Raw genomic sequence first — 57,671 nt, 5'->3', positions numbered from 1 at the left:
GCACATCGAGCATAAAACCGGTACCTAGGCGAATTTTAATTCCTTATAACAGTAAGGTTAAACCTCTTATATACACACTAGTTCATTTAAAACTAGCCACCATGATTGAGTACTTAGGCTATATTCCTGATTACGTTGATATGGCAAAGCGTCCGCTGCCATTGGTGGATCCAAGCCTACATGCAGGTATTATTTCGTGGACAGTCAGCGATACCTTTTATACTCCAACACTTACAAATTGGCTTGAATCTAATTTAGGTGTAGTACCACAGCTTATTTTAGGCGAGTTACCTAATGCATCAAAGCTGTTATTAAAATTAGGTGTAGAGTCGTTAAATACCTCACCAAAGGCGCCCTATGAGTTAGCTCACTTTGAACCTTGGCTAAAAGGGGAAGCAACAACTGCTCCGGCGATTACTAAACCTTATTTTTTAAAGCTCTCAAAAAATGCAACGCCATTAATCACAATTAATTCGGCAGACAATTTAGCCGTTGTCCAAGCCGCAAAAACAAAATATGGCGCTGTAGTTGTCGCGCCGTGGTTAATAGACGCACTCCCAATGGAAGGCAGTAAATGGGTTATTGACCCTCGAACGTTACTTACAAAAGCCATGGGGCTACCGCCTATTTTAGTTCCTGATACCACCACCCTTAGCGGCCGACGTATGCTAACTATTCATATAGATGGTGATGGTTTTACAAGTGTTGCGCACTTTGCAGGTAAACCTTATTCAGCAGAAGTGATTCGTGATGAAATAATTGAACACTACAAACTGCCACTTACTTCATCTGTAATACAAGCCGATATTGAACAAGGCGGTTTGCACTCAAAAATGAGCCCTAAACTTGAAGCCATAGCGCGTGATATTTTTGCCCTGCCTTACGTAGAGGTCGCTTCACATACTTATAGTCATCCGTATTTTTGGACTGCTCTTTCTGGGCGTAAAAAAATAGATGTAGATGATACCGATTATGGTTTTCACTTAGATGTACCAGGTTACAATAGCATTAGCCTTAAAAAAGAAATTACTGATTCAATAAAATATATTGATGAGAAGCTAACACCTAAAAACAAAAAAACAGTCATGATGCTTTGGTCAGGAGATGCAACGCCAGGCCCTAAAGCACTTGAGCTTGCTCGCGATGCTGGCGTACTCAATGTTAATGGCGGCAATACCGATGTAAATGCAGATAATCCTAGCCTTACACACGTATCGCCAATTGGCAGGCCTGAGCGTGATTTACTTTATCAAATTTACGCGCCAATCCTTAACGAAAACGTTTACACCAACTTATGGCACGGCCCTTATTATGGATTTAGGCGCCTAACAGAAACATTCGAAATAACAGAAAAACCATACAGATTAAAGCCATACACTATCTATTTTCACTTTTATTCTGCAGAAGTGCCTGCTGGGCTTGAAGCACTAAAGCACAACATAGACTACGTATTAGCGAGGCCAAATACACCAGTGCATTTAAGTGATTATGCAAAAATAGCAAAAGACTTTTATTTTTCAGCACTTGCAAAAAACAGTGATGACGAGTGGCTATTTAGCTCAAAAAGCATTCGTACTTTACGTATTCCAAGTGACTTTGATGTACCTAATGTTACCCAAAGTACGGGGATTTCAGGTGTTACACAAAAAGGCGATTACATCCACATAACTGACGATATAGCACAGTTAAGCTTTGACCATACACAAACCAATAATAGTCCGTATTTAGCATCGGCAAACGTTGCTATTGATACATGGCAAGTTAATGGACCTGTAAGCTTTAAGGCATGGGTACCCGCTACGTTAGATCTAATTAATGCACGTTCTTGTGAATTTATCTCCCATATGGGTAAACGTTTTAAAGGGACTTCACGCGGTAAAATAACACAGTTTAAGCTGCCAGAAGGTCAATTTTACGGTTACTTAAACTGCAAAAGAGGTGCATTTTAATGAATAATAAAAAACGCCCTCATTTAGTGTCTGTTAAAACAATTTTAGCTATTTTAGCCGTTAGTTGTTTTGCACTTTATGCTTTGTTTCCGCACACTTTATTTTTTGAAGATGATGCACTTTCGCAAGATTACACCTTTGAGAAGTCATACTTAAATGCGGCACTTAATACCGACCCAAATAACGAAAAGCTGCGTGCAAAAAAAATAGAGCTACATATTGGGCTAAGTGAATATTCACAGGCAACTAACGAGCTAGATAAACTTCCTAAAAGTGAAAGAAAAACAGAGCTTGAAATAAGGCTCCTTTATGCATTGTGGGTAGATAGCGGCGCTAAAGAAGATGACAGGTTAGAAGAGCTTTCGCTTAAAATTACTGCGTTTAATAACTGGAATGAAAAAGTACTCAAAATAGCTAAAGCAATTGGCTTAAACGAAAAAGTGGCAAAATACTACGCGCAAAACAACCAGCCTCTTATTGCAGCCGATTATTGGCTAAGTGCTGGCATGCCAATAAAGGCGTTGGCCATTTATAAACACTATATAAATGCTGATATAGCCACAAAAGCTATTGAAACCGCCTTAGGAGCAGATAGCCCAGAACTAGCTTACACCTGGTGGAAAACCTATGGCGATGCAAACAACATTAAACGCACTCTTTATTTAGCTAACTTAGCTGGTAACACTGAAGATGCCGCTAAAGCTATTGAAGTATTACTTAAAGCACAACCTAATAACACACAGTATTTAACACAAGCTATGCAACTGCGTTTAGCAAGTGGTGATGCAAAAGGTGCAGAGCAGTTATTAGCAAAGCTATTATTAAAAAACCCAAATGATAAAGAGCTTCATTTGCTTAATTGGAAAATTAAGCGCTGGCAAAATAAGCCAAAAGAAGCGCTAAAAGAATTTAAATGGTTAATGGCTAACCGAGCTGTAACTGCAGCTATGCTCACCGATAGTATTAACGATGCTAACGCGCTGTACTTGTATCAAGATGCGAACGAAATTTACGAATATAAAGCACAAAATAGAAAGCTTAGAGGAAACGGGTTTGCGAAATGGATGCAAACCAATGAGTATATTGGTAATCCAAAACAAGAACTAAACCATATAGAGCGGTTTGAGCAAATAAATGGCAAAAGTGCACTTTCTCAGTACTGGAAAGCAAAAGTACTGCACGATACAGGAAACTTAAAAGGTTTAAGATCTTTATGGCCAACGTATACGGGCCCTAAAAATGAGGAAGATTTACTGTGGATTGCCCGTGCATTTTGGCTAGAAGACGACTTTAACACTGCATTGCAAGTGCTCAAAAACAAGCAACAAAGTTCAGATGATGAATTTTGGAGTGCCCAAGTAGATATGGCTATGCGAGTACAAGATAAAGCCCAGGAATTATATGCGCTTGAGCAACTGAAAAAGATTAGCCCTTTAAGTGTCGGTGATATGCTTCATTACCAACAATTACGCTTTGCAGGTAAACCACAAGAACTACTTGAATATTTATGGAGCAACGAAAGTAAAACAGACCGGCAACTCATCCAAATAGCACTGCTTAGTACGCAAGTTAACGATGCAAAAGCGATTGCGCGTATTCATGCAGAACTTGATAAACAGCGCTATAACAAAGCGCTCTACCCTGCATGGTTGTTGCTTTCTAATTGGTATCAAAATCAAAGTGACTTAAATTATGCGTACACTACATTAAATCGTGCGGCTAAATTGAGTGAATACAATCCAGATGTTGTGTTAGCGCAAGGTTGGCTCGCACTACAAATGCACGATACCGTGATGATAGAGCGTATTTTAGCTAACTATTCTCAAAATGATCCGAGTTACGAGTGGACACAGCTTTTAGCTAGCTTATCAATACACCAAAAATCATATAACAGCGCGTATTTTTACCTGCGTAAATTAGCCATAAGCGACCCTAGCGACTTAACAACCTTAGTTAACTTAGCTGACGTAATGAGGCAATTGGGCTATTACGCAAACGCAGCTGAGTTAAATCATTATTTATTACAGCATTTACCAAAAGATAAATACGCGTACAGAGGCTTAATGTTTCGCTGGGCAGGCGCTATGGCGATGCCTCATTTAATGCAGCTCAATACAATGGATGAATTAGCCCCAGACACCATAGGCGAGCCGCAAACAAATTGGTGGCTTGCAAGGCGCGCCGCAACAAAATTAGAGCCTTGGCAAAAGCTTCAACTTTATATGACCAATGGTGAATTTAATAAAGTTAAACAGCTTATGGCTGAAGGCTCACTAAGTAAACTTGATGAACTTAATGCACTGCTTTATTTAAAACAGCCTTATGCCACTATGCAGCGATGGTACGAAGAGCTAACCGATGAGCCTAACGAATCACAATTAAGCTTACTTAGAAATGCTCGTACATCGTACTTTAGAGCGCTTGAAGTTAACCTCTCCCCAGAAGCCGGATTAAATAGCAGCCAATACGATGTAAATGTTTACTTTCCGTACGCTAACGGTCAATGGAAGCTTAGTATTAGCGATCAGCAAAACTTAAATAACAACGGATTGCTGTTTGCTATTGAAGACAAAATAACGCGAGGCCGTTGGTACTTTGATGCCAAAATTGACTCCCACCAGGGAAGTTTTGCAAGCCGCCAAGGCCTAAGTTTAGATTCACGTTATCAGTGGAATGCGCGTACACAAGTCGGTTTAAAGCTGGAATATAACGTAGAGAATCGCCAGTCCGAAGCGCTACTTAGCTATGCCCAATTAGATAAAGCAACGGCCTACGTTAACTACAATATTGATAATAGACAAAACGTGCAGCTGTCTGCAGCAGCAATGTCATTTTCTCAAAGAGATAATGGCAGTTCATTAATTAACGGCCAAGAGTATAACGCCCGTTACCAGTACAGTATTTTAAAAGGTCGTCCAATTTGGAATGCGTATTTTAGCGCCCAATGGCAAGACTTTGAACGCGTTAACGCATTAATAAATACAGAACAAAGACCACTTAGAATTGATCTGCAACCCTTTAGACGCTTTGCGCTAGGTACTTCATTTGCTTCAACGGGCTCATTAGAACCACCTTATTTAGGTGCAAGCCCATCATGGTTATTCGATATAAGTACGGGTTATCAAACACTAAACGATACGGTTGATGTATCAGTTTCAAGTGGCGCAGGTTGGTCTGTACTGGGCGACGATTTATTTAAATTACAGCTGGGTTATCAAAGTAGTAATAAAGTGGGTAACTCAGATACACAATTACAATTAGGTTATTACGTACATTTTTAAATGTTAGGAGAGAGTATGTTTCGTTTAATTATACCGTGTTTGGTATTACTATTATCAGCGTGTACCACCAGCAGAGTGGCTGATGATGTAGAGCTAAATCCAAGTGCTACTGTGGCTTTATTACCGCTTGTAAATCATGCACAAACCCCACTGGCTGGTGAACGTGCTGAAGATATTTTAGCCAGCATTTGGCAACAAAATAAATTACCGGCATTAATTCGCGCCCCTCGCGTTAATACCAAAGAACTCCCACCTCTTGATGATCAATACCGTTTAGATAATGCAATGCAATGGTTAAGCACTCAACAAGCCGATTATGTTTTATCTGGCAGTATTGAAGAGTGGCGTTATAAAGCAGGCCTTGATGGCGAACCGGTTGTAGCACTCACTCTATCGCTTAGCGTTAATGGACAAACAACCCCTGTATGGACTGGCACTATAGCTAAAAGTGGCTGGGGTCGAGATAGTATTGCTGCAACAGCACAAGATGTGATTGCCGATTTAATTTCGTACATAGAGGTTAGTGAGTGAAAACACATTTCCTTAGACCCAGAGAGGTTCCTGAGCTACAAATATGGGCTGAGGTAATAATATTTACCGCGCTTGCTTTAGGGCTGCCTGTATTATTTAACGCCGAAGACCCTTTTTGGACTGAGGGAGGCTTTTCGTGGCCAGTACTTGGCCCATTATTAGTTGCTTTGCGCTATGGTTTTTCAAAAGGTTTTATTAGCATTTTATGCTTGCTTATAGGGCAATTGTTATTACTAAAAGTAACTATTTTATCTGCCCAAAGTGGGTTTAATATTAACGCTATGATTGGCTATATTATTGTTATTATGATTGCCGGCGAATTTAGAGATGTATGGGAGCGTACTAACCAAAAGCAAAGTATTGAGCTTGAATACGTTACTGACAGACTAGAAACCTTTACTCGCCAATATCATTTAATTAGCTCATCGCACGATAAAATAGAGCAAATGTTAGCAGGTCATACTCTGAGCTTGCGCGAATCTTTGCAAGCAGTAAGAACCTCTATAGGCCACTTAAAAGAAAGACGATTGGACAGTGCTGCGCAAAAAATTATCGATTTGTTTGTAGAATACGGCATGCTTGAAAAAGCGGCTTTATACAAAGTAGAAAACGATACTATTTTAGAGCCTTCCCTTGCAAGCATTGGCCAAATGGGGACACCAGAGGCGAATGATCCACTTGTAATTGCCATGTTTGAAGAAAAAGAACTTGTATCTGTAAAAGATGAAAAAGCATCATCGGGCCTAAGCAAGTATCATATTGCTATTCCTTTAATAGATGTAAACAACACTATTTATGGCGCTATATTGGTCGAAAAAATACAATTTTTTGCGCTCAAAAACACTACACTTACACTTCTTGCCGTAATGGCTGGGCACATTGGCGACCTACTTCGCCATGAAATAACAAACCCAGTTATGAATAAAGAAGAGTCACCTTACTTTATTAGCCAAATTAAACGTGCAAACAAAGAAGCCAAACGCTACAACATTCCATCACAGTTGCTCAAAATAAAAGCCATGAGTATTTCAGATAAATCGACCCAACTTATGGGGTATTTAAATGAAGCTCGCCGTGGTTTAGACATTTACTTATACGACAATGAAAACCAAGTGTTATTGCTATTAATGCCCCTTGCTGATGAGCTTGAAAAAGCTGGCTTTATTGCCCGTATGAACACCTGGTGTAAAGAGCGTACGGGTAATACATTAGCTGAGCTTGATATTGTTATTGAGCAACAAGTTTCTTTACCTGTAAGCCCTGATGACATAAAGAGAATGGTTTCACTGTCATGATTATAATTATAGTGGCCGCTATTTTAGGGTGTATTTGCCAATACTTTGCACTAATGGAAGTTCTAAAAGAACCTAATTGGCTGCTGGCAATATCACTTCACGCTATGGCGAGCGCTTTGTTTACTATTGTTAGTTATATTTTTATACCTAAAAAATATAAAACCACACTTTTTAGCGCGTTTTTATTACTATTTTTACTGTTATTTACATTACCTGTACTAGGAGTTATTGGTGTAGTACTTGCGATTACGTACGCCCTTTGTAAACCACTTAAAAATGACGATATAGAAATACAAGAGCATAAAATACCTGAGCTCCCCTTTGAAGCCAGAGCTATCGCTGCAACACCTACCTACTCAATTGGCGGCTTAAAAGCAATTTTAAAACATGCCAGTGAGCCTAATAAACGCTTAAGCGCTGTGATGGCCGCTCGCCACATGAGTGACTCACAAGCTATTCCTATTTTAAAGCTAGCACTTAAAGATTTAGAAGATGATATTCGACTACTCGCCTACTCAACCCTTGATGGTAAAGAAACCAAACTTAACGAAAAAATCAGTTTGTATCAGCAAGAAATAGCCATTACTACTAAGCAGCCAAAGTTAAGTAATTTACAAAAACAACTAGCCGAACTTTATTGGGAACTTAGCTATTTAGGCTTAGCCCAAGGTGCTCTTCGAAAATACGTTTTAGAAAAAGCCGAAGTACTTGCATTGCAAAGTGTTGAGCACGTAACAACACCTGCAACTTTTATATTTTTAGGACGTATATCTTTAGCCTTAGACAAATACGAAATAGCCCATGAGTACTTACTCAAAGCAACTGAGTCGGGCATGGCAAGGCGTCATGTTCTCCCTTATAAAGCCGAAGTTGCTTTTTGTATGAACAAGTTTGATGACTGTAAACGCTACCTAAACGAGCTTCCTATGCAGCCTAAAGGTAGCGAGCTACGTCATCTACAGGAGTACTGGCATGAGCAATAAAAACGCCGATATATTGCTACTTTTAGAAGGTACTTACCCTTACGTGCGTGGGGGGGTTTCTAGCTGGGTTCATCAAATTATTGAAGGGCTTCCTCATTATAATTTTGAACTGATCTTTGTTGGTGGAGTGCCTGAGCATTATGGCGAAATTCAATATACACTGCCTAAAAATGTAACCAAATTACATGTCCATTATTTAGTTGAAAATAACAATACTGACATTAAAGCTAAACATGGCGTTAAGTATAAAAAAGAGTTATTTGATTTTTGGCAGCAACTACAAAGCTACTTTAGAGACTGCAACGAGCCTATACCTACAGAACTGCTAAAATTTGCTTTTGAAACATTAGCTAAAAAGGATGGCATAAACGAAGCTGACTTTTTATACAGCGAATCATCGTGGCAAGTACTAGCTAATTACTACTTAAAATATTGTGATGAATCTTCTTTTATCGACTTTTTTTGGTCGTATCGTAATTTATACAAACCGTTATTTAAAATAGCCGAAATTGCACGCGAGCTCCCTAACGTTAAACTCATTCATTCTATATCTACCGGCTATGCAGGTATTTTAGGTGCTGGTGCCAGTGTAATAAGTAACACACCATTTTTGCTAACGGAGCATGGTATTTATACCAAAGAGCGAAAAATAGATCTCATTCAAGCCAGTTGGATTAAAGAGTCTGAGCAAAGCTTAGGAAAAAACTTAAATACCGAGATGGGCTTTATACGCCGTATGTGGATCAGCTTTTTTGAACAAATTGGCCGTACAACGTATCAAGAAGCCGACAAAATTATTTCCCTTTATGAGGGAAACAGGCAGCGCCAAATAAAAGATGGCGCAACACCAAATAAAGCCTTTGTTGTACCTAATGGTATAAAAACCTCACGCTTTGTTGAATCTCTAGCAAAGCGACCTAACAAAATACCACCCGTAGTAGGATTAATAGGTCGCGTAGTGCCTATAAAAGACATTAAAACCTTTATACGTGCTATTAAAGAAGCCCAGTCAAGCCTGCCAAATGTTGAAGGCTGGATCATAGGTCCCTTTGAAGAAGACCCGCAATATTACAAAGAGTGCCAGCTACTCGTAGGCAGTTTAGACTTACAAAGCACCATTAAATTTACTGGTATGCAAGATATAGCTCAAATTTTACCAAAGCTAGGAATTGTAGCGCTTACCTCTATTTCTGAAGCGCAGCCATTAGTACTTTTAGAAGCAATGGCTGCAGGTGTACCGGTACTTGCCAGTGATGTAGGCTCATGCCGTGAAATAATAGAAGGCGGTACCGAACAAGACAAAGCTCTTGGTAAAGCCGGCGAAGTAGTCTCAATTGCCTCTCCAAGCGAAACTGCACTGCAAATTTCAAACATGCTAACTAATGACCAAATGTGGTTAGAGTATCAACAAAGCGGCTTAGCCCGTGTGCGAAAATTTTATGACGAGAGCCACATGTTTGCCCGTTACGATAAACTTTATAAGGATACAATGGCATGGCCGGAATAGGTTTTGAGATACGTAAAATTCTCAAAAAGAACACCCTACTCTCAGTTTTTGAAGCTTATGGTTATGCTGGATTAATTGGCTCTGGGCCTTGGCTGCTTTCAATTGTAGCGCTAATGCTTATTGGTATATTAAGTTTAGGAATAGTACTGCCAAAAGTACTGATCATTCAGTTTTTAACGCTTGTAACTTACATGATGGCAGCATCACTTATTTTAACCGGTGGACTACAGCTGCTCTTAACTCGCTTTATTGCTGATTTATTTTTTCAAAAAGAAGATGCAAAGGTACTGCCTAACTTGCTTGGCGCACAACTTGTTACGACTATAGCGGCACTATTAGTAGGACTAGCTGTGTGGCCATTATTACCCTTGCCAGTTGTCACTAAAATAATAATTTTAGGCGCTTTTATAAGCTTATGTAATCAATGGTTAGGCGCTATATTTCTCTCCGGAATGAAAGAGTACAGGCTAATACTCGTTACTATGCTCAGTGGTTACAGCTTTATGGTGTTACTGGCTTTTTTACTACGAGACTGGCAAATAGATGGGTTGTTTTTTGCCTTTTTTGCAGGAGAGGCTTTACTCTTTTTTAGCTTCTTATTTATGATTATTCGTCGCTACCCAGGTGAGAAGTTTATAAGCTTTGATTTTTTAAATAACAAACAGGTGTATTACAGCTTATTTTTTTGTGGGCTATTTTATAACATTGGTGTATGGGCTGATAAGATCATTTTTTGGTACTCGCCTAGCACATCAATTCAAATTATTGGCACGTTGAGAGCCAGCCCAATTTACGACTTACCTATATTTTTGGCTTACCTTTCAATTATTCCTGGTATGGCGGTGTTTTTAGTAAAAATGGAAACCGACTTTGTCGAAGAGTACGACCGTTTTTATACCGCTATTCGTGAAGGCTCATCGTTAGAAGAAATTTACTATTTGAAAGATAATATGATCCAAACTGCTCGTTCTGGGCTTTATGATATATTTAAAATTCAAGGTATTACCGTTGCATGCTTATTATTATGGGGTGAACAAATACTTACCTTTATAGGTATTGACCCAAATTATAAAACACTGTTATTTATTGATGTAGTTGGTGTAGGTGTACAAGTTATATTTTTATCTATTTTAAACATTTTATTTTATTTAGATAAACGTTCAACCGTGCTGTTTTTGGCTGGATTATTTTTAGTTATAAATGTAGTTTTAACCTTACTTTCAATTGCTTTAGGGCCACAGTTTTATGGTTATGGCTTTGCGTTAGCCACTATAATTACCTCTGTTGTTGGGCTATTTTGGCTTTCTAAACAATTTGAAGATTTAGAGTACGAAACGTTTATGCTGCAATAGACTATTTAAAACGTAATTGAAAACACATTATTTTTCAAAAGCCCTACGTATAGAGACCTTTTTATGTTTAATGGAGAATTATATGGACATAGACTATTTAAATTATTCACTCCAAGAGCTACGTGAAGCTTGGATGACAATTGATGATTACACATACCCAGAGCGCGCAATCAAAGTTTATCAACTTTTGAAAAGTGCTGAGGCTAAAGCGTCAGAAGATAATTATTCCAATGCATCTTCTACGTGGGTCGTGTCAGTTTTACGTAATTTCAGTAGGCCTAGGCTATATGACCCAAGCTTTAGCGATATATTACTAGAAGAAAGTAGTGCAACGATGAAAGAGCAACGTGTTATAAACCTCATCGCTGAAAGAAAGAGTATTGACCACTAGCAGGCGTTCAATACTTTTAAATAAAGTGAAAACCAACATTACCCATTAGTCAGTACTTGCGCAATCCCTTTGCTATCAATAATAGTCAAACTAATTCAATTACTTACTCACCCAACGCGCTTTAAAACCACGCGTATCAACATGTATAAATGCGCCTCTGTGCGACTTAGGCCCATAAATACCTAATCCACCTAGTAAACCTTTAAATGACTCTCGTCTAGCTAACGACTCAACTATATCGGCCATCGCTTTAGCATCCCCTATTGAATGCTTACCGTCGTTATTTATGTCATCCATACGGTAGTTACCATCGTTATCTATAAAAATATCGGCAGCATCGCCAAATACATGTCGGCTGAGTTTTACATTACCAATTGATTTGTTGTAGTAAGGGGTTCTATAACCGCTCATAACCACCATGTTACTAACAGGTATGCCTTCTAAAATGAGTTCTTTACGTATTTTTTCTAGTTTAAGTAGTAACTTATTTTGTAAAAATAAATACTTTGGGTGCTTACTTCGCTGCTTACTAACAAACTCTTTGAGTGAAAAGTGAGGTGAAATTTTTACGTTTTCATTTCCAGGCGTCACCTTCACAAAGCCATCGGGCACTATGTAATGAGCAGTGTCTTTAATTTGTGAAGGTTTAGGGTAGTGGCCAATATGGTAATACTTGAGCTTTCCTCCTTCAACGTTGTCTGCGGGTACTTTTACAAAAACGTTGATTTTCATACGCTGTTTTTTATCGGGCGACTCAATAATTACCGTTGTTAAACCAGACTCTTTGGGTGCTTGCCATTGCCAACGGTTGGTGTCTGTAAGCTTCGATTTCCCTTGGGTATTAATTAGCGTGTAGGCATTTTTTGACTGGGCAAAAAGCACCTCAAACTCAACTTGCTCTTGGGGCATTACGAATACCGAAAACACGGAGTATGGCATAACTATATCGTTAATTTTTAGGCTAAATTCTGCATCTTCAAAGTTAGCTTTATTTTTTATATCAACCACCTGATGCGCAGCCTTTGTAGGTGCTGCAGCAAATACATGATTGCTAAATATAAGTGTGAATATGGCGATAGAAATATAATGAATAAATTGCATAAACCCTCTCATTATTTATTTTTTAACAAAGCGGCAATCACCGACTGCTCATCATTTTTTAATAATGCTTTTTTATCGCGTTGATAAATGTCATCTCTGAAGTTAACCAACTTATTTTCATCAACCCATGCAGTCCAATAAACTAAATGAATAGGAAGAGGCTCATCTAAATGAAACGTTTGAGTACTGTTTTGAGTACGTGCGCTGTCTATATGATTAAGTGTTTGTGCCTCTCCTTCGTGCTTAATGATTTCACGCGCTAACGAAAAGGGTTGCTCTATTCTTATACAGCCATGCGATAAAGCACGATTTGATTGGCTAAAGCGCTGCTTTGCAGGTGTATCGTGAACATAAATTGCTTCAGCGTTAGGGAATAAATACTTAACCTCTCCTAGAGGGTTTTCTTTACCAGCACGTTTTACTAAAAAGTGATCAAATTGGTATGGCTTAATAGAATCCCAATCAATATGGCTAGGATTAATAGTTTGTGAGTCTAGGTAGCTGTTTTTTCTAATTTCAATATTATTTTTTACAAGGTAATCAGGATCCTCGGCGACCTTTGGAGCAATTTCTTTGGTAGCGATTGAGGTAGGTATACGCCACTCAGGGTTAACTACAAACTTTTCTATTTCGTCGCTAAATGCAGGCGTTTCCCAACTTGGTTTACCTACAATTACGTTATTTTTTAATTTTACATCGCCCGCTTTTACAAATCGTAAGCTGTACTCAGGAATATTTACATACACATATTGCTCATCACTTGCGCCTGCAAAGTTAGTTATTCTATAAAAGTTAAGTTTTAATTTATCGAGTTTTTTCTTTGCGGGTATATTAAGCGAAGCAAAAGTACGCTTACCCACTCGGCCATCAGCTTTTAAACCATGGCGGCTTTGAAATTGCTTAACAGCTTGCTCTATATCTTTATCGAACATGCATATGGTTTCGTCGCACGTATTATTTTTTAAGTCACGTTCTTGGTATAAACGCTGTGCAAGTAAGCTCACCTCTTTACTATTACTGCCTAGTTCAAGCAATTCGTCGCTATATAAGTGTGTAAAACCACCGTTGTTAACTATTTCTTGATACCAATTAATGGCTTTCTCTGTACGTTCAATTAATTGCGCTGAATACTGATCAAAGTAATAGTTGTCATCAGCTTGTAGGTACTTTTGTGAGTTGTAAGTAGTTAGTGAAGAGTTAGCGAGCACCGCACTCTCAAGTTCATTTGCAGCGAGAGTTGGTGCTGAGCATAAGCCGCTCATGCTAATAAACAATGCAGTTTTTAAAGTTAAACGCTTTGCTTTGGCAAACGCTTGATTTGAAAATGACCCCTTCACTGTGTACCTCCTCGCTAAATATCGTTGATAAATGCTTTTGTACTTACCACTAAGTAGTACACTGGAGGTGCAACGGTAATGCCAAATTAAACTTTAAAAATAAACACTTGAAACTTAATGACTTTTTAAAACTTTATATTTAAAACGTTAATTAATTAGATTAGTGAATATGTAATTAATATGCTTAAGTGTGTAAAGTTGCTATGGCAATTAATCGTTTAAAAAAGCTAAAAAACCACGTTCATAACGACTCAAGTACTTCGTTTTTCGTGGTAATGAAAGAGACTCTCTCCACGCAGTTTGAGTATCTTCATCTTCTTTGCACAGCGTAATTAAATCAGGATGCACATATGATTTACGTGCTATAGCGGGAGTATTACCCAGTTGCTCGGAGACACTATCAAGCATACTTTTTAAAGTAAGCGCTCCTTTGGCTTTAGCTAATTGTTTAAATGCAATCACGCTTGCTCGCCAAGTTCTAAAATGTTTTGCACTAAAATCTTCACCCATTATTTGCTGAATATATTGATTTATTTCACTTGATGTAACATTAGTGCGCTCACCCTCATATATATACTGAAACAAATGCTGGCCGGGTAAATCTTGTAGGTCCTTTATTACATGGCTAAGCACTCTATCGGTTATATTTACTTCACGCTCCTTGCCTGATTTAGCCCGATACTTTAGCTGAATATTTTTACCCGTGAGTTTTGCATGGCGTGTGCGTAATGTTGTAGCGCCAAAGCTTTTATTTTGCTTTACGTTACGCTCATTACCTACTCTCAGCGCACCTAAATCCATAAGCCTTACAACTGCCGCTAAAGTACGTTCAATATTAAGCTCATCGCCTTGTAAGTCTGTTTCTAAACGTGCTCTTAACAAAGGAAGTTTATTACCAAACACTCCACATGCTTGGTATTTTTTAGCCTCTTGTTGCGCTCTAAATTCAGGATGATAGCGGTATTGTTTTCGCCCTTTACTATCAAACCCTGTCGCTAAAATATGTCCGTTTTCTTCTGGGCAAAACCAAGCGTTTTTATAGGCAGGTGGAAATGCCAATCCATTTAAACGATCAATCACATTTTGCTCTTTTATTTGCTTACCTATTGGATCGAAGTAAAGCCAACTTTTGTGTTTAAGTTTACGCGTGATCCCTGGCAAATTATCATCTACATAAATTAGCTTCATTTACCCTCCAATTATATTTAAAGCATGCGTCTAAATATAAAATGTATCACTTTAAAATAACCTCAAACTGAACAAGATTATTGATATATAATAAAAACTAACAACAACTATAACGACTTAATATATTAATAATTCTATTTCGGTTTTTGTAAAAGTAGGTAGAACTTACGTGCCAGCAACGAGTCTATTACGATTAAACTTGATGCACTCAGCGCTAAAAATAACTACTTGAGATAGATTTATTATCCTAAGTTCAGATTAATTACACTTTGTCCCCCGCAAGTGGGGGTGCTGTTTAAATGGAGAATTCAATGGCTTTTGATTATGGATCGATTGATCTTGGACTAAAAAACCCCTTCAAGCTTGAAGGTAAAGTTACAGCACTAAGAGGGCTTATTGAGTCTATTGCTGGTGTGAGCTTACTTGTGATTGCAGCAGGCTCTGTAAAAGAGGATGCAACCGCAGGTTGGATTTTAATGATATTTGGCATGTTTATATTAGCGCTTGGCATTCGCTCATTATCATCGGGTATATACGCAACCCTCAAGTATTTTGTTGGTAGAAATCACCCAACATCTTTGGCTTATAACTTTAGTAAATCGCAAACATCGACCGCCCAAGAAGAAAAAAAGGAAGTGGCCTATACCGCACATTCTCTTGAAGAAATGCTGGTTGGTCGTAAAAATAGTACGTTTAAGGAGCCTAATGGCTTTTTATCACGTTTGTTACACAGCTTAATCCCTAAGCTTTTATTTTTACCTTATCCTATTCGTAATATTGCTCAGCGTTTATTTGGCTCATGGGTAAGCACGCTTGTTGCTCTTATTGCTTATGCACTTGTAGCATTCGTATCTTTATCAGGTTTTACTGGTGAAGCTGGCGAATTAGCCTTTCCTGTATACAGTGCCATATTAATGTTTTATGTGCTTTTTTCTTGGCGCTCTTCAGGCAAACCTATTTCACGTAATGCAGAAAAAAACATCGAAGCTTTAGGTACTGGCGCGCTTGCTAAAATTATTTCTTTGTCGTTTATTTTACCTATTGTTATTGGCCTTTCTATGTCGTGGTTAATGCAAGAGCAGCATATTAGTAAAGCGCAAATAGATAACTGGCTTGAGCAATTACCTAGCCTTCATGCAGGGCTTTATTTAGTAGCAATTATTGTATTAGCCACTCTTAGCTGTGCACTTGTTTTTGTAATGATAAAGGCACGTTTAAATTCGGTAACGCCTACTGCTGAAGTTTCAGAACTACGTGAGAATTGGCAAGAATCAGTTCACCCAGATGAAGTATTTATAAACCTTGATAACTTAGTAATGGCTAATCGCCGATATAAAGAAGTACCTAACAGAGTTTACCGCGAATTAGACCCTAAATTACAAGAACAAATAGAAGGTAAAGGTGGCTTTAAAGGTGAAATGATCCAAGAGATTCAACCTAAATTACACCCTATGGATTTAGGTAAAAACTTTTCACTTACTCGTTTATTAGCTCTATTAAGTGGTAACTTACTATATATAGTGGCGCTAACGTTTACTGTACTTTTAGCGTACTCGCTTATTAATATTTACCACTATGTTGATGCGGCAAACATAAATACCATTGAACAAGCATTTAATAACCAGCACATTATTCAATTTAGTGAACTACTTATGACAAGTTTTCACTTTTTACTAATAGGTATACTTATAAAAGCATTTGCTCAATTACTTATTAATAGTGCACACCTATTTTTTGCTGAAATGCAATTTGAGTCATTACTTGTGTACTTTAAATGCGAAGGTACATTTACCGAATCTAAAATTTCAACGGGTACAGGTATACACGACAGCACTCGCTCTGAAAATACATTAGTGCGCAGTAGCATAACGCCTTGGATAATTGTTTCTCGTGTTATTTCTACAACATTTGCAGCAACAGGTATGAAAAACTTAGAGCACCCCCGCCATATTATGGAAATGCATAAAGACGAAGGCCAGTTACAAGCTATTAAAAATGATGTAATTGCATTTTTGAAAGACCGCGAGTCTATTGCTTCAATTACGAGTGAACGCGATTTAGGTAACGCATCACAAATACATCAGTTAAACCAGCAAACTCGAGCTATGCCTACTCAGCAAGCTATCACGAAAGACGACGAGGAAGCTGCTGGTTACCTCAGACAAGAAGAAAATCTATCTGGCGAACCGAAAACCTAACTAAACGTTATTAATAATTGCCACCTTGTAAATAAGGTGGCATTTTTTTATGCCCCAATTAACTTTATTACCTCTTTTATACTCAACAACATGATTAATACTGTATTAGTGCACAAAGCCCTTGCTTTATACGCTAAAACCCAAATAATGACGTATTAACCACAGGGTAGAATGAGGAAAATGAGTTACATACTAACCACCCAATGTGCCGATGATGTAGGCTTAATAGCTAAAATTACAGGCCTGTGTCATGAACACAATTTAAATATTACACGTAATAACGAATTTGTAGATAAAGACGCTAAACGCTTTTTCATGCGTACAGAGCTAACTGGTGAGCCACAAAGCGACTTTTTAGATAAGTTACAAGCCTTATTGCCAGAAGGCGCACAGCTTGCACTACACAATGGCGCTAAAACAAAAGTCGTTTTACTAGCCACTAAAGAGGCACACTGTTTAGGCACTGTGTTGCTTAAGCAATTTGAGCAAGCATTAAATATTGAAGTATTAGCTGTAATAGCTAACTACCCTGATTTAGAGCCATTAGCTAAAGGCTTTGATGTACCTTTTCATGTTGTATCGCATGTTGGTTTAACCCGCGCAGAGCACGATATAAAAGTAGGTGATTTAATTGCCTCTTACAACCCAGATATTATTGGCCTAGCTAAATACATGCGTATTTTAAGCCCTGAGTTTGTTGGCCGTTTTGAAAATAAAATCATTAATATCCACCATTCATTTTTGCCTGCATTTATTGGCGCAAAACCTTATCATCAAGCATTTGAGCGCGGCGTAAAAATTATTGGCGCTACGGCTCATTTTGTAAATAATGAGCTGGATGAAGGGCCTATTATTTTGCAAGACGTAACTAGCGTAACACACGCTAACACTGCCGAAATGATGGCTAAAATGGGTAAAGACGTAGAGAAAACTGTATTTAGTAAAGCCCTGCAGCTTGCCTCTGAGCATAAGCTATTTATTAATGGTAATAAAACCGTGGTGTTTAGCTAGTAATTATTAAAAAGCCAGCTTAGCTGGCTTTTTAGTACTTAATCTGAGTTTTGATTACTTCACGTCTACACTAATTATTTAAGGCGTGTAATATGTGGGTGACTCTGGCCCTACTGGCATTCCCAATAAAAACACCCAAACATAAAACAAAATAACCCAGCCTACAAAAAACACCATACTGTACGGAAGCATAGTTGCGACTAAAGTGCCTATTCCCATATCTTTTTTATATTTAACTGCAACGGCCAATATGAGACCAAAATAACTCATCATTGGCGTTATTAAGTTAGTTACTGAATCACCTATACGATAAGCCGCTTGTATTGTCTCTGGTGCATAGCCAATTAACATTAGCATAGGCACAAATATTGGAGCGGTAATAGCCCACTGTGCTGAGGATGAGCCTAAGCTTAAATTAACCAAGGCACACATTAAAATAAACAATATAAATACTTCGGGGCCTGTTAGGTTGAGCGCTTGTAATAATGCGGCACCATTAATAGCTAAAATAGTACCTAAGTTAGTCCATTTGAAAAAGGCAACAAACTGCGCTGCAAAAAATACCAGTACAATATATAGCCCCATAGAGCTCATACTCTTACTCATGGCATTTATTACATCTTTATCGTTTTTCATGGTGCCAACAACACGGCCATATACAAAACCAGGGATACTGAATGTCACAAAAATAATAACCACAATCCCTTTTAAAAAGGGTGAACCCGCTACCTCTCCGGTATCTTGATTTCGTAAAATGCCATCATCTGGAATAATAGTCCAAGCAAGTAATAACGAAACAACCAATAAAGAAATGCCAGCCCATTTTAAACCTGACTTCTCTTGTTTAGTCAGTTTATCAATGCTGTTTTGCGATAAATCGATGCTCGCGTCATCTGGGTTATACTTGCCTAAGCGAGGCTCTACTATTTTTTCGGTTACAAAAGTTCCTAATATCGCAATTAGAAATACCGATATCATCATGAAGTACCAGTTAGCCTCAGCGCCCACAACATAGGTTGGATCAATCATTTGCGCAGCTGGTGTTGTAATGCCCGCTAATAATGGATCTATGGTGCCTAATAATAGGTTTGCGCTATATCCACCTGAAACACCCGCAAACGCAGCAGCCAAACCGGCTAAAGGATGACGCCCTAAACTATGAAATATCATAGCTGCGAGGGGGATCAGTACAACATACCCTAGCTCAGCTGCAGTGTTTGACATAATAGCGGCAAATACCACCATAAATGTCACTAAACGTTTAGATGCGCCCATTACCATGCCTCGCATAGCGGCAGACAGTAAGCCTGAATGCTCAGCAACACTCACCCCGAGTAATGCAACAAGCACAGTACCAAGCGGCGCAAAGCCAGTGAAGTTGGTAACAAGCCCAGTCATGATCCGCTGTAACCCCTCAGCACTCAATAAGCTAACCACTTCAATAACACCATCCGGATCGCGCCCTGACGCACCTTCTGGTCGTGGATCAATTGCGCTAAGTCCATACCAATCAGCAATACCACTAAATACAACAATTGCGACTGCAAATATTGCAAATAAAGTAATCGGATGTGGCAGCATATTGCCTAAAAATTCAACAGCGGCTAAAAATCGATTAAATAACCCTTTGTTGTTTGGATCATTACTTGGTGAGTGTGTGGAGTCTGTCATACCCTGCTCTTGAAGTTACAAAATTGCAGTAACCTAGCATTTTTTGTATATGAGTTCATGTATAAAAGGTGAATAGCTTGTGAGAAGGTTTAAATAAAGAAGGCTAAACAGAGCCATAGTGCCAATTTTTAATTTACTATTTTAAAAATTGGCACTATGGCTCTTTTTTATAATACAGTTTGTTATGCTTGCTCTATTGGCTCAAGCTGAAGCTTGGCAGCAATTAAAACGGCTTGTGTGCGGTTGTATACGCCAAGTTTTCTGAATATGGCTGTAATGTGTGCTTTTACTGTCGCTTCTGATATGTGTAGTTCGTAGGCTATTTGTTTATTAAGCAAGCCCTCGTGTAAATATTGAAGCACTCGGTATTGCTGTGGTGTAAGTGAAGCAACTTGCGCTGCAATTTCTCTATCTTCACCTTCAATTTCAGCTACTTTATTTTTAAGCTCTTTTGGTAACCATGTATCGCCTTCAAGTATTTGGTTTATTGCGCTGGCAATATCATCAGACGATGACGATTTAGGAATAAACCCCATAGCGCCATAGCCCATTACTTTTGAGACTATATTAACGTCTTCACTACCTGAAACTACTGCAATGGGTAAGCTCGGATAGTCTTCTCTAATACGAATAAGACCATATAAATCACCATTACCTGGCATGTGAAGATCTAGCAGTAATATATCAAGATCCTCTTGCTCGCTTAACACTTGCAGTGTGCTGTCAAAACCTGAAGATTCAAAAACCTCTAAACCTTCAAACTTTGCGCTCAATGCACCCTTTAGTGCTTCGCGAAATAACGGATGATCATCCGCTATTAAAAACTGACTCATGGTTCACTCCTAATAAATTCGGCCGCCAACTAGGTATAAAATCCTAACTGACAGCCGATATACTACGTTTAGAATCAACTTGTAATCAAGTTTTTAACGCGCATTTAACGATTTAATCTGTTCTCGATTAGTTCATCCACTACAGATGGATCGGCAAGCGTTGACGTGTCACCTAACTGTTGATGCTCATTTGCAGCGATTTTACGTAAAATTCGGCGCATAATCTTACCTGAACGTGTTTTAGGTAAACCTGGCGACCACTGAATCATATCTGGCGATGCAATAGGACTAAGCTCTTTACGAACCCAACTGCGTACCTCTTTAGTTAGCTCATCACTAACGGTTACGCCTTCGTTAGGCGTAATGTATACGTAAATACCTTGGCCTTTTATGTCATGTGGGTAACCAACAACAGCGGCTTCAGCTACGGCTTCATGCGCAACTAATGCACTTTCTATTTCAGCAGTACCTAAACGGTGCCCAGACACATTAAGTACATCATCTACACGACCTGTGATCCAGTAATAGCCATCTTCATCGCGGCGACAACCATCACCTGTAAAATAAACACCTGGGTATGCACTAAAGTAGGTTTGCTCAAAACGTTCATGATCGCCATAAACAGTACGTGCTTGTGAAGGCCAGCTATCTAATATAACTAAGTTCCCATCAACAGCGCCTTCTAGTGTATTACCTTCTGCATCAAATAATGCTGGTGCAATACCAAAAAATGGATGTGTCGCAGAACCCGGTTTAGTATCAGTCGCACCAGGTAATGGCGTGATCATAATGCCACCGGTTTCTGTTTGCCACCACGTATCTACAATCGGACAATTTGACTTACCAATTTGTTCGTAATACCACGTCCACGCTTCTGGGTTTATTGGCTCACCAACCGATCCTAAAATACGTAAGCTATCACGATGTGAAGACTCAATCGGCTCATCGCCTTTAGCCATTAAGGCGCGAATGGCTGTTGGAGCGGTATATAAAATAGTAACGTTGTGTTTATCAACTACTTCGCCCATACGACCAGCTGTTGGATATGTTGGTACGCCTTCAAATAATACTTGGGTACACCCATTCACTAATGGACCATATGCAATGTAGCTGTGTCCTGTGATCCAGCCAACGTCGGCACTACACCAGTAAACATCATCCTCTTGTAAGTCAAATACATACTCATGAGTCATTGATGAATAAACTAAATAGCCACCAGTGGTATGTACAACGCCTTTAGGCTGACCCGTAGAACCTGATGTATACAATATAAATAAAGGATCTTCAGCGTTCATAGGCTCTGGTTCGCACTGCGCTGGTAAATCAGCGACTAAATCGTGCCACCAAATATCATGGTCATTCCAATCAACTTCACCGCCCGTCAATTGATGCACAATAACGTGCTCAATTGTGGTTACTGAGTCTTGCGATACCGCTTCATCAACATTAGCTTTTAGCGGCACACAATTGCCTGCGCGCCGGCCTTCGTCTGAGGTGATCACTACTTTAGCGCCAGAATCTTTAATGCGGTCCGCTATAGCCGATGGTGAAAAGCCACCAAATACAACAGAATGAATTGCACCAATTCGTGCACACGCTTGCATTGCATAAACAGCCTGAGGAGTCATAGGCATATAAATAGCAACACGATCGCCTTTTTGTACACCTAGCTTTTTAAGGCCATTAGCAAATTTAGCCACTTCATCGTGTAACTGTTGATAAGTAATATTTTCGCTTTCATTCGGGTTATCACCTTCCCAAATAAGCGCAACTTTGTCTGCTTTAGTTTTTAAGTGACGGTCAATACAGTTGTAAGACGCATTTAAATAGCCATCTTCATACCATTTAATGCTGATATGGCCTTTATCAAAAGAAGTGTTTTTAACTTTAGTGTAAGGAGTAGACCAATCAAGGCGTTTGCCATGTTCACCCCAAAAACCTTCAGAATCATCAATAGATTGCTTATAAAGCGTATTATATTTATTTTTATCAACAAGAGTCGCATCTTTAATATGCGCCGGAACTGGATAGATACTTTGTGACATCTTCGTCTCCATTAAAATTGCTTGCCTTAGGCTCCTATCAAGGATTACTCAGCAGTGCTTTATTAAGTATTAGACCTTAGTTGTACTCTGCTTTTATTTGTCTATTTGTAGTTTATAATCCGCCTGCTTTCAATTATTTTACATAGCCAATACAAGATGTTAAATGTAAGTAAATACAAACTAGTCTGCTCTAAAACCTTAGTCTTATAGACCAATAGGTAATTGAGTAAATATTGCGCATATTCAAAAGTGTTTGTGTACTTTAATAAAGATATTTGCGGTATCACCTGCTAAAGCTTTATTTAACGAATGAAAACAATATGTGTATTGAAAAGCCAAATGAACACCTTTTTTATTCGTAAGTAATACTCGTAGCAAGTAATACAACCTTATATGAAAAAAAAAGCAACAAACAACAAGTAGCCTATAAAGGACACCACAATGAAATTTACCCCATTAAAAACATTGGCAGCAAGCGCTGTACTATGTGCACTATCAAGTACTGCTTATGCGGCAACAGCTGCAAAAATTGGTGATACCGAATTTACCTACGGTGGATACATTAAATTAGACACAATGTGGAGTGATTACTCTGCTGGTGCACCTTCTGGCTCAAGTGTTGGTCGTGATTTTTACGTACCAAGTACACTTACTGTTGGTGATGACAATGACTCTGATGCTGTATTTGATATGCATGCACGTGAATCTCGCTTTAACTTTGGTACTTCAACGTTAATGGATAACGGTAAAACAGTAAAAACCAAAATTGAGTTAGACTTTTTAGCATCAGCGCCTGGTGGCAATGAGCGTGTATCAAACTCATACGCACCGCGTATTCGTCATGCTTTTGTTACTTACGATGGTTGGTTATTTGGTCAAACATGGTCAAACTTTCAAAATGTAGGCGCTTTGGCCGAAACTCTTGATTTTGTAGGCCCTGCTGAGGGCACTGTATTTGTTCGTCAAACTCAAATTAAATATACAACGGGTGCTTGGTCTTTCTCATTAGAAAACCCAGAAAGCACAATTACTACGCAAGGTGGCACACGCGTAGAAACTGACGACGCATCACTGCCTGACTTCACCGCCCGCTATACCCATAAAGCTGATTGGGGTAACGTTGTAGTGGCTGCACTAGCACGCCAACTTACATATAAAGTAGGCGATGTAGATGCTGACGAAACATCATTTGGTATTAGCGCATCAGGTAGAGTAAACTTTGGTGAAGATTACCTTAAGTTTATGCTTACACAAGGTAAAGGTTTAGGCCGTTACGTAGGCTTGAATGTGGCACATGGCGCAGTACTTAATGGTGATGAACTTGATGCAATTGATTCAACATCGGGCTTTGTGGCTTATCAACATAAGTGGACAAGCCAATGGCGCTCTACGTTCTTATACTCGTTCTTCAGTGCTGATAACAACACTGATTTATTAGCTATTTCTGGCGATCCGGTTGAATCTAGCCAAAGCTTTAGCGCCAACATTTTATACTCGCCAGTTAAACGCTTAACATTTGGTGCTGAGTTTAAACATGCTGAGCGTGAAACAGAAAGCGGTGTAGATGGCGATTTAGAGCGTTTACAATTCTCTGTTAAATACTCTTTTTAATTAGTAAAAACAGTATGATCAATTAAGCGGCCTTGGCCGCTTTTTTATATCGACTATAAGCTGTCCCTCACTATAAAATATACTAATAACCTATATGGCTCAGTGAGCTATCAATCAAATTCAACTCAGTAATAAATTCCATATTTCTATTCAGCCAAACCTAAAAAATTAATAACTTTTAAATAGCTATAAAAATATTACCGCAGTAATTTAAACTAAAAATATGAATTCGCGTGTCTTTTTAATAATCATTTAATACCATATTTGATAAGTATAAACCTACTAATGTATGTATATCATCCTCAATTGAGTCGCTAAAATTCAATAAAACAGAATAATTATAGATAAAACACATTAACGCAATTGCAAATCGATATCATTTAGATTAGATTATGCACTTCTTTTGAACTAATTGGAAAAACTCATGTCGTCCCCTCAAATTTTGCGTTTATCTAAACTAAGCTTTGCTACTTCTTTAATTTTATCTGGTTATGCATTTGCTGATGAAGCAAATACAAAAGATGACTCTCTAGAAAAAATAGCCGTGTATGGTCAGCATCATAAAAACTACATAACTGAAGATGCACAATCTGCTACAAAATTAGGCTTATCAATTAAAGAAACGCCGCAAAGTATTTCCGTTGTTTCTCGTGCATTAATGGACGACTTTTCATTAGATGATATCAATTCAGTACTTGAAAGCACTCCAGGCGTAACGGTAGAACAAATAGAAACAGATCGTACTTACTTTAAAGCACGTGGTTTTGAGATCACAAACTTTCAAGTAGATGGCTTGGGAATTCCACAAAGCTCAGGTTCAATTCAAGGCACGTTAGATACTTCTATCTACGACCGCGTAGAAATTGTACGTGGCGCAAACGGCCTGATGACTGGTGCTGGTAATCCATCTGCTACTGTAAATATGGTACTTAAAAAACCGACGTATGTTACACAAGCTCACGCATCTGCATCTTATGGTTCGTGGAACAACAAACGCTTAGAGCTTGATGTATCAACGCCTATTAACGATGAGCATGCTGTGCGTGCGGTATTCACTAAGCAAAAAGCTGAATCATACCTAGATCGTTACGAAACAGATAAAACAATTGGTTACTTAGCCTACGAAGGCAAACTAACTGACGACACCCTATTAAGCATTAACTACGTTAATCAACAAAAAGATGCCGACAGCCCGCTTTGGGGTGCATTGCCACTTTACTATACTGATGGTTCAGCCACAGATTATGATTCATCTACCAGTACAGCAGCCGACTGGTCATACTGGGACAACAGTGCAGAGCAAGTATATGTAACGCTTGAGCAAAACTTATCTGCTACCTGGGTAGCAATTGCTCGCTATGCACACATTGAAAACGAGCAAGATTCAGAGCTTTTTTACGTTTATGGCACGCCTGATAAAGAAACAGGACTTGGCTTAACAGGTTACGCTAGTCGTTATGATTACGAAGACAAGCACGACCTATTTGATTTATACGCCAGTGGTAAATTTGATTTATTTGGTCAAGAGCATGATTTATCGTTTGGTGTAAGCCAAGCAAAAATGGATTACAACGAGCAGTCTCTTTACGATTACACCACAGGGAACGGCTTTCCTGAAATGCCATCACTCGATACGTGGGATGGCGTAATACCTGAGGCTACACTTACCGATGGTTTGAATGGTAGTGATATTGAAAATAAACAGCAATCCGCTTATATATCAACACGCATTAAACTTAGCACTCCTTTAAGTATACTTGCAGGTGTTCGATACACCGATTGGGAAACAAAAGGGACTGCTTATGGCGTTGAGCAAACACGTAGCGATAATGAGCTTATACCTTACGTAGGCGTAGTGTACGACTTTACCGAAACACTCTCTGCCTATGCAAGCTATACAGAAACGTTTGTTCCTCAAAAAGAGCTTGATATAAACGCAGAGCAATTAGCACCAGTAACAGGAAAAAGCAGCGAAATTGGTGTTAAAGCCCAACTTTTAGATGATCAGATTTTTGTTACATTTGCTTACTTTGATGCAAAACAAGAAAATTTAGCGGTCGCATTACCAGATTCACTTCCAGGTGATACTCGTTACTACGGCGCAGACGGTATTAACAGCGACGGTTTTGAAGTTGAGTTAAGTGGTAAAATTACAGACGATTTAAGTGCGAGTATTAGCTTTAGCAACTTAAATATTGATGGTGATGATTTAGTTAAAGATTACACACCTGAAAACCAATTAAAACTAGCTGCTACTTATCAAGTACCATTAGTTGAAGGTTTAACATTTGGTGCAAACTACCGCTGGCAGGATTCTGTAAGCCGTGTACAAGTAGAAGATGCTTCAGGTGCAGCGCTTGTAACGACTAAACAAGATGCTTACGGCATTCTTGATTTAATGGCTAACTACAAAATTACTGAAAACGTTGGTGTTACTTTTAACGTAAATAATACTACCGATGAAAAGTACTTACACAGTTTATACTGGGCACAAGGTTACTACGGTGCACCGCGTAACTATGCACTATCGGTAAACTGGCAGCTATAAAATTTTTTAAAAGCGCTTAACCAGCTTAATTTATAAACGACACATTATATGTGTCGTTTTTATTTTTAAGGTATCAGTTTTACAGCTAATTAAATTCCAATCTATCTTATTAGCTATCGAGTGCTAAAACATCATCACTTCTTGCTATTTGATTACTCTATATTGCGGGCAATTAAATAATCAGCATTAAGCTGGCAACTTAAAATAATTAATATCAATTTACTTATATAAGGTCTTACTAGCGTTAAAAAAAATTGCTCTAAATTTAGGCAATATTTTTTATCTGTTTGTTCTAAATAAAAACTTTTAACCACATTATGGTGTAGCTTAATTCGTTTGGCTTCACAAAGACTTATGCAGGTTAGTAATAAGTATTACTGCTATTTTATATTACAGGCCCCCACAAACAAAAAACGCTAACCATTGCTGGTTAGCGTTTTTTATAAAGCTCGGGTCAAATCAAGCTTTGAGAACATTTTAAACCTTAAAGGTCTGCGTCATCGCCTAACTTATCTTCACCATCTTCTGGTTCAATAGTGGCTTTTAGCAATAACATGTCGCGTAGTTTGCCTTCAATCTCATCTGCAATTTCTACGTTTTCTTTCAAAAACTTAATTGAGTTTGATTTACCTTGGCCTACTTTGTTGCCATTGTAACTGTACCAAGCACCTGCTTTTTCAACAATTTTGTGCTTAACACCTAAATCAATTAGCTCGCCTTGCTTAGAAATACCTTCACCATACATGATGATAAATTCGGCTTGCTTAAACGGAGGTGCTACTTTGTTTTTAACAATTTTAACGCGCGTTTCGTTACCAACAACTTCATCGCCTTCTTTTACAGAACCAATTCGACGAATATCAATACGAACTGATGCGTAAAACTTAAGAGCGTTACCACCGGTTGTTGTTTCAGGGTTACCAAACATTACACCAATTTTCATACGAATTTGGTTAATGAAAATACATAACGTGTTAGAACGTTTAATATTACCCGTAAGCTTACGTAATGCTTGCGACATTAAACGTGCTTGTAAGCCCATGTGCGAGTCGCCCATGTCGCCTTCAATTTCAGCTTTTGGTGTAAGTGCAGCAACAGAATCGACAATAACTACGTCAACCGCACTTGAACGTACTAACATGTCACAAATTTCTAGCGCTTGCTCACCCGTATCTGGCTGAGACACTAAAAGCTCATCAATGTTAACACCTAGTTTTTGTGCGTATACTGGATCTAGAGCGTGCTCAGCATCAACAAAGGCACATGTTTTACCTTCTTTTTGAGCTTGTGCGATAACTTGTAAAGTAAGTGTTGTTTTACCTGAAGATTCAGGACCATATACTTCAACAATACGACCCATAGGTAAACCGCCTATGCCTAAAGCAATGTCGATCCCTAATGAACCTGTAGATACTGCATCAATGTTTAGGGCTTTATTGTCGCCCAGTTTCATGATTGATCCTTTACCAAATTGACGCTCTATTTGTGATAGTGCAGCGTCCAACGCTTTTTGTTTGTTATCGTTCATTTTGTTCTCCAAATCCAGCTAATGCGAACAAGTATACTGTATGAAACCACAGTATCAAGCGAAATTTATAAATTTATCTTCTCTATAGCTTTTTTCAATGCAAATTCAATAGCTTGCATTCTAACTTGCGTTCTATCACCACTAAATATTTGCTTAAAAGTGAATTGCTTACCAGCAATTTGTATGCAAAACCACACAAAGCCTACTGGCTTGTCGGGAGTCGCCCCACCTGGTCCTGCAATACCTGAAATAGCAATTGCAACATCGGCATTAGCAACGTTTATTGCACCAAATGCCATTTCCTTCACTGTTTGCTCACTCACAGCTCCAAATTGCTCCAACGTACTCGTCGCTACGTTAATTAATTCGTGCTTTGCCTCGTTACTATATGTAACAAAGGCACGCCCTAAATACCGCGAGCTACCAGGGGTTTCTGTTAGGGCATAACTCACTCCGCCACCAGTGCATGATTCAGCAGTAGTGATCCATAAGCATTTATCCGTTAAAATAGCGCCTAATTGCGCAGCAAGTGTTTTAATCTCTTGATGTAATTCCATATTCAGCCTTTGGGTAAATACATGTCGTTTGATCTTTATGCACCACACACTATAAAACAACAAACCCCTATGATGCAGCAGTATCTAAAAATAAAATCAGAGCATCGCGATATTTTATTGTTTTATCGTATGGGAGATTTTTACGAACTCTTTTTTGATGACGCTAAACGCGCAGCTCAACTTCTTGATATATCGCAAACGCACCGCGGTAAAGCAGGCGGCGATCCTATTCCTATGGCCGGGGTACCTTATCATGCCGTAGAAAACTACTTAGCTCGCTTAGTACAAATGGGCGAATCAGTTGCTATTTGTGAACAAGTTGGGGATCCCGCAACGAGTAAAGGCCCTGTGGAGCGTAAAGTAGTACGCATTGTAACACCGGGCACTATTTCAGATGAAGCGCTGCTGCAAGAGCGACAAGACAATTTACTGACCAGTGTTTGGCAAAATAAAAAAGGCCAATACGGAATCGCTTACCTTGATATAAATTCTGGTCGTTTTAACATTGTAGAAGTAAATACTGACGAAGCTTTTAGCTCAACGTTACAACGGTTATCGCCAGCAGAGTTACTGTATAGCGAAAGCTTTGTAAATACACATTTAATTGAACATATTAAAGGCGCTCGTCGTCGCCCTGAGTGGGAATTTGATTTAGACACAGCGCAACACTTATTGTGCGATCAATTTGGTACCAAGGATTTAGTGGGATTTGGTGTAGAAAAAGCTCACTCAGCACTCGTAGCCGCCGGCTGTTTAATGCAATACGTAAAAGATACACAACGTATTGCTTTACCTCATATTCGTGCTATTACGCTTGAGCACAACGAGCATGCGGTTATTTTAGATGCCGCAACCCGTAAAAATTTAGAATTAACGGTCAACCTGTCGGGCGGATTTGAAAACACCCTCGCACAAGTACTTGATAAAACAGCCACAGCAATGGGCTCACGTTTACTAAAACGCCGAATTCATACCCCTGTTCGTAATAAAGATGAGCTTAATTCTCGTTTAAATGCCATTAGTGCAATTTTAGACGTACAACTTTGCGGCGAATTACACGAGTCACTAAAAGATATTGGTGATATAGAACGTGTAATAGCGCGTTTAGCATTATGCACTGCACGCCCAAGAGATTTAACACGTCTGCGCAGTGCACTACAAGCACTTACACCTCTGCATAATTTATTAAGTGATGCGAGTGACCCGCGCATAACAAGTATTATCAAACACTCGCCTGAACTACCAGAGCTACAAGCATTGCTAGAGCGTGCTGTTATTGATAATCCGCCAGTACTTATTCGTGATGGGGGCGTAATTGCGCCTGGTTATAATAATGAATTAGATGAGTGGCGTAACCTAAGTAAAGGTGCAACCGATGTACTTGAGCAGCTTGAACAACGCGAGCGTGAACGTACAGGCATTAGTACATTAAAAATTGGCTATAATCGAGTACACGGCTTTTTTATAGAAGTGAGCCGCGCCAATTCTCATTTAGTACCTGCTGATTACGTTCGTCGCCAGACGCTTAAAAATAATGAACGCTATATTATTCCAGAGCTTAAAGAGCATGAAGATAAAGTACTAGGCAGCCAATCAAAAGCGCTCGCGCTTGAAAAACAACTATACGAAGAGTTATTTGAATTTATAGCCCCTCACATTGAACAGCTGCAAATAATGGCCGCAGCGCTTGCTGACTTAGATGTATTAAATAACTTAGCAGAGCGTGCCTTTGCGCTTAATTACGCTAAACCAGAATTATGCGACAACGACAACATTAGCATTAAACAAGGCCGTCACCCAGTTGTTGAACAGGTAATGAAAGAACCCTTCATTGCAAATCCTGTAGAGCTTAATAGCCAGCGCAAAATGTTGATTATTACAGGTCCAAATATGGGAGGTAAATCAACCTATATGCGTCAAACAGCGCTTATTGTATTAATGGCGCACATTGGCTGTTATGTCCCTGCCGATAGCGCGAAAATAGGTAATATAGACCGCATATTTACGCGTATTGGTGCAAGTGATGATTTAGCCTCTGGCCGCTCAACCTTCATGGTTGAAATGACCGAAACCGCCACTATTTTAAATAATGCTACAGCGCAGTCTTTGGTGTTAATGGATGAAATTGGGCGAGGTACAAGTACCTACGACGGGCTTTCGCTTGCGTATGCTACAGCCGATCATTTAGCATCAAAAATTTCAGCAAAAACACTGTTTGCAACACACTATTTTGAACTAACAGAACTTGCAGAGCAAACTCAAGGTCTTGTAAACGTTCACCTTGATGCAATAGAGCATAACGACACAATCGCATTTATGCATACAGTTCTCGACGGTGCAGCAAGCAAGAGTTTTGGTTTGCAAGTAGCTGCACTTGCCGGTGTGCCTAAAGCGGTAATTGCGCAAGCTAAACAAAAACTTAAGTTACTTGAAAATCACCAAAGTGTTACTGCCCCTAATACAGAGCAACAAGCGTTTACATTTAATAACGACGCTGTTATTGAGCCTTCACAAGTTGAAGAACAATTAAGCGCTATTGACCCTGATAACTTATCGCCTCGCCAAGCGCACGAACTGCTTTATAAATTAAAAGCACTGCTTTGAGGTTAATTAGTCCAAGCCTTATCCCGTCCTAAAAAGTGTTTATATATTTAGGACGGAACGACAGGCATAAAAAAAGCTGAAGAGTTAACCCTTCAGCTTTTTACACACATAATTTATTGTTTAGTTTGCAAAATTAAAGTTACGAAAACTGATTAAATAAGCTTTCTGTACTTAAACCTTCTTGTTGCAAAATATCTTTTAAACGTCGTAAAGCTTCAACCTGAATCTGTCTTACACGTTCTCGTGTCAGTCCAATTTCACGCCCTACATCTTCAAGCGTTGATGGCTCGTAGCCTAGTAAACCAAATCTGCGTGCTAATACTTCACGTTGTTTAGGGTTTAACTCACCTAACCAATCTACAATATGTTTATTAATATCGTTAGTTTGAACTTCGCCTTCAGGCCCTGCGCTTTTTTCGTCTGCAATAATATCAAGTAAAGCACTGTCGTTTTCACCGCCGATAGGCATATCCACAGAGGCAATTTTTTCATTTAAACGTAGCATTTTAGTTACGTCTTCAACAGGTCTATCAAGGCTTGCAGCAATTTCTTCAGCAGTTGGCTCATGGTCAAGCTTTTGCGTTAACTCACGTGCTGTACGCAAGTAAACATTTAATTCTTTAACTACGTGGATAGGTAAGCGAATAGTTCGGGTTTGGTTCATAATGGCACGTTCAATAGTTTGACGTATCCACCATGTTGCGTAAGTTGAGAATCTAAAGCCACGCTCTGGGTCAAACTTTTCAACGGCGCGGATTAAACCTAAATTACCTTCTTCAATTAAATCTAGTAATGCCAAACCACGGTTATTGTAACGGCGAGCAATTTTAACAACTAAACGTAAGTTGCTTTCAATCATACGTTTTCGTGAGGCTTCACAACCTCGAAGTGATTTACGTGCAAAGAAAACCTCTTCTTCTGCACTAAGTAAAGGAGAGAAACCTATCTCACCTAAATAAAGCTGAGTTGCATCAAGATTTTTTGTAACTTCTTCTTTAGCAAAAATCTCATCTTCTTCTACTTTTTCAAGTAGTGAGTTGTTTTCTTCTACGGCGGTGTCATCGAACTTTTCATCAGTCGTGGTGTTTTTTGCTGCGCTAGCCATAAGCCTTCTCCCGAGCAATTATCAATACCTAAAAATTAGGGAAGGTATTTAGCAGGATTGACAGCTTGCCCTCGGTAGCGAATTTCAAAACGAAGTGCGGTGACCGAAGATTCTGAATTTCCAATTTCTGCTATTTTTTGTCCTGCCTTAACTTTCTGCTTTTCTTTAACAAGTAATTTCGAGTTATGTGCATAAGCACTTAGGTAATCATCATTATGTTTCAATATGATTAAATTACCGTAACCTCGAAGAGCGTTACCCGCGTACACCACCGTTCCTTGTGCCGCGGCTAAGACTGAAGCCCCTTTATGATTAGTAATCTGTAAACCTTTATAACCGTTTTCCTTATTAGAAAAGCGTTTGGTAACTTTGCCCTTTGCTGGCCAAAACCACTTAACTTTACTGCTCGACAAACGTTTAGTTTTACTAATTGTGTTACTGGCTTGTTTCTGAACATACTCTCGTTGTTTTGGAGGATCAAGCTCTTTCTTTAATTTTATGTTATTTTTTTGTACATTTTTTATAGACTTTTTACTCGAATTCGTATATTTTTCATCCCTTTTTATTTTTTCTGTTGGAGCAACCAACGATATACTCTGGCCTGGGAAGATAATATAAGGTGATGGAATTGAATTGTTTTTTGCCAGCTTTCGAAAATCCTGCCCCGCGCTAAATGCAATAGAATAGAGTGTGTCCCCCTTTTGTACTTTGTAACGATCACCATTAATGTTAATAGTATGACCTAAATCATTAACATTATTATTTAGGCTACTTACAGGGGCAGGAACATGTCTTGAAGAACAGCCAAAAAGAAAAACACTAATGAATATAGCAACATACAGTAAAAACTGTTTATTCATCGTGTTTTTCTCCTTACTTATAAAATGGGGATTTTTAATACTTATCGTAGTAAAAAGTATGCAACTACTATCAATACAACTAAAGCCCAGCCAAGTACTTCAATATATTGACGTAATTTTTGTTCCATTTTAACTCCGCCCCATTTCATTAAAGCCGAAACTAAAAAAAAGCGAGCCCCACGTCCAATTGCAGATGCGAGTAAAAATGGTAAAAAAGCCATTTGCATTACACCTGCCCCAATCGTAAATACTTTATAAGGAATAGGTGAAAAGCCTGCTAAAAAAACAACCCATACACCGTACTCTTTAAACCACATAAGTGCGGTATCGAATTTATCTTGCCAATGCATTTGGGCAATAAGTGGTTCTACTACAGGTTCGAATAACCAAAAGCCTAGTAAATACCCTATAACGCCCCCAAAAACCGATGCAACTGTTGCAAAGCTTGCAAAGCGCCATGCTTTACTTGGCTGTGCAAGCGACATAGGTGCAAGCATTACATCGGGTGGGACAGGAAAGAAAACAGACTCTGCAAAACTCATGGCTGCTAAGTAACGCTCTGCATGGCGGTGTTTAGCCCATACTAGGGCCATATCGTATAACTTGGTAAACAACTTCAAAATGAATTCCTATTCAATATCGCCAGGTATGAGCGGTACAAACCTTACGGGGGCAATAACATGCTCTGTGTAGTTATCGCCATTGCGAATAACCATGGTTAACTTTTGCTCTTGCTCTCCTATAGGGGCGAGTAACACACCACCATCAGATAGTTGAGCGAGTAAATCTTGTGGAACTTTAGACGCGGCTGCGGTAACAATTATGCCATCAAAAGGGGCTTGTGACTGCCAACCCTGCCAGCCATCGCCATGTTTCATTGCTACATTATATAAATCGAGTTGATGCAAACGGCGTTTAGCTTGCCATTGAAGCGCTTTAATGCGTTCAACCGAATATACTTTAGTAAACGATTTAGCCAGTACAGCGGTTTGATAACCAGAGCCTGTGCCAATCTCAAGTACTTTATCGCGCACACCTGCAAGGCGAAGTAACTCTGTCATACGGGCAACAATATAAGGCTGCGAAATCGTTTGTCCTTGTCCAATAGGCAGCGCTGTGTTTTCGTAAGCTTTGTGCTTTAGTACATCATCTATAAATACATGGCGCGGTATATCTGCAATAGCACTAAGGACTTGTGTATCCTCTACCCCTTCACGCTTTAAAAGCTCAGCAAGCGCTTTGGCGCTTCGTGAGTAATTAGCTAGCACTATTTATCTCCAAATCAGCTAACCAGTCTCCTACTGCTTTTAAGCTATCTTTTGCAGTCATATCAACACTTAGTGGCGTTACAGATGCAAAGCCATTATTTATTGCATAAAAATCAGTACCTTCACCTGCATCGCTTTCAGTACCTAATGATCCATACCAAAAAATATCACGACCCCACGGGTCGGTTTGCTTGGTCATGGTTTCGGCTTTATGGCGCGCACCTAAACGCGTTACTTGTACACCTTTTAATTCATTTAACGGAATATCGGGCACATTAATATTTATAATTTGATCTTTAGGAAGCGGATGCGATGCCAAACCTTTTATTATATTTACGGTTACAGCGGCTGCCGTTTCAAAATACTCACCTTTGTGCGAGCAAAGCGATACAGCAATAGCAGGCAAGCCTAAATGACGACCCTCTGTAGCAGCTGCAACGGTACCAGAATAAAGCGTATCATCGCCTAAATTAGCACCATGGTTAATACCCGCAACAACTAAATCGGGTTTTTCATCAACAAGTTGGTTAACACCTAAGTGAACACAGTCAGTGGGTGTGCCATTAACTGATATAAAGCCATTTTCGAGCGTGGTGGCACGTAAAGGGTTCATTAATGTTAATGAATTACTTGCTCCACTACAGTTTCTATCAGGGGCAACCAGTGTTACCTCTGCTATTTGCATGAGTGCTTGATATAAAACTGCAATGCCTTTGGCATTTACACCATCGTCATTACTTAGAAGTATCTTCATTATTGCTGTCCTTTTCTTTTCGCTCGCGAGGGCTAGCATCGGTATAATCCACCAGCTCACGTAATAATGCGGTTGCAAAACACCCTTTAGGTAAACCAAAACTTAGTTTTAACGTAGTTCCATCAAGTGTTTCAACAGATAAGTCTTGTGGTATAAGCCTTAGCATTCTGCGTTCATTTTTAAGACCAAGCTCACCTAAGCCATCGCACCATGCTTGGTATGGTTTGAGCCATGTTTTTTCTTGATCGGTTAAGCCTTTTTCGCTTTTACCTACCATAGGTGCCGACATCATAATATCGCCAGAAGCTAAGCGAGCTATGTTCTCATCACTTATTGCATCTTCAAAAAACGCATTACTGCCGCTTAGCATAAATACTTCGCGGTGCATGGTTTTGGCTAAGCCATGTTCGTTTACACGCAAGCTTACTATTTGGTTAAATACGTACGAGCGCGCTGCAGAAATGATAATACCGCGTAGCTTTTTATCGCGAATACGCTCCCCAGCAAACATTTTTTCGGCCATTACTAAGTTATGGCCGCCGTGCCCAAAGCGCTGCTCACCAAAGTAGTTTGGCACACCTGAACGCACCGCATTTATACGGCACAATATATCAAGCGGCTGTGTAACATTACGAAGCGTAATAGTAAATTTATTGCCCTTATGACAACCCGTTCGTAGTTTTCGCTCGTGGCGCAGCTGCGAAACTACAAAAATGCTCTCGCTGTTAAGCTCACTAAAATCAATATGCTTTTTAATAGGCACTTTTACGCTAAACCATTGGCTACATACACCGTGGCGATCTTTCATGCCCGCGTAACTTACATCACGTGGAGATACACCTGCTTTTTGAGCGATAATTTTAGCAACATATTGTGTGTTTTCGCCTTTTTTAACCACTTGTAAGCAAACATGCTCACCGCTGCCAGTAAACTCAATACCTAAATCTTCATCCACCATAAAATCTTCAGCCGTGGTTTTAAAGTCCGCTTTAGAGAGTGGTGCACCGTATAAATAATTTAAGTCGCTCATGCGTTTGTTGTACTCGTAAGCGCTTTACTCATAATAACAACTGCATGACTAGAAATACCTTCTTTACGCCCTTCAAAGCCCAGTTTTTCGGTTGTAGTAGCTTTAACATTTATCTGGCTAAGATCGCAGTTTAAATCGCTGGCTAAATTAGCACGCATAGCTTGAATGTGTGGCAGCATTTTTGGTGCTTGCGCCACAATAGTGACATCACCGTTACCCAATACATAACCTTGCTCTTTAGCAAGGCCTACAACGTGGCGAAGTAAAATACGACTGTCGATATTTTCATACTCGCTGGCTGTATCAGGGAAGTGCTTGCCAATATCGCCCATAGCGAGCGCACCTAAAATAGCGTCGCATAATGCATGAATAGCTACATCACCATCTGAGTGTGCTAAAAAGCCTTGTGGGTAATCAATTTTTTCACCACAAATAGTTAACGGGCCTACGCCGCCAAATTTATGTACGTCAAAACCATGGCCAATTCGAATCATACTGCACTCTCGTTTTGTTGTTTGTTTAATAAAAACCCCGCCAAATCTAAATCTTCTGGCGTGGTTATTTTAATATTGTCGCTGCGCCCTGTAATTAATTTAACCGGCTTATTTGCCCACTCTATGGCGCTTGCTTCATCGGTAATTGTTACCCCATTTACCAGAGCATTTTGTAAAGCGCTTTTAAGCTCATCGTACTTAAAAAGCTGCGGAGTAAGCGCTTGCCATAAATCGTCCCGGGGTACTGTTTGCTCGCTGTACGTATGCCCACGCTTTATGGTGTCTTTTACTTTACTGGCTAAAATACCGCCTTCATTTGCTTTTATACATTCATTAATAAGCGTATTTATATCGTCAATATTTACAAGTGGCCGCGCGGCATCATGCACTAACACCCACTGTGGTGGGTTGGCTTCTAAAAAAAATAAACTATTAAGCACAGAGTCGGCACGCTCTTTACCACCACTTGCACGTATTACGCGCGAATCTATTTGCGGAAGCTCATCAAAGTAAGGGTCAGTGTCGCTAATCGCCACAACAATACGGCTTAATTGAGGGAGTTGAGATAGTTTAGCTAAGGTATGCTCTAAAATGGTTTTACCAGCTAACTTTATATATTGCTTAGGCGCATTGTGCTGCATTCTGCTGCCAACGCCTGCTGCCGGTACAATAGCAGCAATTGAATTTTTAGTTGTCATGTTGTTTGCCCGGTAAAACACGAATAAATGTTTCGTCCGGTTTGATCATTCCTAATTCGTTACGTGCACGCTCTTCAATACCTTCTTGGCCAAGTTTTAAATCTTCTATATCGGCGGTAAGTACTTTATTACGTTTAATTAGTTTTTCGTTTGTTTGCTGGTGCGATGCTACCGCCGACTTTAATCGTGTGTAGTCTTGTACGCCATTATGGCCAAACCATAATCTATATTGCACAAACAGTGCTAAGCACAATAAGCCAATCTGAAAAAAACGCATTAACACTCCTTATTTTTTAATTACTCGCAGTTCAAGCAAGTGGGCGTTTAATATTACGCCAGTTAATATTCCCTGCCAGTAGCATTTCTCTAAGCGATAAAACACGCGGAATACTGCGCTTTGAAAACTGCCATTGGTGGCCACAACATGCTGCTGTTAAACTTATTTTACTCGGTTTAATTAATTGCGCATTTTGATCTTCAAGGCTCTCGCCTAAAAAGCTAAACCAGCCTAACTCGTTACAATGTAATTTATTGCCTTGAAGCTCATCAATACTGTCTATTCTAAAACGTACTTGGTCGTAGCAATGCAATAATACAGGTACTACAAGCCCCACTTTGGCATACGATTTATAAAAAAGTTCATTTGCTTCAGTGTTCACTTCTGGCGGTGTAGGCTTTTGTTTTTCAAGCCACGAGCCATTTTGCGAATCAAGCTCAAAAGGCGTTTTGCTATTGGCAACCAAAGTAGCCGCTCGTTCAATATAATAAGGTAAACTTTTTAATTGCCTACGAAGTTTATCTGCGTCGGGCTCGGCGACTAAACGCTGAACCTCTCGCTGGTAAAACGCATTACACAACTGAGCATATAGCACTTTTTGTGCATCAGTTTGCCAAATTTCAACTTGCTGCTGAGCACCAAGTGACTGATTTTTCGCGACCAATAGCTGTACTCAAAAACAAATAGGTAGTTGTTTTATAGCACAGTACCGAATACTTTTTAAGCGCCCTTATTAATTTAAGCGCTTGGCTTTTCACCTAATTTTGCATTACCCGACTCTAAAAACTGCACAACCGTATTACGCTTTTTACCTAATAACAAACTGCCATCAGCTAAAAACATAAAGTTTTGCCAATTGCGTTTAAATACATCAAAGGTTGTTTCAATAATATTATTTCGCGCCATACAAAAATAAACGGTGGTATTAGCTTGCCAATCTAGGTGTTCTAAAATGGACTGTGGTAAATGCTCGTCTGAATTTTCCCACGCGTCTTCCCAGTTTACTTCTTCGCTAAAGCTCTCTTCTTTACCACACCAATCTGTTTTATCAAAAAAATCTGGGTGGTCATGTTCGCGGCTAACCATCGTTGCCCAAAGCACCGCGGCACGCTCTTCACTCATTGGTTTTATTCGCGCTGCGTCCTCGTCTGAAACGGGAATATCTTTATGGCGAAAAACCCACGCCTTTTTGTAATCATCTAGCAGAATATAATTCATAGTATTTGGTATATTGTTTGGCATAATAAAAGCAAGCCACATTATACAAGAGAACAGCAAATGACTACAGCACTAAAACCGGGTTTATACCAACACTACAAAGGTCCACAATACAAAGTTATTCAGGTTGCCACCCATAGCGAAACCGAGGAGCAACTTGTTATTTATCAAGCCTTGTATGGTGAGTATGGTATTTGGGCGCGCCCACTAAGTATGTTTTTAGAAACCGTCGAAAAAGGCGGCGAAACCATACCTCGTTTTGCTTACCTTGGACCTATAGATTAACTATGGCATTATAACTAAATAACTTACTGCTCAGACCAGACAAGGGTGCACCGTGCAATTTAACTCTACCGACAATTACATCGCAAGCAGCTCGCTAAAACAGGCTGTAAATGCCGCCATTATGCTCGAAAAACCATTATTAATTAAAGGTGAACCCGGCACGGGTAAAACCATGTTGGCTGAGGAGCTTGCAAAAAGTTTAGATACCGAGCTTATTCAATGGCACATTAAATCGACTACCAAAGCGCAGCAAGGTTTGTACGAATACGATGCCGTATCGCGCCTACGCGACAGCCAATTAGGTGACGAACGCGTCCACAATATTGGCAACTACATTGTTAAAGGTAAATTGTGGCAAGCATTTAACTATGCCGAGCTTAACGGTAAACGCCCTGTACTTTTAATTGATGAAATAGATAAAGCCGATATCGAGTTCCCAAACGATTTACTGCTTGAGCTTGATAAAATGGAGTTTCATGTTTACGAAACAGGTGAGCGCATTGTAGCCAAAGAGCGCCCTATTGTGATCATCACATCCAATAATGAAAAGGAATTGCCGGACGCATTTTTACGTCGCTGCTTTTTTCACTATATCGATTTTCCTAGTAGTGACGAAATGCAGCAAATTATTGACGTACACTACCCCAATGTTAAGCAAGATTTAGTACGCCAAGCGCTAGAAGTATTTTTTAACTTACGTGAAGCCAATAGCCTTAAAAAGAAGCCCTCCACCAGCGAATTACTCGATTGGTTAAAGCTTTTAATGGCAGAAGACATAGACGCTAAAACACTGCACGACAAAGCGCAAAAAGGCGGATTAATGCCAATGTTTGGCGCCTTACTTAAAAACGAGCAAGATATAAGCCTAATCGAAAAACTAGCCTTTATGAGCCGTCGCTAACATGTTAGTACAGTTTTTTTTCACGCTACGTAAATACCGTTTACCGGTAAGCCTGCGCGAATTACTCGATTTAATTAACGCCTTAAAAAAAGGCGTTATATTTGCCGACGTAGACGCCTTTTACCATTTAGCACGCACCATAATGGTAAAAGACGAAACCCACTTTGATCGATTCGACAAAGCCTTTAGCGATTACTTTAGCGGTATTGCCGACTTAGACCTGCTCGAGAGTTTAAAGCAACAGCACAACTTACCTGAAGATTGGCTACGTAAAGAGTTTGAAAAAAACCTAAGCGATGAAGAAAAAGCCCAACTTAAAGCTATGGGCGAGCTCGACGAGCTTATGAAAACCCTAAAAGAGCGTTTAGAAGAGCAACAAAAACGCCACGCAGGCGGCAATAAATGGGTGGGCACTGGCGGCACATCACCTTTTGGCGCTTATGGTTATAACCCTGAGGGCGTGCGCATTGGTCAAGATGGCAACCGTAACCGCCAAGCGGTAAAAGTGTGGGATAAACGAGAATACAAAAACCTCGACACCGACAGAGAAATTGGCTCGCGTACTATTAAACTCGCCCTTAAAAAGTTACGTAAGTTTGCCCGCACTGGCGCAAGCGACACACTGGATTTAAACGAAACTATTCGCGCTACTGCAAAACAAGGCGGCATGCTGGACGTAAAAATGGCACCCGAGCGCCACAATGCAGTAAAAGTATTGATGCTGTTTGATATTGGTGGCTCAATGGATGACTACATTCATACCTGCGAAGAGTTATTTAGCGCCGCCCAAAGCGAATTTAAACACCTAGAGTTTTACTACTTTCATAACTGTTTATACGAGCACGTTTGGCAAGATAACGCGCGCCGCCATTCAAACGTGATTGGCACCATGACGCTGATTAATAAATTCACCAGCGACTACAAAGTAATATTTGTCGGTGACGCCACTATGGGCCCATACGAAATAGCCTACCCCGGCGGCTCGGTAGAACACTACAACGAAGAGCCCGGCAGTGCATGGTTATCACGAATCACCAACCACTTTGATAAAGTCGCCTGGCTCAACCCACAACCGGTTGAACACTGGCCGTACTATCAATCAATTGGCTTTATAAAAGAGCTAATGAACAATCGCATGTATGCGCTGAGTTTAGATGGGATAAGTAGAGCGATAAAAGAGCTGAGTTAGATGTAAATTAACGACAGTTCAGTTCCAGTAGCGGACCCTCAAGGCGTTTATCTGAAACTCTGTTGGGTGGCGCCTTCGGCTTAACCAACCTACCTTTTGACGTAGGTCGGATAAGTGGCAAAGCCGCGCCATCCGACAAAAATGATGAATTTACTAGAAACAATCCGACTTACCGCGTTAATAATAAAGTGATTTGACATGATAGAACCTACCATTTGCGATCTTAAATTTCGAAAGCTCTATAAAGATTTATTAAAGAAGAACTCACTAAATGACTTTGAAAAGACATCTTCGATAATTAAGTCAATTTACTCTCATGCTAAATTGGAAAAAATTACAGTAGGAAGGTTTTTAGGTATTAAAGGATATAAAGTTACTATAGGAAAAAGAACAGCTTTTTTCCCTGTTAGTAAATCAAGAGCTCTTAAAAATAATAAACTTAATGGGTTGATATTTTTTAGAAATGAATTTTATAAAATTGGTATGGTTCTGCCAACTTTAATCTCTAATGGTGATCAAGAAATGCTTTTAAAGACATTATCTGAAAACCAAGATAACAATATAAATGAAAAAATAATTGCCGATTTTTTCAAAAGTACTTTAGGGTTACCTGAACTTTTAACAAGCACATACTCAACCAACAAACATATTTCTAAGTACATTGAAATATTAGGAGAGTCGCTAAAAGCTTACCACTTAGGATTATTTAAAGTTGCAGTAATTTCATTATTACCATGTATAGAGGGTATAATTAGGGATCTTGGCGTAAAGGCTTCATCTGTTTCTTCCAAAGAGTTAATGGAAAATCTCATCAAGCTCCAGCGCTACTATATTAAGCACTATATCTTTAATTCTTGTGATTATGTCCCTCAAGATTTCCTAGATATAAAGTTGCATGACACTTATGATGAAAGCATCCAAGTAATTGAATCTTTAAAGTGGTTTTTAGAAAAATCTTTATACCAACATACTAATACATTTAATGAATCTCATAGCCTAAATAGGCATTCAATACTGCATGCCCTAAAACCTGAAAGTAACTACGGTACAGAAAGTAATTTTTTTAGATTGATTAATATATTAAACTCATTATATTTTTGCTCAGTTTTTAGCGGTGAGAATGGAAGCTTATTTCATCCCTCCCATACAGCACAATCAGAAAAGTTGGAATCAAAATATTTACGCTATTCAAGTTTCAAACATTTAATATGATGGGGTCGCGTCTCTTTTTATGATTCATAATAAATCAAACTTGCCTAAGTGTCGTATTTACTTGAATGAGATTCATAATCTCTATAACTCCGCTATATGATTTTGCGTCTCAGGTTGACGCTGCACAAGCTTTAACAATGTTATCGCTTGCCCATTTGGTGCGCTGCGTCCTTATTCCCAATTTTCGAGCGTTCTTGCTGATGTATGCTGAATATTTCTCGAATATTTACTATTTCATCAGGGGAGATAACAAGATCGTTAATATCATTTACTGAATGAGTACCTAACGTTAGCTTTCCTTGTGAATGCGCTTTAGCGTCCACAAGTGCTGTCGTTAATTCTGAAAATAAATCACGTTTGCTCATTGCGTCATACCTCTAAAAACTCTTTTAATTGCTTTTTATGATCTGCTTTTGAACATGACTTTTCGTTTCGCTATAAATAATGAGCGCATACAACTTAAAGCACTTTACTCATAAACAAACTATACGGATCTAGCTCATAATCATCAAACGGTTCGCATTCTTTAAAACCAAATTGAGTGTAAAGCTTTTGTGCGGGTAAAAACGCCTCTGCAGTGCCGGTTTCTAAGCTAAGTTTTTTATACCCTCGCAGTGTTGCTTGCTCAATAATATGCGTGAGTAACTTAGCCGCTATGCCTTGGCGTAAATAGCTACTTGAGGTGCGCATTGATTTAATTTCGCCATGCGTTGTATTTAGCGCTTTTAATGCGCCAACACCCGCTAAATTATTATCAATCCATAAGCTATAAAAGGTTATGTCGGGCTGGCTGAGTTTAGTTACATCAAGTGCATGTACGCTCTCTATGGGGGAGTGTTTTAGCATATCGTTATGATGCGCTTGTAGTAGCTTTATAACGTGAGGGTTTGAAAGCTCGCCTGTTCTAATATCCATTTATGCCTCGTTTAATCCTAAAATTTTATATTTTAGGGCTTTAATTAAAACCCTAAAGTAAGTGGCTATATTTAGGTTGCTAGCTTCCACACCACAAACGCAACAGCAAAACCAACTAAATACACTAAGCCTAACCACGTTAAGCTACGCAGTAATACGCTGTGCTTAATAGCTGGCTCTGATCGCACAAGGCTAAAGTTAAGCCATGCAAAAACGGGAGTGGTTACAAAAGCAAGTGTCATGGCAAAAGTAAGCATTGGACCAAGGGCCGATTTAAAAAATAAAATAACGGCCATACCGGCAAAGGCTTGCAGTACTAACCAAATATTTAAACTGTGTTTAGATTGCTTAAAACCAAGTAATTTATGTGACTCGTTAAGTGTACGTGCGTAGCCATCAAGCACGGTGAGTGTAGTGCCAAACATACATAAAAAAGCAATGGCTGATACAAGCGGCCTTGCCCACTCGCCAATAGTCAGTGCGTACATATCAATAAGCTGTTTAGCAAAGGCAACACCGCCAAGCTCAATACTGCTGCTTTGCCCGTATTGCACCAGCACACCTAAGCTAAAAAATACCAATGCTAAGCAGGCTGTTAGCCAATAGCCTACGTTAAAATCAAACAAACCTTGGCTTTTAGTAACTGCTTGCTGAGTTTGTTTTTCTTTAAGCCACAGCGAACTAAGGGCTGATATTTCTATGGGTGCTGGCATCCAACCCATTAACGCGACCATAAAGCTGAGCATAGCAAGTTCGTACGGTGACGGGCCAACATAGTCAGCTGGCGCCATTGGGCCATTACTAAACGCAATAACCAGCGCAATAACAGTAGCCAGTGTTAATAACCCCATTATGCCTTTGGCAACGCTGTCGAGCGCTTTAAAGTGCCCTAACAATAATATGGCTAAACACACACCGAGCAATATCCAACACAGTAGCGTTACTTCTATCACTATTGGCAGCGCATAATGCAGTAAACTTGCTGTGAGCAGTAATACACCTGCGGTATTTACTATGGCGGCAAGTATGTTTAGGCCTATAAAACTATAAAAATAAACAGGGCCTTTATTTTTATAACCTTCTACTAAACTGTTTTTAGTCGCTAGAGTGTATTCCATACCAAAACGAAAAAAAGGATATTTTAATACGTTAACAACCAATATTAACCAAAATAGTTGCCAACCAAATAATGCACCTGCTTGAGTTGATGCTACTAAGTGAGATCCGCCAATCGCGGCGGTGGCCATTAAAATGCCTGGGCCAAGGGCACCTAAACGAGATTTCCATGTTGCTTGTGTTTGCTGCATTAATTTCTCAAAATATGTGTGTTGTGCGCTCTTTTTACTAATTTATTTAATTAATAAACTGCAAGAGCGCATAACTTACCTAATTTACAGGCAATAAAAAAGAGCCCTTAGGCTCTTTTTAATAACACAAACAAAACTTTTACTTAAGTTCCATCTCTTGGATGATTTCGTGTGCAATTTCAGGCGTTGTACTTACAGGCTTTTCGTGTAGGTTTGCTTTTATTTGCCCTTTTCGATGTTTTAGTGCCGCATCGAGTTTTTTAGCTGCGCTTGCAATAGCTGGGTACATAACTTCGTTTTCCCCTTTTACCGATATACGCGCACCTTCGTAATTAGTGCTAATTTCTGCTTGGATCTTATGATGTTCTTTAGACAAAATAATATCGAGTGCAATAAGTGATGGGAAATGGCTCTCGATTTTTGAAAACTTTTCGTTGATATGCTCTCTAATAGAGTCAGTAACGTCAACATGGTGACCAGAAAGATTAATTTTCATAGGGTATCCTTTTATTTGTTACCTCATAAATAGTATTGGGGGCTATTTAGATTAACACAAGGAAAAAGGTGAGATATTTGAGGTTTATTTACTAGTTTTGCTGATTTAAATCATGGGTTGTGCAAAGTTTATGCAAAGCCCATTAACCATGGGCTTTCAGACGTCTAGCAGTACTAGCTATTAATCTGTGTACGAGCAACAGTAGTCGGCAAAATCTACCACTTTTACTTTAAAGCTTACGTTAGCATCTACGTTAAACGATTCGCCCGCGTTAAATGTTTTCCACTCACTCTCGCCTGGTAATAAAATATCCCACTGACCACCTAAAAGCTCCATGAGTTCTTTTTTGCTTGTATCAAATACAAATTCACCTGGCTGCATAAAACCTAATGTTTTAGTTGTTCCATCGCTAAGCACAACCGTACGGCTCGATACTTTTCCGTCAAAATACACGTTAGCTTTTTTAATTACACTTACATTATCAAACTGAGACATTTTAGCTCCTGCTATTAATTTAAGATTTTTGTTTATAAATTTTATCGCACTACCTTGCCTGATAGAAAAATGCCTTGCAAGGAAAGTACATTGAAAGTTACTCACTTGCGGTTTTAAAACTGTGTTTTTAGATATTAATAGCTGCGCTTTTTACGTGGCAGGCTTTTTATTTATAGAAAAAGGTTGAATGTGTATTTCTTGGGTAAACACCAAGCTTGCATACATTTAAAAGCAATGTTTTATATTAGCTCCAACAAAAAAGCCCGCTCTGTTTTCACAGGGCGGGCTTTTAAATATTAAAACTAACGGTTAAAACAACGCGTTTGCTTTGCTTACAATGTTTTCTACAGTAAAGCCAAAGTGCTCAAACAGCTCGCCAGCAGGGGCAGACTCACCAAAGGTAGTCATACCTACTACAGCGCCGTTTAGGCCTACGTACTTGTACCAGTAGTCAGCAATACCTGCTTCTACTGCTACGCGGCGTGTAACTGATGCCGGTAATACACTTTCTTTGTACTGTGCAGATTGATCTTCAAAGGCATCTGTACACGGCATAGATACAACTCGTACCTTTTTACCTTGGCTGCGTAGCTCTGTTGCTGAATCTTGTGCTAACTGAACTTCAGAACCCGTTGCAATAATAATTAGCTCCGGATTACCGTCACAGCTAAGGATGTAACCACCCTTTTTAACATCGCTTAATTGCTGTGCGTCACGCGATTGCTGCTCAAGGCCTTGGCGAGTAAAGATTAGCGATGTAGGGCCGTCTTTACGTTCAATAGCTTGTTGCCATGCAATTGCCGACTCAACTTGGTCACACGGGCGCCAGTTGTATAGATTAGGCGTTAAACGCATGCTTGCAATTTGCTCTACCGGTTGGTGAGTTGGACCATCTTCACCTAGGCCGATTGAATCGTGCGTGTATACAAAAATGCTTGGTTGCTTCATTAGTGCAGCCATACGTACCGCATTTTTTGCATATTCAACAAACATTAAAAACGTAGCACCGTAAGGAATAAAGCCTTTATGAAGGGCAATACCATTCATAATGGCCGACATACCAAACTCACGTACACCGTAGTAAATGTAGTTACCGCTTGCATCGTCGTGTGTTAAGCCTTTAGATCCATCCCAAATTGTTAAGTTTGAGCCTGCTAAATCGGCTGAGCCACCCATGAATTCTGGTAATAACGGACCAAATGCGTTTAGTGCATTTTGTGACGCTTTACGAGATGCAGGATTTGCTGGGTTTGCTTGTAGTTGCTCAATGTATTCTTGAGATTTTGCAGCCCAGTCGCCCGGAAGTTCGTTATTAATACGGCGCTTGTATTCTACTGCAAGCTCTGGGTATGCTTTTGCGTATGCTGCAAATTTTTCATCCCAGCTTGATTCTTGCTGCTGGCCTTTTTCTTTGCTATCCCACTGTGCGTAAATATCAGCAGGAATTTCGAATGCATCGCCAGTCCAACCTAAAAATTCGCGAGACGCTTTAATTTCGTCATCACCTAGTGGAGCACCGTGACAGTCGTGGCTACCTGATTTATTAGGCGAACCGTAACCAATCACTGTTTTACAACAAATTAGTGATGGTTTGTCGGTAACACTTTTAGCCTCTGCTATTGCAGCACTAACAGCATCGCTGTCGTGGCCATCAACGCCACTTATTACATGCCAACCGTATGCTTTAAAGCGAGCCGGCGTATCATCTGTAAACCAACCTTCTACTTCACCATCGATTGAAATGCCGTTGTCATCCCAAAACGCAACAAGTTTACCTAGGCCTAATGTGCCAGCAAGTGAACCCGCTTCATGAGAAATACCTTCCATTAGGCAACCGTCGCCTAAAAATGCATAGGTAAAATGATCAACAATATCGTAACCTTCGCGGTTAAATTGTGCAGCAAGTGCTTTTTCAGCAATCGCCATACCTACCGCATTTGTGATCCCTTGACCTAGTGGACCCGTAGTAGTTTCGATTCCTGGTGCATAACCGTACTCAGGGTGACCTGGCGTTTTAGAATGCATTTGACGGAAGTTTTTAATTTCGTCCAGTGGTAAGTCGTAACCAGTTAGGTGCAATAGAGAATAGATAAGCATTGAACCGTGGCCGTTTGAAAGAATAAATCTGTCACGGTCAGCCCACTCTGGATTAGTTGGATTATGATTTAGATAATCGCGCCATAATACTTCAGCGATATCGGCCATGCCCATAGGGGCTCCAGGGTGACCAGATTTGGCCTTTTGTACTGCGTCCATTGACAAGACGCGAATAGCATTTGCAAGTTCTTTGCGAGATGGCATGAATTCTCCTACCTTTATGTGTATTTGCGCGGGTATTTATGTGTTCATTAATGCTCTTAAATATCTTAAGAGCTGTTATGGCAACCATTCTTACTTATTGTGGGTGCAGTGTGCAATTAAAAACCCCATAAAAAAGGGGCATTATGAATATTTTTTAAGACCGAAAAGTTATTACTCATTTTATTTAGACGTCTAGGCGTAAAAACACTATGCAAGCAGTTTTGTTTTAGATAAAATACGCCCCTTAATTTTTTAGCGCTAATACCGACGTTTGTGAAGCGCAATATTTGTGAGCAGAAATACAATGGCAAAACATTTATTTACTTCTGAATCTGTTTCTGAAGGTCATCCGGATAAAATCGCCGATCAAATCTCTGATGCGGTACTTGATGCTATCCTAGAGCAAGACTCTCATGCCCGTGTTGCGTGCGAAACTTACGTAAAAACCGGTATGGTTATGGTTGGTGGTGAAATCACTACTAGCGCATGGGTTGATATTGAAGAAATTACACGTAAAACAGTACGTGAAATTGGCTACACACACTCAGACATGGGTTTCGATGCAGACTCGTGTGCAATTTTAAACACTATTGGTAAACAGTCTCCTGATATTAACCAAGGTGTTGACCGTACTAGCCCAGAAGAACAAGGCGCAGGCGATCAAGGCTTAATGTTTGGTTACGCATGTAACGAAACAGAAGTACTCATGCCAGCTCCAATTACTTACTCACACCGTTTAGTACAGCGCCAAGCGCAAGTACGTAAAAGCGGTGAGCTTAACTGGTTACGCCCAGATGCAAAATCTCAAGTTACATTTGCATACGAAAACGGTAAGCCAGTAGGTATTGATGCTGTAGTACTTTCTACTCAGCACAGCGAAGACATTTCACAAAAAGATTTAGTAGAAGCGGTGATGGAAACTATCATCAAGCCGGTACTTCCTGCAGAGCTTATTACAAGCGCGACTAAATTTTTCATTAACCCAACAGGTCGTTTTGTAATTGGCGGACCAATGGGCGATTGTGGTTTAACAGGTCGTAAAATCATTGTTGATACATACGGTGGTATGGCGCGTCATGGTGGTGGTGCTTTCTCTGGTAAAGATCCATCAAAAGTTGACCGCTCAGCTGCATACGCTGCACGTTACGTTGCTAAAAACGTAGTAGCTGCAGGTCTTGCTGATAAGTGTGAGTTACAAGTATCTTACGCAATCGGTGTTGCAGAGCCTACCTCTATCAGCGTTGAAACATTTGGTACAAGCAAGCTAGAAGAAAGCCGTTTAATCGAGCTTATTCGTGAACACTTTGACCTACGCCCTTACGGCTTAATTCAAATGCTTGATTTAGAGCGCCCTATCTACCTTCCTACAGCGGCTTACGGCCACTTTGGTCGCGACGAATTCCCTTGGGAACGTACAGATAAAGCAGACGCACTTCGCGCAGCTGCTGGCCTTTAAGCCAACACAGTACAAAAATATAAACGGCCCTTTTTAGGGCCGTTTTTATATCTAACGTTTAACTATATTGTTTATAGAGCGTCTGCAAAATAACAATAAAATCAATCTCGAACTCTTTTGCACTTTAGGTATATACTCACTTTATTATAAAAGCTTTAGGGATAGTTTAATGGCCGACAACTTTCGCGTTATATTTGTAGAACTTGCACAAGGTGTTGATAGCAAAACAGCGTGCGTAAATTTAGCAACTAAACTAAAAACGTCAGAAGAAAAAGTGGCTCTTTTTTTAAAGGGCAAACCATTATTTGCGCCAAGTAATAAAGATAAAGCGCTAAAACAAGCCAAGCTCTTAGCGAGCCTCGGCATTAAAAGTAAACTACAAGCAAGTACATCGCCAACGCCCTCTCAACAAATGCCAAGCAGCCAGCGCGATGAAAGAATTTTTGATGCACTAGATTACATTACGAGTAGCTTAATTCGCTTAGAAGAAAAACTTGAAGAGCTAGAGCAACGTCTTCCTGAAGCCCAATTAAAAGCACCTGATGAAAGTACAGATGAATGGCAAGACGACGACTTAATGCTTGATGAAGAGCTAATAACAACACCAGCAAAGCGTAGTAATTTGTTTCTATATATATTAATAGCTACCGTCGTTATTTTGCTGATTTTGCTTGCTGTTTATTTAGGTTTTCCAAATTTATTTTCTTTTTAGGTGCGGTTAAATAGTTAAATGAGCAATAAACGAGCACAAATAAGAACTCAAATACGTAAAATACGTAATAGCTTGCCAAAAAGTCAGCAATCGATCGCGGCCCAATCGTTAAAAGTGAATTTTACTCAACACCTAAAAAGCAAAAAAACACCTAACAAGAAGCATATTGCCATTTATTTCAGTAATGATGGCGAGCTAGATACCTCTTTGTTAATTAATGAATTATGGCAACAAAACCACACACTTTACCTTCCTGTAATTCACCCATTTAATGGCGCTACATTGCTATTTCAGCGCTATGAAAAAAACTCACCCATGAAGGCAAATCGCTATGGTATCTTGGAGCCTAAGCTGAACTGCTCTCAAATATGCCCATTAACTGATTTAGATTACTTACTTATGCCATTAGTTGCATTTGATAACCAAGGTAACCGGTTAGGAATGGGAGGTGGGTTTTACGATAAAACACTGGCACAACTTCACCAAGGCAATTGGCAAAAACCGCAACTTATTGGCTTAGCACATAGCTGTCAAAAAGTAGACGCACTGCCTATTGAATCGTGGGATGTACCACTTAAAACTATTATTACTCCTGATAAAATTTATCAATGGTAATAAGCACTCACTACACATTTGATATATGAGCATGACAATGACGCAAGACGAATTAAAAAAAGCAGCAGCATGGGCTGCACTCGAGTTTGTTAAAGAAAACACTATTGTTGGTGTTGGTACAGGCTCTACCGTAAATCATTTTATTGATGCCCTTGGTACAGTAAAAGACACCATAACGGGTGCAGTATCAAGCTCTGAAGCTTCAACAGCGCGCCTAGAAGCGCTAGGTATTGAAGTGTTTGAGCTAAATAACATTGATGTACTTGATGTATACGTAGATGGTGCAGATGAAATTAACGCCCAAAATGAAATGATCAAAGGCGGCGGTGCAGCACTTACCCGTGAAAAAATTGTAGCAGCGGTAGCAAAACAGTTTGTGTGTATTGTTGATGACACAAAACTAATAGATACATTGGGCGACTTCCCGCTTCCGGTAGAAGTTATACCAATGGCACGCAGCTACGTTGCACGTGAATTATTAAAACTTGGTGGTGACCCTGTGTACCGCCAAGGCGTAGTAACAGATAACGGTAACGTTATTTTAGATGTACACAATTTAAGTATTAGTAATGCCAAACAACTTGAAACACAGATTAATTCAATTGTTGGCGTAGTTACCAACGGCCTATTTGCAATGCGCGGCGCTGATAAAGTAATTATCGGCACTAAAAATGGGCCTCAAATTAAATAGGATGAGGTTATGAGTAAGGTATCGTTAGCAAAAGACAAAATTAAAATTCTCTTGCTTGAAGGTGTTCACCAAAGCGCAGTAGAAACGCTTAAACGTAATGGTTACAGCAACATCGACTACGTAAAAACATCCTTACCTGAGGACGAGCTTAAAGAGCGCATTAAAGATGTGCACTTTGTAGGACTTCGTTCTCGTACTCATATTAACCAAGCTGTATTAGAGTCGGCTGAAAAGTTAGTAGCCATTGGTTGTTTTTGTATTGGTACAAACCAAGTAGATTTAAGCGCAGCACGTGAGCGTGGTATTGCGGTATTTAATGCCCCGTTTTCAAACACTCGCTCTGTAGCAGAGCTTGTACTTGGCGAAATACTATTGCTATTACGTGGTATTCCAGAGCGTAATGCAGCAGCGCACCGTGGCGGCTGGTTAAAAACAGCAACCGGCTCATTTGAAGCCCGTGGTAAAACGCTCGGTATTATTGGTTACGGCCACATTGGTACGCAACTAGGTATTATGGCTGAAAACATAGGTATGAACGTAGAGTATTATGATATCGAAGATAAACTATCTTTAGGTAACGCAACGCAAGTACATAACCTAACGCAGCTTTTGCAACGTGCTGATATTATTAGCTTACACGTTCCAGAAACACCGCAAACTAAAAACCTGATTGGCACTGCTGAACTTGCAGTAATGAAGCAAGGCTCTATTTTAATCAACGCTTCACGCGGTACTGTGGTAGATATTGATGCACTAGCAGAAGCACTTAGCGAGAAAAAACTAAGCGGCGCTGCTATTGATGTATTCCCCGTTGAACCAAAATCTAACGAAGAAGAATTTGTATCGCCGCTGCGTGAATTCGACAACGTTATTCTAACGCCGCACATTGGTGGTTCAACTCAAGAAGCGCAAGAAAACATTGGTATTGAAGTAGCCGGTAAATTAGCTAAATACTCAGATAATGGCTCAACAATTACGGCTGTTAACTTCCCTGAAGTATCACTACCAGAGCTTGCTAATCGTAGCCGTTTATTACACGTGCACCACAACCGCCCAGGTGTATTAACGCAAATTAACCAAGCGTTTGCCCAGCACGGTATTAACATTGCCGCTCAGTACTTACAAACTGATGAATCAATTGGTTATGTAGTTATTGACGTAGATACAGATCAATCAGAAGTTGCACTTAAAGAGCTAAGCGCAGTAGAAGGTACAATTAGAGCGCGTATTCTTCACTAAAATAGCTATCAGCTGAAATAATAAAAGCCGTACTTGATTAATCAAGTACGGCTTTTTTGCATTAAGCTGACAATGTATAGCTTATCGCTATTATTCGCCTTTAACTTCTAAGTTAATAAATTTAACTAGCTCTTCTGGCTGGCCAGCTAACATCATTATTTGCTGGTTTACTTCCATCATGGTTTTACCTTCAGGCAATTTTGCCGATACGCTTAAAGAGTTTAAGCCTTTGGCAAAATCAGTTAACGATTGTGCAATTTCTTCAGTTACGGGAGCTTGCTGTAATTGTTGCTGAAGCGTCATTTGCATTTGCTCAAGCGTCATACCTTGTTTTTCAAGCTCACTCACAAACAGCTCTTTTAATTTGCCTTGGTTATTAAGTACTAAATTAATATTACGAGGCTCAAGCTTGCTCATAGCTTGCATCACTAAGGTTTGCTGTTGTAACTCTTGCTCGTAAGTAAGTGGCGTGTCACCTGCTTCTTGTTGCGCTTTGCTTATAGCAAGGGATGCGTCCATTAATGCTTTAGAATTGGCAAGGCCTACATCCATATTAAAACTAACAATATCTTTTGCATCGAGCTTTAAAACAACATCGCTATCGCCAGATTGCTCATCGTAATCAAGCGATGAGCTTAAGTCGTAACTTGCTGAGGCGAGCATTTCGTTTGTATCAGCTGGCAGTTTTGCTACAAAGTCTTTATCGAACTGAAAGCTTTTAACTTCAAACGATGTATGTGGCGATATTTTATCGGTTTCGTAACCAGTTACTTCTATACTTTGAATATGCGCTACATTTTCGCCCTCTGGGCCAATTACTTCCATGTTAGTGATTTCAACACTTTGAGAAATAACACTTGCCGATAAACCCGCATATTTAAATGTCGCGCCGGTTTGATCGCTCACTAAAGCAAGTTGCTTATCTACTTCAGTACGTACTTCTTGAGTCGCTACATAGTTTGCGTAGCTAATGCCACCAACACCTGCTGCAACAATGGCTATGGCTATTACGAGTTTTTTCATGTTATTTCCTTATTCTGTTCTTTGTATAAACTGTGTTGGCTCAAGAGTAACATTGCATGGCAATCCCTGTAAGCGTTAATTAATCAAACTAAGCAGCTCATGCACTGTTTTTACTGGTGTAATTTTAGCACCTAAGCCTTCCATAGATTTATGGTAATTACGAAATGGAATAAATATTTCGGTAAAACCATGCTGCGCAGCCTCTTTAACTCGCGGCACACCACTGTCGATTGGGCGTACGTCGCCGTTTAAGCTAAGCTCACCCATAATGCAGGTTGTACGCGGTACTACAAATTCGTTTAAGCTACTAAGTAATGCGGTTACGAGTGCTAAATCAATACAGGTTTCAGTTTCATCGATTCGTAAACCGCCCACAATATTAAAAAACGTATCATGAAATATTTTAGTTTTAGTATGCTTACGTAAAATACCAGTGAGCATTTTTATACGGTTCATGTTTAAACCCACGCATACACGCTGCGGGAACTCAGCTTCGGTTTCGGTAGTTAAGCATTGAATTTCTAGCAATAAGTTACGATTACCTTTACGAATACAGGTAATGGTAGACCCTGGCGATTCCGTACTTGAACCCGATAAAAAAATCTCGCTTGGGTTATCAACGCTAAGCATACCCCGCTCACACATTTTAAATATACCTACGGTATCGATGTCGCCAAAGCGGTTTTTATTTGCCCTAAGCGTTCGCACCTGCCCATCGTTAGTATCTATATGCAAAAGCGCATCAACGATATGTACTAATGTTTGCGGCCCTGCTATTTCGTTATTTTTATTTACATGGGCAATAATAAACATGGTTACATCATTTTGCTTACAGTATTGTGTAAGCGCTTGCGCAGCACTTTTTACTTGCGAAGGCGAACCTGGGCTGCCGTTGGCGGTATCGGTAACGACCGCTTGAATAGAGTCAATTACTGCAAACTTAATTTTATTTTTATCAAGTTCTTCAATAATAGTTTCTACACTAGTTTCTGAGAGTAAGTAAAGTTCATCAGCGTTGTAATTAAGCTTTAACCTGTTTACACGGTTTTTAAACTGCGACAACGACTCCTCTGCCGTACAGTAAAGCGATGGCATACGCTGAGACATTCTGGCAACTAAGTCAGATAAAAGCGTTGTTTTACCCGCTCCAGGGTCACCCGAAATAATATTAACTGAGCCGGTAGTAACGCCGCCGCTTAATACTCGGTCTAACTCGCCAATTTCAGTTAACTGTTTTTCGGCTTCTGCTGTGGCAATATCATTTATTTTTTTAGAACCACCGCCAACACCACCGGCATAGCCTCCAACAGTCGCTCTTACTGCTGCTTTTTTGCTTTGCCCTGCTGAGGGTTTAAACTCTGCTAGTGTGTTCCATGCGCCGCAGCGACATTGACCCTGCCAACGTTGATAGTTCATGCCACATTCGGTACAAACAAATTCTACTTTTGCCGCTTTAGCCATTTATAACCTTACCTACTTTTTCTTTAATTTTAAAAATATCGACTATTGAGTGCTCATTTTGCCATTTAAAACTTTTACTTAGCAACATACTCTTGCCTGTTGTGCGATCTAACGGCACAATCTTTAAATACAAACCCTGTTTTTTTTCGCTACAATTTAGGGCATACTTTTTGCTTTGATAATATTTAATGTGACTTGCCAACAAAATGGCACATAACACATAATAACAAGAGCTAAACGGTAGTTATTCAAAAAAATCGTACCTATATTAATAACATAGAGCGATTCACGTTTATTAAATCTTCAAATAAATGGACTTAATAGTATACCTACTTTTTCAATTAGACGGTGATGGTTTTATAAATGGCTGAAGACATATTGCTCAAATACGAAGACCTCGTAAACGAGCTTAAAACATATTTAGGTAACGCAAAATTTGACCTAATTTTCAAATCAAAAACGGCAAGCTTAACTAAGCCCGAGCAATTTTTGATGAAAATGGAAATGTCGCGCCTTTCTCAGCCTGTGGCTCGCTTTGTTGATTTACGCGGTTTAGTCACCGGACAAGTAAAGCCTTATGAGCACAATGGCAAGCAGCACTTTATGGACGACACTGCCATTGAAGTATTTGAAAAAGCCCTCGAACAACATGGTGGATACACATTAGCTGTATACGAAGCGGTTATGAATACCGAAAATAACCACCGCGTTTTGCAAAAGCAAGCAGCTGAGCAATCAGAACTTCAAGAATTTGAGAATAAATTAAGTACTGAGGTAATTAAATTCGCCTCATACGAAAGCCGCCGTGAAGAGCGTATGAACTACTCGATAAAAGTAACTATTGAGTATAAAGATAAAAAGAACATTGCCGCTAGCACCTCCGATATATCATTAAGTGGCTGCAAAATAAAACTAGGTACTCGTTACTCTATTAAAAAAGGCGAGCTACTTGCCATGCGTTTAGTCGGGCTTGAGCAAGATTTTGAGCTAGGCTTAAAAAACGGGATTCAATATGAAGTTGTTGCCGTTGAAAATATATCTCGTGAATATAACCACATTCGCTTAAAACGTACCTACATAGAAAAAAACGAAGCTTTTGATGACTTTTTAGACAGCTTTATAAACGGAAATAAACGCCGCTACAAAGTAAATTTGGATAACACCCTTGATGCTGTGGTTTCTAAGGGTTATGAGCAATATTATATTCCTCGTGTAACCTCTTTATATGTATTTTTAAGCAAAAAAGACGAAACGCTCTACCCAAGTTTAAGCTTAACCACCGAAAATAATATTTTTATTCAGCGATACTTTACCGATGAAAGAAAAGTTCCTTGTTTATACAACGTACTTAATCATCAACGAGTTACGCAGCTTCTAACGCAAATAACAGCAGTTAAAGAAGATTACCTATACACGTTTACACATGTATCGTCGGGTAAGATTTACTATTACTCAGCAACAAGAACTGAGTTAAACAACAACCCTAAGTTAAAAGATTTATTTTTAGGTTTTGGTAGCCAAAAAGAGAGCTGGCAAAGTTTTAAAATACAAATAATGCCAAGCCACCCTGATGACTCTTTTATTCCGCTTTCGCTACCAAATAGTGCCGGCTCTAATATTGAAAAACTAAATAAGCCCCCTTCTCCACGCGTTAAAGGACTTATTAAAGATGTAAAATACGTGGTTGTACTTACAAGCATAGGCAATAAAGCTGAGCAAGAAGATTACAAACAGCTCTCTTACGACAAAGCACTCGTTAACCAGCTCAAGCATTTTGGCCATGCTAAGCATAAATCGCCACCCTATTTAGACATAGTGCCACTTGAGTACGTTAACTTACGCTCGCACAAACGCTACTTATATAAAACACCAGTCAGTATTACAGTAAATGAAATTGTATATGATGGATATACACGGGATTTTTCAGTCATGGGCTTACAGCTTGAGTGCGAACAGCCCGTTACATTTAAAAAAGGTGATATTGTACTTCTAGCCTTTCCTGAGCTGCAGAAAATAACAAAAAAACATAAACTCAGCGAGTTAAAGTATGAGGTAATGGCAATTAGTAAGTCATTCACTACTATTAATTTAAAGGCTAATCGAGTAGCTGATTTACCTCATGCTGGTGTTACCTTTTTTACTCAGTTA

At 39.5% G+C, this 57,671-nt stretch carries 49 protein-coding genes and 1 pseudogene (2 of these 50 only partly in view); 23 read left to right on the top strand and 27 right to left on the bottom strand.

Features of this window, described 5'->3' with window-relative positions:
- The 8 genes from ATS74_RS01860 to ATS74_RS01825 all read left to right on the top strand — a co-directional run.
- On the top strand, positions 1 to 1,949 hold the 3' portion of the coding sequence (locus ATS74_RS01860; RefSeq protein ID WP_058547238.1) for an endo alpha-1,4 polygalactosaminidase. The gene continues 760 nt to the left of window position 1, outside the view; the window shows 1,949 of its 2,709 coding nt (coding positions 761-2,709); its start codon lies off the left edge, out of view; it ends in the stop codon at positions 1,947 to 1,949.
- Positions 1,949 to 5,230 carry a tetratricopeptide repeat protein gene (locus tag ATS74_RS01855; RefSeq protein WP_058547237.1) on the top strand — a complete coding sequence of 1,094 codons (3,282 nt, stop codon included), beginning with the start codon at positions 1,949 to 1,951 and terminating at the stop codon, positions 5,228 to 5,230. Before ATS74_RS01860 ends, ATS74_RS01855 begins: the two co-directional genes overlap by 1 nt.
- Positions 5,231 to 5,245: 15 nt before the next feature.
- Positions 5,246 to 5,761, top strand: a complete 516-nt coding sequence (locus tag ATS74_RS01850; protein ID WP_058547236.1) for a hypothetical protein — start codon at positions 5,246 to 5,248, stop codon at positions 5,759 to 5,761.
- Positions 5,758 to 7,056, top strand: a complete 1,299-nt coding sequence (locus ATS74_RS01845) for a PelD GGDEF domain-containing protein (protein WP_058547235.1) — start codon at positions 5,758 to 5,760, stop codon at positions 7,054 to 7,056. The genes ATS74_RS01850 and ATS74_RS01845 overlap by 4 nt, the downstream gene beginning before the upstream one ends.
- Entirely contained in the window at positions 7,053 to 8,039 is a 987-nt protein-coding gene (locus tag ATS74_RS01840) for a HEAT repeat domain-containing protein (protein WP_058547234.1), read from the top strand. Before ATS74_RS01845 ends, ATS74_RS01840 begins: the two co-directional genes overlap by 4 nt.
- Positions 8,029 to 9,546 carry a GT4 family glycosyltransferase PelF gene (pelF, locus tag ATS74_RS01835; protein WP_058547233.1) on the top strand — a complete coding sequence of 506 codons (1,518 nt, stop codon included), beginning with the start codon at positions 8,029 to 8,031 and terminating at the stop codon, positions 9,544 to 9,546. The genes ATS74_RS01840 and pelF overlap by 11 nt, the downstream gene beginning before the upstream one ends.
- On the top strand, positions 9,534 to 10,898 hold the full coding sequence (gene pelG / locus ATS74_RS01830; RefSeq protein WP_058547232.1) for an exopolysaccharide Pel transporter PelG: 1,365 nt from the start codon (positions 9,534 to 9,536) through the stop codon (positions 10,896 to 10,898). The genes pelF and pelG overlap by 13 nt, the downstream gene beginning before the upstream one ends.
- Positions 10,899 to 10,980: 82 nt before the next feature.
- A complete protein-coding gene (locus ATS74_RS01825) occupies positions 10,981 to 11,289 on the top strand; it encodes a hypothetical protein (protein WP_058547231.1) in 309 nt (102 codons plus the stop codon).
- Between the two features lie 99 nt (positions 11,290 to 11,388).
- On the opposite strand, the gene ATS74_RS01820 is transcribed toward ATS74_RS01825, so the two are convergent.
- The 3 genes from ATS74_RS01820 to ATS74_RS01810 all read right to left on the bottom strand — a co-directional run bounded on the left by ATS74_RS01820 (position 11,389) and on the right by ATS74_RS01810 (position 14,915).
- On the bottom strand, positions 11,389 to 12,390 hold the full coding sequence (locus ATS74_RS01820) for a D-Ala-D-Ala carboxypeptidase family metallohydrolase (RefSeq protein ID WP_058547521.1): 1,002 nt from the start codon (positions 12,388 to 12,390) through the stop codon (positions 11,389 to 11,391).
- 11 nt (positions 12,391 to 12,401) lie between these two features.
- The gene (locus ATS74_RS01815; RefSeq protein ID WP_058547230.1) at positions 12,402 to 13,727 is read right to left on the bottom strand and encodes a L,D-transpeptidase family protein; all 1,326 of its coding nucleotides are present in this window, start codon (positions 13,725 to 13,727) and stop codon (positions 12,402 to 12,404) included.
- A gap of 210 nt (positions 13,728 to 13,937) precedes the next feature.
- Positions 13,938 to 14,915: a DNA topoisomerase IB gene (locus tag ATS74_RS01810; RefSeq protein WP_058547229.1), complete on the bottom strand. Its 978-nt coding sequence runs from the start codon at positions 14,913 to 14,915 to the stop codon at positions 13,938 to 13,940.
- A 311-nt stretch (positions 14,916 to 15,226) separates the two neighbouring features.
- Between ATS74_RS01810 and ATS74_RS01805 the strand changes: the two genes are divergently transcribed.
- A complete protein-coding gene (locus ATS74_RS01805; protein WP_058547228.1) occupies positions 15,227 to 17,113 on the top strand; it encodes a hypothetical protein in 1,887 nt (628 codons plus the stop codon).
- A 180-nt stretch (positions 17,114 to 17,293) separates the two neighbouring features.
- Positions 17,294 to 18,124, top strand: coding sequence for a formyltetrahydrofolate deformylase (gene purU, locus ATS74_RS01800; protein ID WP_058547227.1), 831 nt, complete (start codon positions 17,294 to 17,296; stop codon positions 18,122 to 18,124).
- A gap of 78 nt (positions 18,125 to 18,202) precedes the next feature.
- Here the strand turns inward: purU and ATS74_RS01795 are convergent, their stop codons facing one another.
- From ATS74_RS01795 to acs, 3 genes are all read right to left on the bottom strand, one after another.
- Positions 18,203 to 19,795 (bottom strand): AbgT family transporter, encoded by a 1,593-nt coding sequence (locus ATS74_RS01795; protein ID WP_058547226.1) that lies wholly within the window; start codon positions 19,793 to 19,795, stop codon positions 18,203 to 18,205.
- Positions 19,796 to 19,977: 182 nt separating this feature from the next.
- Entirely contained in the window at positions 19,978 to 20,628 is a 651-nt protein-coding gene (locus tag ATS74_RS01790) for a response regulator transcription factor (protein WP_058547225.1), read from the bottom strand.
- 104 nt (positions 20,629 to 20,732) lie between these two features.
- Complete coding sequence (gene acs / locus ATS74_RS01785) at positions 20,733 to 22,673, bottom strand: acetate--CoA ligase (RefSeq protein ID WP_058547224.1); 1,941 nt, start codon at positions 22,671 to 22,673, stop codon at positions 20,733 to 20,735.
- A 441-nt stretch (positions 22,674 to 23,114) separates the two neighbouring features.
- On the opposite strand from acs, the gene ATS74_RS01780 reads away from it, so the two are divergent.
- Together ATS74_RS01780 and ATS74_RS01775 are read left to right on the top strand one after the other, a co-directional pair.
- Positions 23,115 to 24,284 (top strand): DcaP family trimeric outer membrane transporter, encoded by a 1,170-nt coding sequence (locus ATS74_RS01780; RefSeq protein ID WP_058547223.1) that lies wholly within the window; start codon positions 23,115 to 23,117, stop codon positions 24,282 to 24,284.
- Between the two features lie 424 nt (positions 24,285 to 24,708).
- The gene (locus ATS74_RS01775; protein WP_058547222.1) at positions 24,709 to 26,832 is read left to right on the top strand and encodes a TonB-dependent siderophore receptor; all 2,124 of its coding nucleotides are present in this window, start codon (positions 24,709 to 24,711) and stop codon (positions 26,830 to 26,832) included.
- Positions 26,833 to 27,316: 484 nt separating this feature from the next.
- On the opposite strand, the gene recA is transcribed toward ATS74_RS01775, so the two are convergent.
- Both recA and ATS74_RS01765 read right to left on the bottom strand, forming a co-directional pair.
- Positions 27,317 to 28,360, bottom strand: coding sequence for a recombinase RecA (gene recA, locus ATS74_RS01770; RefSeq protein WP_058547221.1), 1,044 nt, complete (start codon positions 28,358 to 28,360; stop codon positions 27,317 to 27,319).
- Positions 28,361 to 28,425: 65 nt separating this feature from the next.
- A complete protein-coding gene (locus ATS74_RS01765; RefSeq protein ID WP_058547220.1) occupies positions 28,426 to 28,917 on the bottom strand; it encodes a CinA family protein in 492 nt (163 codons plus the stop codon).
- A gap of 21 nt (positions 28,918 to 28,938) precedes the next feature.
- Here ATS74_RS01765 and mutS point away from each other — a divergent pair, with 21 nt between their 5' ends.
- Positions 28,939 to 31,521, top strand: coding sequence for a DNA mismatch repair protein MutS (mutS, locus tag ATS74_RS01760; protein ID WP_058547219.1), 2,583 nt, complete (start codon positions 28,939 to 28,941; stop codon positions 31,519 to 31,521).
- A 139-nt stretch (positions 31,522 to 31,660) separates the two neighbouring features.
- Here the strand turns inward: mutS and rpoS are convergent, their stop codons facing one another.
- The 11 genes from rpoS to ATS74_RS01705 all read right to left on the bottom strand — a co-directional run bounded on the left by rpoS (position 31,661) and on the right by ATS74_RS01705 (position 39,225).
- The gene (gene rpoS, locus ATS74_RS01755) at positions 31,661 to 32,626 is read right to left on the bottom strand and encodes an RNA polymerase sigma factor RpoS (RefSeq protein ID WP_058547218.1); all 966 of its coding nucleotides are present in this window, start codon (positions 32,624 to 32,626) and stop codon (positions 31,661 to 31,663) included.
- 35 nt (positions 32,627 to 32,661) lie between these two features.
- Positions 32,662 to 33,486 carry a peptidoglycan DD-metalloendopeptidase family protein gene (locus ATS74_RS01750; RefSeq protein ID WP_058547217.1) on the bottom strand — a complete coding sequence of 275 codons (825 nt, stop codon included), beginning with the start codon at positions 33,484 to 33,486 and terminating at the stop codon, positions 32,662 to 32,664.
- A gap of 41 nt (positions 33,487 to 33,527) precedes the next feature.
- Complete coding sequence (locus ATS74_RS01745; protein ID WP_058547216.1) at positions 33,528 to 34,106, bottom strand: YqaA family protein; 579 nt, start codon at positions 34,104 to 34,106, stop codon at positions 33,528 to 33,530.
- Between the two features lie 9 nt (positions 34,107 to 34,115).
- Entirely contained in the window at positions 34,116 to 34,754 is a 639-nt protein-coding gene (locus ATS74_RS01740) for a protein-L-isoaspartate(D-aspartate) O-methyltransferase (RefSeq protein WP_058547215.1), read from the bottom strand.
- Positions 34,744 to 35,508 (bottom strand): 5'/3'-nucleotidase SurE, encoded by a 765-nt coding sequence (surE, locus tag ATS74_RS01735; protein ID WP_058547214.1) that lies wholly within the window; start codon positions 35,506 to 35,508, stop codon positions 34,744 to 34,746. The genes ATS74_RS01740 and surE overlap by 11 nt, the downstream gene beginning before the upstream one ends.
- On the bottom strand, positions 35,489 to 36,538 hold the full coding sequence (truD, locus tag ATS74_RS01730) for a tRNA pseudouridine(13) synthase TruD (RefSeq protein ID WP_058547213.1): 1,050 nt from the start codon (positions 36,536 to 36,538) through the stop codon (positions 35,489 to 35,491). The genes surE and truD overlap by 20 nt, the downstream gene beginning before the upstream one ends.
- Entirely contained in the window at positions 36,535 to 37,032 is a 498-nt protein-coding gene (gene ispF, locus ATS74_RS01725; protein WP_058547212.1) for a 2-C-methyl-D-erythritol 2,4-cyclodiphosphate synthase, read from the bottom strand. Before ispF ends, truD begins: the two co-directional genes overlap by 4 nt.
- Complete coding sequence (gene ispD / locus ATS74_RS01720) at positions 37,029 to 37,730, bottom strand: 2-C-methyl-D-erythritol 4-phosphate cytidylyltransferase (protein ID WP_058547211.1); 702 nt, start codon at positions 37,728 to 37,730, stop codon at positions 37,029 to 37,031. The genes ispF and ispD overlap by 4 nt, the downstream gene beginning before the upstream one ends.
- On the bottom strand, positions 37,720 to 38,007 hold the full coding sequence (gene ftsB / locus ATS74_RS01715) for a cell division protein FtsB (protein WP_058547210.1): 288 nt from the start codon (positions 38,005 to 38,007) through the stop codon (positions 37,720 to 37,722). Before ftsB ends, ispD begins: the two co-directional genes overlap by 11 nt.
- 31 nt (positions 38,008 to 38,038) lie before the next feature.
- The gene (locus ATS74_RS01710) at positions 38,039 to 38,671 is read right to left on the bottom strand and encodes a hypothetical protein (protein WP_058547209.1); all 633 of its coding nucleotides are present in this window, start codon (positions 38,669 to 38,671) and stop codon (positions 38,039 to 38,041) included.
- Positions 38,672 to 38,745: 74 nt separating this feature from the next.
- Positions 38,746 to 39,225: a DUF2947 domain-containing protein gene (locus ATS74_RS01705; RefSeq protein WP_058547520.1), complete on the bottom strand. Its 480-nt coding sequence runs from the start codon at positions 39,223 to 39,225 to the stop codon at positions 38,746 to 38,748.
- 60 nt (positions 39,226 to 39,285) lie between these two features.
- Here ATS74_RS01705 and ATS74_RS01700 point away from each other — a divergent pair, with 60 nt between their 5' ends.
- The 4 genes from ATS74_RS01700 (at position 39,286) to ATS74_RS01685 (ending at position 42,812) form a co-directional block, all read left to right on the top strand.
- Entirely contained in the window at positions 39,286 to 39,510 is a 225-nt protein-coding gene (locus ATS74_RS01700) for a DUF1653 domain-containing protein (RefSeq protein ID WP_058547208.1), read from the top strand.
- A gap of 52 nt (positions 39,511 to 39,562) precedes the next feature.
- Complete coding sequence (locus ATS74_RS01695) at positions 39,563 to 40,411, top strand: AAA family ATPase (protein ID WP_058547207.1); 849 nt, start codon at positions 39,563 to 39,565, stop codon at positions 40,409 to 40,411.
- 1 nt (position 40,412) lies between these two features.
- Entirely contained in the window at positions 40,413 to 41,600 is a 1,188-nt protein-coding gene (locus tag ATS74_RS01690; RefSeq protein WP_058547206.1) for a vWA domain-containing protein, read from the top strand.
- Between the two features lie 198 nt (positions 41,601 to 41,798).
- On the top strand, positions 41,799 to 42,812 hold the full coding sequence (locus tag ATS74_RS01685; RefSeq protein ID WP_058547205.1) for a hypothetical protein: 1,014 nt from the start codon (positions 41,799 to 41,801) through the stop codon (positions 42,810 to 42,812).
- 81 nt (positions 42,813 to 42,893) lie between these two features.
- Here the strand turns inward: ATS74_RS01685 and ATS74_RS01680 are convergent.
- The 6 genes and pseudogenes from ATS74_RS01680 to tkt all read right to left on the bottom strand — a co-directional run bounded on the left by ATS74_RS01680 (position 42,894) and on the right by tkt (position 48,326).
- Positions 42,894 to 43,177: pseudogene (locus tag ATS74_RS01680) on the bottom strand (helix-turn-helix domain-containing protein).
- 94 nt (positions 43,178 to 43,271) lie between these two features.
- Positions 43,272 to 43,727 (bottom strand): GNAT family N-acetyltransferase, encoded by a 456-nt coding sequence (locus ATS74_RS01675; RefSeq protein ID WP_058547204.1) that lies wholly within the window; start codon positions 43,725 to 43,727, stop codon positions 43,272 to 43,274.
- Positions 43,728 to 43,798: 71 nt separating this feature from the next.
- The gene (locus ATS74_RS01670) at positions 43,799 to 45,034 is read right to left on the bottom strand and encodes an NRAMP family divalent metal transporter (RefSeq protein ID WP_058547203.1); all 1,236 of its coding nucleotides are present in this window, start codon (positions 45,032 to 45,034) and stop codon (positions 43,799 to 43,801) included.
- Between the two features lie 139 nt (positions 45,035 to 45,173).
- Entirely contained in the window at positions 45,174 to 45,530 is a 357-nt protein-coding gene (gene hpf, locus ATS74_RS01665) for a ribosome hibernation-promoting factor, HPF/YfiA family (RefSeq protein ID WP_058547202.1), read from the bottom strand.
- 180 nt (positions 45,531 to 45,710) lie between these two features.
- The gene (gene ppnP / locus ATS74_RS01660; protein WP_058547201.1) at positions 45,711 to 46,025 is read right to left on the bottom strand and encodes a pyrimidine/purine nucleoside phosphorylase; all 315 of its coding nucleotides are present in this window, start codon (positions 46,023 to 46,025) and stop codon (positions 45,711 to 45,713) included.
- Positions 46,026 to 46,334: 309 nt separating this feature from the next.
- On the bottom strand, positions 46,335 to 48,326 hold the full coding sequence (gene tkt / locus ATS74_RS01655) for a transketolase (RefSeq protein WP_058547200.1): 1,992 nt from the start codon (positions 48,324 to 48,326) through the stop codon (positions 46,335 to 46,337).
- Between the two features lie 304 nt (positions 48,327 to 48,630).
- On the opposite strand from tkt, the gene metK reads away from it, so the two are divergent.
- The 5 genes from metK to serA all read left to right on the top strand — a co-directional run bounded on the left by metK (position 48,631) and on the right by serA (position 53,039).
- Positions 48,631 to 49,782, top strand: coding sequence for a methionine adenosyltransferase (gene metK, locus ATS74_RS01650; protein WP_002958976.1), 1,152 nt, complete (start codon positions 48,631 to 48,633; stop codon positions 49,780 to 49,782).
- Between the two features lie 169 nt (positions 49,783 to 49,951).
- On the top strand, positions 49,952 to 50,494 hold the full coding sequence (locus ATS74_RS01645) for a hypothetical protein (protein ID WP_058547199.1): 543 nt from the start codon (positions 49,952 to 49,954) through the stop codon (positions 50,492 to 50,494).
- Between the two features lie 18 nt (positions 50,495 to 50,512).
- Complete coding sequence (locus tag ATS74_RS01640) at positions 50,513 to 51,109, top strand: 5-formyltetrahydrofolate cyclo-ligase (protein WP_058547198.1); 597 nt, start codon at positions 50,513 to 50,515, stop codon at positions 51,107 to 51,109.
- A 37-nt stretch (positions 51,110 to 51,146) separates the two neighbouring features.
- Positions 51,147 to 51,800 carry a ribose-5-phosphate isomerase RpiA gene (rpiA, locus tag ATS74_RS01635; RefSeq protein WP_058547197.1) on the top strand — a complete coding sequence of 218 codons (654 nt, stop codon included), beginning with the start codon at positions 51,147 to 51,149 and terminating at the stop codon, positions 51,798 to 51,800.
- 9 nt (positions 51,801 to 51,809) lie between these two features.
- Entirely contained in the window at positions 51,810 to 53,039 is a 1,230-nt protein-coding gene (gene serA, locus ATS74_RS01630; protein ID WP_058547196.1) for a phosphoglycerate dehydrogenase, read from the top strand.
- 90 nt (positions 53,040 to 53,129) lie between these two features.
- On the opposite strand, the gene ATS74_RS01625 is transcribed toward serA, so the two are convergent.
- Positions 53,130 to 54,062: a hypothetical protein gene (locus tag ATS74_RS01625; protein ID WP_058547195.1), complete on the bottom strand. Its 933-nt coding sequence runs from the start codon at positions 54,060 to 54,062 to the stop codon at positions 53,130 to 53,132.
- A gap of 75 nt (positions 54,063 to 54,137) precedes the next feature.
- A complete protein-coding gene (gene radA / locus ATS74_RS01620) occupies positions 54,138 to 55,523 on the bottom strand; it encodes a DNA repair protein RadA (protein WP_058547194.1) in 1,386 nt (461 codons plus the stop codon).
- 363 nt (positions 55,524 to 55,886) lie between these two features.
- Between radA and ATS74_RS01615 the strand changes: the two genes are divergently transcribed.
- A protein-coding gene (locus ATS74_RS01615; protein WP_058547193.1) for a PilZ domain-containing protein crosses the window boundary here: on the top strand, positions 55,887 to 57,671 show its 5' portion. 693 nt of this gene lie beyond the right edge of the window; 1,785 of the gene's 2,478 nt are visible here — the first part of the coding sequence; its start codon is at positions 55,887 to 55,889; its stop codon lies off the right edge, out of view.

The organism is Pseudoalteromonas sp. H103, from assembly GCF_001469205.1.
In the GTDB taxonomy this organism is placed as follows: domain Bacteria; phylum Pseudomonadota; class Gammaproteobacteria; order Enterobacterales; family Alteromonadaceae; genus Pseudoalteromonas; species Pseudoalteromonas carrageenovora.
The sequence above is the reverse complement of the archived record's forward strand: the minus strand, read 5'-3'. Positions and strand labels throughout refer to the sequence as shown.

What these genes read in the sequence shown, in the direction of transcription:
- ATS74_RS01625 (WP_058547195.1), bottom strand. Translation starts at nt 54,062, where the DNA reads ATGAAAAAACTCGTAATAGCCATAGCCATTGTTGCAGCAGGTGTTGGT.
- acs (WP_058547224.1), bottom strand. Translation starts at nt 22,673, where the DNA reads ATGTCACAAAGTATCTATCCAGTTCCGGCGCATATTAAAGATGCGACT.
- ATS74_RS01765 (WP_058547220.1), bottom strand. Translation starts at nt 28,917, where the DNA reads ATGGAATTACATCAAGAGATTAAAACACTTGCTGCGCAATTAGGCGCT.
- pelG (WP_058547232.1), top strand. Translation starts at nt 9,534, where the DNA reads ATGGCCGGAATAGGTTTTGAGATACGTAAAATTCTCAAAAAGAACACC.
- ATS74_RS01780 (WP_058547223.1), top strand. Translation starts at nt 23,115, where the DNA reads ATGAAATTTACCCCATTAAAAACATTGGCAGCAAGCGCTGTACTATGT.
- mutS (WP_058547219.1), top strand. Translation starts at nt 28,939, where the DNA reads ATGTCGTTTGATCTTTATGCACCACACACTATAAAACAACAAACCCCT.
- ATS74_RS01820 (WP_058547521.1), bottom strand. Translation starts at nt 12,390, where the DNA reads ATGCAATTTATTCATTATATTTCTATCGCCATATTCACACTTATATTT.
- ATS74_RS01805 (WP_058547228.1), top strand. Translation starts at nt 15,227, where the DNA reads ATGGCTTTTGATTATGGATCGATTGATCTTGGACTAAAAAACCCCTTC.
- rpoS (WP_058547218.1), bottom strand. Translation starts at nt 32,626, where the DNA reads ATGGCTAGCGCAGCAAAAAACACCACGACTGATGAAAAGTTCGATGAC.
- ATS74_RS01825 (WP_058547231.1), top strand. Translation starts at nt 10,981, where the DNA reads ATGGACATAGACTATTTAAATTATTCACTCCAAGAGCTACGTGAAGCT.
- ATS74_RS01790 (WP_058547225.1), bottom strand. Translation starts at nt 20,628, where the DNA reads ATGAGTCAGTTTTTAATAGCGGATGATCATCCGTTATTTCGCGAAGCA.
- ATS74_RS01670 (WP_058547203.1), bottom strand. Translation starts at nt 45,034, where the DNA reads ATGCAGCAAACACAAGCAACATGGAAATCTCGTTTAGGTGCCCTTGGC.
- ftsB (WP_058547210.1), bottom strand. Translation starts at nt 38,007, where the DNA reads ATGCGTTTTTTTCAGATTGGCTTATTGTGCTTAGCACTGTTTGTGCAA.
- truD (WP_058547213.1), bottom strand. Translation starts at nt 36,538, where the DNA reads ATGAGCGACTTAAATTATTTATACGGTGCACCACTCTCTAAAGCGGAC.
- ATS74_RS01690 (WP_058547206.1), top strand. Translation starts at nt 40,413, where the DNA reads ATGTTAGTACAGTTTTTTTTCACGCTACGTAAATACCGTTTACCGGTA.
- tkt (WP_058547200.1), bottom strand. Translation starts at nt 48,326, where the DNA reads ATGCCATCTCGCAAAGAACTTGCAAATGCTATTCGCGTCTTGTCAATG.
- surE (WP_058547214.1), bottom strand. Translation starts at nt 35,508, where the DNA reads ATGAAGATACTTCTAAGTAATGACGATGGTGTAAATGCCAAAGGCATT.
- recA (WP_058547221.1), bottom strand. Translation starts at nt 28,360, where the DNA reads ATGAACGATAACAAACAAAAAGCGTTGGACGCTGCACTATCACAAATA.
- ATS74_RS01640 (WP_058547198.1), top strand. Translation starts at nt 50,513, where the DNA reads ATGAGCAATAAACGAGCACAAATAAGAACTCAAATACGTAAAATACGT.
- metK (WP_002958976.1), top strand. Translation starts at nt 48,631, where the DNA reads ATGGCAAAACATTTATTTACTTCTGAATCTGTTTCTGAAGGTCATCCG.
- hpf (WP_058547202.1), bottom strand. Translation starts at nt 45,530, where the DNA reads ATGAAAATTAATCTTTCTGGTCACCATGTTGACGTTACTGACTCTATT.
- ATS74_RS01850 (WP_058547236.1), top strand. Translation starts at nt 5,246, where the DNA reads ATGTTTCGTTTAATTATACCGTGTTTGGTATTACTATTATCAGCGTGT.
- ATS74_RS01775 (WP_058547222.1), top strand. Translation starts at nt 24,709, where the DNA reads ATGTCGTCCCCTCAAATTTTGCGTTTATCTAAACTAAGCTTTGCTACT.
- ATS74_RS01645 (WP_058547199.1), top strand. Translation starts at nt 49,952, where the DNA reads ATGGCCGACAACTTTCGCGTTATATTTGTAGAACTTGCACAAGGTGTT.
- ATS74_RS01700 (WP_058547208.1), top strand. Translation starts at nt 39,286, where the DNA reads ATGACTACAGCACTAAAACCGGGTTTATACCAACACTACAAAGGTCCA.
- ATS74_RS01795 (WP_058547226.1), bottom strand. Translation starts at nt 19,795, where the DNA reads ATGACAGACTCCACACACTCACCAAGTAATGATCCAAACAACAAAGGG.
- ATS74_RS01810 (WP_058547229.1), bottom strand. Translation starts at nt 14,915, where the DNA reads ATGAAGCTAATTTATGTAGATGATAATTTGCCAGGGATCACGCGTAAA.
- ATS74_RS01840 (WP_058547234.1), top strand. Translation starts at nt 7,053, where the DNA reads ATGATTATAATTATAGTGGCCGCTATTTTAGGGTGTATTTGCCAATAC.
- ATS74_RS01675 (WP_058547204.1), bottom strand. Translation starts at nt 43,727, where the DNA reads ATGGATATTAGAACAGGCGAGCTTTCAAACCCTCACGTTATAAAGCTA.
- serA (WP_058547196.1), top strand. Translation starts at nt 51,810, where the DNA reads ATGAGTAAGGTATCGTTAGCAAAAGACAAAATTAAAATTCTCTTGCTT.
- pelF (WP_058547233.1), top strand. Translation starts at nt 8,029, where the DNA reads ATGAGCAATAAAAACGCCGATATATTGCTACTTTTAGAAGGTACTTAC.
- ATS74_RS01685 (WP_058547205.1), top strand. Translation starts at nt 41,799, where the DNA reads ATGATAGAACCTACCATTTGCGATCTTAAATTTCGAAAGCTCTATAAA.
- ispF (WP_058547212.1), bottom strand. Translation starts at nt 37,032, where the DNA reads ATGATTCGAATTGGCCATGGTTTTGACGTACATAAATTTGGCGGCGTA.
- ATS74_RS01855 (WP_058547237.1), top strand. Translation starts at nt 1,949, where the DNA reads ATGAATAATAAAAAACGCCCTCATTTAGTGTCTGTTAAAACAATTTTA.
- ispD (WP_058547211.1), bottom strand. Translation starts at nt 37,730, where the DNA reads ATGACAACTAAAAATTCAATTGCTGCTATTGTACCGGCAGCAGGCGTT.
- rpiA (WP_058547197.1), top strand. Translation starts at nt 51,147, where the DNA reads ATGACGCAAGACGAATTAAAAAAAGCAGCAGCATGGGCTGCACTCGAG.
- ATS74_RS01750 (WP_058547217.1), bottom strand. Translation starts at nt 33,486, where the DNA reads ATGAATAAACAGTTTTTACTGTATGTTGCTATATTCATTAGTGTTTTT.
- ppnP (WP_058547201.1), bottom strand. Translation starts at nt 46,025, where the DNA reads ATGTCTCAGTTTGATAATGTAAGTGTAATTAAAAAAGCTAACGTGTAT.
- purU (WP_058547227.1), top strand. Translation starts at nt 17,294, where the DNA reads ATGAGTTACATACTAACCACCCAATGTGCCGATGATGTAGGCTTAATA.
- ATS74_RS01705 (WP_058547520.1), bottom strand. Translation starts at nt 39,225, where the DNA reads ATGAATTATATTCTGCTAGATGATTACAAAAAGGCGTGGGTTTTTCGC.
- radA (WP_058547194.1), bottom strand. Translation starts at nt 55,523, where the DNA reads ATGGCTAAAGCGGCAAAAGTAGAATTTGTTTGTACCGAATGTGGCATG.